Source organism: Maritimimonas sp. 2210JD6-3 (assembly GCF_056591795.1).
Map to the genome: position 1 here is coordinate 57,672 of NZ_JBWQOJ010000003.1, position 57,671 is coordinate 115,342.

Annotated in this window: 49 protein-coding genes, 1 tRNA gene and 2 pseudogenes (1 of these 52 only partly in view); 24 read left to right on the forward strand and 28 right to left on the reverse strand. The window is 32.8% G+C overall.

From position 1 onward, the window contains the following. Positions 1-21: 21 nt before the first annotated feature. Positions 22-1,089, reverse strand: a complete 1,068-nt coding sequence (locus AC1EUY_RS02640; protein WP_480193945.1) for a branched-chain amino acid aminotransferase — start codon at positions 1,087-1,089, stop codon at positions 22-24. A gap of 197 nt (positions 1,090-1,286) precedes the next feature. Here AC1EUY_RS02640 and AC1EUY_RS02645 point away from each other — a divergent pair, with 197 nt between their 5' ends. The 9 genes from AC1EUY_RS02645 (at position 1,287) to AC1EUY_RS02685 (ending at position 7,991) form a co-directional block, all read left to right on the forward strand. Continuing rightward, positions 1,287-1,775: a DUF4920 domain-containing protein gene (locus tag AC1EUY_RS02645; protein ID WP_480193946.1), complete on the forward strand. Its 489-nt coding sequence runs from the start codon at positions 1,287-1,289 to the stop codon at positions 1,773-1,775. Positions 1,776-1,876: 101 nt separating this feature from the next. Then, positions 1,877-2,188: a hypothetical protein gene (locus AC1EUY_RS02650; protein ID WP_480193947.1), complete on the forward strand. Its 312-nt coding sequence runs from the start codon at positions 1,877-1,879 to the stop codon at positions 2,186-2,188. Further along, the gene (mnmC2, locus tag AC1EUY_RS02655; RefSeq protein ID WP_480193948.1) at positions 2,185-2,847 is read left to right on the forward strand and encodes a tRNA (5-methylaminomethyl-2-thiouridine)(34)-methyltransferase MnmC2; all 663 of its coding nucleotides are present in this window, start codon (positions 2,185-2,187) and stop codon (positions 2,845-2,847) included. Before AC1EUY_RS02650 ends, mnmC2 begins: the two co-directional genes overlap by 4 nt. A 69-nt stretch (positions 2,848-2,916) precedes the next feature. Further along, complete coding sequence (locus tag AC1EUY_RS02660; RefSeq protein ID WP_480193949.1) at positions 2,917-3,492, forward strand: RNA polymerase sigma factor; 576 nt, start codon at positions 2,917-2,919, stop codon at positions 3,490-3,492. Then, positions 3,492-3,983 carry a hypothetical protein gene (locus AC1EUY_RS02665; RefSeq protein ID WP_480193950.1) on the forward strand — a complete coding sequence of 164 codons (492 nt, stop codon included), beginning with the start codon at positions 3,492-3,494 and terminating at the stop codon, positions 3,981-3,983. Before AC1EUY_RS02660 ends, AC1EUY_RS02665 begins: the two co-directional genes overlap by 1 nt. Before the next feature lie 241 nt (positions 3,984-4,224). Beyond that, positions 4,225-5,823, forward strand: coding sequence for an OmpA family protein (locus AC1EUY_RS02670; RefSeq protein WP_480193951.1), 1,599 nt, complete (start codon positions 4,225-4,227; stop codon positions 5,821-5,823). 680 nt (positions 5,824-6,503) lie between these two features. Next, positions 6,504-6,731, forward strand: coding sequence for a type II toxin-antitoxin system Y4mF family antitoxin (locus AC1EUY_RS02675; RefSeq protein ID WP_480193952.1), 228 nt, complete (start codon positions 6,504-6,506; stop codon positions 6,729-6,731). Further along, entirely contained in the window at positions 6,728-7,063 is a 336-nt protein-coding gene (locus AC1EUY_RS02680) for a HipA N-terminal domain-containing protein (RefSeq protein ID WP_480193953.1), read from the forward strand. The genes AC1EUY_RS02675 and AC1EUY_RS02680 overlap by 4 nt, the downstream gene beginning before the upstream one ends. Further along, entirely contained in the window at positions 7,053-7,991 is a 939-nt protein-coding gene (locus AC1EUY_RS02685) for a HipA domain-containing protein (RefSeq protein ID WP_480193954.1), read from the forward strand. The genes AC1EUY_RS02680 and AC1EUY_RS02685 overlap by 11 nt, the downstream gene beginning before the upstream one ends. Before the next feature lie 27 nt (positions 7,992-8,018). On the opposite strand, the gene AC1EUY_RS02690 is transcribed toward AC1EUY_RS02685, so the two are convergent. From AC1EUY_RS02690 to AC1EUY_RS02700, 3 genes are read right to left on the reverse strand one after another with little or no spacing between them, the layout of a single operon-like run. Next, positions 8,019-8,378 (reverse strand): DUF6730 family protein, encoded by a 360-nt coding sequence (locus AC1EUY_RS02690; protein ID WP_480193955.1) that lies wholly within the window; start codon positions 8,376-8,378, stop codon positions 8,019-8,021. Between the two features lie 12 nt (positions 8,379-8,390). Continuing rightward, entirely contained in the window at positions 8,391-8,852 is a 462-nt protein-coding gene (locus AC1EUY_RS02695) for a hypothetical protein (protein WP_480193956.1), read from the reverse strand. Then, positions 8,830-9,255, reverse strand: coding sequence for a relaxase/mobilization nuclease domain-containing protein (locus AC1EUY_RS02700; RefSeq protein WP_480193957.1), 426 nt, complete (start codon positions 9,253-9,255; stop codon positions 8,830-8,832). The genes AC1EUY_RS02695 and AC1EUY_RS02700 overlap by 23 nt, the downstream gene beginning before the upstream one ends. 110 nt (positions 9,256-9,365) lie before the next feature. Here AC1EUY_RS02700 and AC1EUY_RS02705 point away from each other — a divergent pair, with 110 nt between their 5' ends. After that, the gene (locus AC1EUY_RS02705) at positions 9,366-10,094 is read left to right on the forward strand and encodes a hypothetical protein (protein ID WP_480193958.1); all 729 of its coding nucleotides are present in this window, start codon (positions 9,366-9,368) and stop codon (positions 10,092-10,094) included. A gap of 272 nt (positions 10,095-10,366) precedes the next feature. Here the strand turns inward: AC1EUY_RS02705 and AC1EUY_RS02710 are convergent. Further along, positions 10,367-10,440 (reverse strand) — tRNA-Asn (locus AC1EUY_RS02710). 176 nt (positions 10,441-10,616) lie between these two features. Between AC1EUY_RS02710 and AC1EUY_RS02715 the strand changes: the two genes are divergently transcribed. Then, entirely contained in the window at positions 10,617-13,340 is a 2,724-nt protein-coding gene (locus tag AC1EUY_RS02715; protein WP_480193959.1) for a 2-oxoglutarate dehydrogenase E1 component, read from the forward strand. A gap of 70 nt (positions 13,341-13,410) precedes the next feature. Continuing rightward, positions 13,411-14,625, forward strand: coding sequence for a 2-oxoglutarate dehydrogenase complex dihydrolipoyllysine-residue succinyltransferase (odhB, locus tag AC1EUY_RS02720; RefSeq protein WP_480193960.1), 1,215 nt, complete (start codon positions 13,411-13,413; stop codon positions 14,623-14,625). 82 nt (positions 14,626-14,707) lie between these two features. On the opposite strand, the gene AC1EUY_RS02725 is transcribed toward odhB, so the two are convergent. Beyond that, entirely contained in the window at positions 14,708-15,646 is a 939-nt protein-coding gene (locus AC1EUY_RS02725) for a pyridoxal-phosphate dependent enzyme (protein WP_480194058.1), read from the reverse strand. Then, on the reverse strand, positions 15,636-16,256 hold the full coding sequence (locus AC1EUY_RS02730; protein WP_480193961.1) for a DUF1684 domain-containing protein: 621 nt from the start codon (positions 16,254-16,256) through the stop codon (positions 15,636-15,638). Before AC1EUY_RS02730 ends, AC1EUY_RS02725 begins: the two co-directional genes overlap by 11 nt. Before the next feature lie 233 nt (positions 16,257-16,489). On the opposite strand from AC1EUY_RS02730, the gene AC1EUY_RS02735 reads away from it, so the two are divergent. Further along, the gene (locus tag AC1EUY_RS02735) at positions 16,490-17,728 is read left to right on the forward strand and encodes an MDR family MFS transporter (protein WP_480193962.1); all 1,239 of its coding nucleotides are present in this window, start codon (positions 16,490-16,492) and stop codon (positions 17,726-17,728) included. Between the two features lie 40 nt (positions 17,729-17,768). On the opposite strand, the gene AC1EUY_RS02740 is transcribed toward AC1EUY_RS02735, so the two are convergent. Together AC1EUY_RS02740 and AC1EUY_RS02745 are read right to left on the reverse strand one after the other, a co-directional pair. Beyond that, positions 17,769-19,706, reverse strand: a complete 1,938-nt coding sequence (locus AC1EUY_RS02740; RefSeq protein ID WP_480193963.1) for a CocE/NonD family hydrolase — start codon at positions 19,704-19,706, stop codon at positions 17,769-17,771. Between the two features lie 59 nt (positions 19,707-19,765). Further along, a complete protein-coding gene (locus tag AC1EUY_RS02745; RefSeq protein WP_480193964.1) occupies positions 19,766-20,206 on the reverse strand; it encodes an Lrp/AsnC family transcriptional regulator in 441 nt (146 codons plus the stop codon). A 121-nt stretch (positions 20,207-20,327) separates the two neighbouring features. Here AC1EUY_RS02745 and AC1EUY_RS02750 point away from each other — a divergent pair, with 121 nt between their 5' ends. Then, the gene (locus AC1EUY_RS02750) at positions 20,328-20,714 is read left to right on the forward strand and encodes a hypothetical protein (protein WP_480193965.1); all 387 of its coding nucleotides are present in this window, start codon (positions 20,328-20,330) and stop codon (positions 20,712-20,714) included. 11 nt (positions 20,715-20,725) lie between these two features. On the opposite strand, the gene AC1EUY_RS02755 is transcribed toward AC1EUY_RS02750, so the two are convergent. The 6 genes from AC1EUY_RS02755 to trkA all read right to left on the reverse strand — a co-directional run bounded on the left by AC1EUY_RS02755 (position 20,726) and on the right by trkA (position 29,662). Beyond that, positions 20,726-22,057 (reverse strand): amidohydrolase family protein, encoded by a 1,332-nt coding sequence (locus tag AC1EUY_RS02755; protein ID WP_480193966.1) that lies wholly within the window; start codon positions 22,055-22,057, stop codon positions 20,726-20,728. A gap of 59 nt (positions 22,058-22,116) precedes the next feature. After that, the gene (locus AC1EUY_RS02760; RefSeq protein ID WP_480193967.1) at positions 22,117-25,536 is read right to left on the reverse strand and encodes a methylmalonyl-CoA mutase family protein; all 3,420 of its coding nucleotides are present in this window, start codon (positions 25,534-25,536) and stop codon (positions 22,117-22,119) included. 51 nt (positions 25,537-25,587) lie between these two features. Next, positions 25,588-25,914 (reverse strand): hypothetical protein, encoded by a 327-nt coding sequence (locus AC1EUY_RS02765; RefSeq protein WP_480193968.1) that lies wholly within the window; start codon positions 25,912-25,914, stop codon positions 25,588-25,590. A 101-nt stretch (positions 25,915-26,015) separates the two neighbouring features. Then, a complete protein-coding gene (locus tag AC1EUY_RS02770; RefSeq protein WP_480193969.1) occupies positions 26,016-26,795 on the reverse strand; it encodes an ABC transporter substrate-binding protein in 780 nt (259 codons plus the stop codon). Next, positions 26,795-28,309, reverse strand: a complete 1,515-nt coding sequence (locus AC1EUY_RS02775) for a TrkH family potassium uptake protein (protein WP_480193970.1) — start codon at positions 28,307-28,309, stop codon at positions 26,795-26,797. Before AC1EUY_RS02775 ends, AC1EUY_RS02770 begins: the two co-directional genes overlap by 1 nt. 3 nt (positions 28,310-28,312) lie before the next feature. Continuing rightward, positions 28,313-29,662: a Trk system potassium transporter TrkA gene (gene trkA / locus AC1EUY_RS02780; RefSeq protein ID WP_480193971.1), complete on the reverse strand. Its 1,350-nt coding sequence runs from the start codon at positions 29,660-29,662 to the stop codon at positions 28,313-28,315. 82 nt (positions 29,663-29,744) lie between these two features. Here trkA and radC point away from each other — a divergent pair, with 82 nt between their 5' ends. Genes radC through AC1EUY_RS02795 form a run of 3 tightly spaced genes read left to right on the forward strand, consistent with a single transcriptional unit; the run spans position 29,745 to position 32,659 of the window. After that, complete coding sequence (gene radC, locus AC1EUY_RS02785; protein ID WP_480193972.1) at positions 29,745-30,443, forward strand: RadC family protein; 699 nt, start codon at positions 29,745-29,747, stop codon at positions 30,441-30,443. Then, entirely contained in the window at positions 30,443-31,747 is a 1,305-nt protein-coding gene (locus AC1EUY_RS02790) for a polysaccharide deacetylase family protein (RefSeq protein WP_480193973.1), read from the forward strand. The genes radC and AC1EUY_RS02790 overlap by 1 nt, the downstream gene beginning before the upstream one ends. Positions 31,748-31,753: 6 nt before the next feature. Then, positions 31,754-32,659: a hypothetical protein gene (locus tag AC1EUY_RS02795; RefSeq protein ID WP_480193974.1), complete on the forward strand. Its 906-nt coding sequence runs from the start codon at positions 31,754-31,756 to the stop codon at positions 32,657-32,659. Here the strand turns inward: AC1EUY_RS02795 and AC1EUY_RS02800 are convergent. Together AC1EUY_RS02800 and AC1EUY_RS02805 are read right to left on the reverse strand one after the other, a co-directional pair. Next, complete coding sequence (locus AC1EUY_RS02800; RefSeq protein WP_480193975.1) at positions 32,627-33,904, reverse strand: oligosaccharide flippase family protein; 1,278 nt, start codon at positions 33,902-33,904, stop codon at positions 32,627-32,629. The genes AC1EUY_RS02795 and AC1EUY_RS02800 overlap by 33 nt on opposite strands. Further along, positions 33,901-35,031, reverse strand: a complete 1,131-nt coding sequence (locus AC1EUY_RS02805) for a glycosyltransferase family 4 protein (RefSeq protein ID WP_480193976.1) — start codon at positions 35,029-35,031, stop codon at positions 33,901-33,903. The genes AC1EUY_RS02800 and AC1EUY_RS02805 overlap by 4 nt, the downstream gene beginning before the upstream one ends. Positions 35,032-35,095: 64 nt before the next feature. On the opposite strand from AC1EUY_RS02805, the gene AC1EUY_RS02810 reads away from it, so the two are divergent. Together AC1EUY_RS02810 and AC1EUY_RS02815 are read left to right on the forward strand one after the other, a co-directional pair. After that, a complete protein-coding gene (locus AC1EUY_RS02810; protein WP_480193977.1) occupies positions 35,096-35,779 on the forward strand; it encodes a YjjG family noncanonical pyrimidine nucleotidase in 684 nt (227 codons plus the stop codon). Positions 35,780-35,803: 24 nt separating this feature from the next. Then, positions 35,804-36,640 (forward strand): hypothetical protein, encoded by an 837-nt coding sequence (locus AC1EUY_RS02815; RefSeq protein ID WP_480193978.1) that lies wholly within the window; start codon positions 35,804-35,806, stop codon positions 36,638-36,640. Here the strand turns inward: AC1EUY_RS02815 and AC1EUY_RS02820 are convergent. After that, positions 36,637-37,911 (reverse strand): replication-associated recombination protein A, encoded by a 1,275-nt coding sequence (locus AC1EUY_RS02820; RefSeq protein WP_480193979.1) that lies wholly within the window; start codon positions 37,909-37,911, stop codon positions 36,637-36,639. The genes AC1EUY_RS02815 and AC1EUY_RS02820 overlap by 4 nt on opposite strands. A gap of 12 nt (positions 37,912-37,923) precedes the next feature. Between AC1EUY_RS02820 and AC1EUY_RS02825 the strand changes: the two genes are divergently transcribed. Then, positions 37,924-38,655 carry a rhomboid family intramembrane serine protease gene (locus tag AC1EUY_RS02825; RefSeq protein WP_480193980.1) on the forward strand — a complete coding sequence of 244 codons (732 nt, stop codon included), beginning with the start codon at positions 37,924-37,926 and terminating at the stop codon, positions 38,653-38,655. Between the two features lies 1 nt (position 38,656). On the opposite strand, the gene rlmB is transcribed toward AC1EUY_RS02825, so the two are convergent. The 4 genes from rlmB to AC1EUY_RS02845 form a co-directional block, all read right to left on the reverse strand. Continuing rightward, positions 38,657-39,391, reverse strand: coding sequence for a 23S rRNA (guanosine(2251)-2'-O)-methyltransferase RlmB (gene rlmB, locus AC1EUY_RS02830; protein WP_480193981.1), 735 nt, complete (start codon positions 39,389-39,391; stop codon positions 38,657-38,659). An 85-nt stretch (positions 39,392-39,476) separates the two neighbouring features. After that, entirely contained in the window at positions 39,477-40,841 is a 1,365-nt protein-coding gene (locus AC1EUY_RS02835) for a RagB/SusD family nutrient uptake outer membrane protein (protein WP_480193982.1), read from the reverse strand. Positions 40,842-40,852: 11 nt separating this feature from the next. Beyond that, entirely contained in the window at positions 40,853-43,897 is a 3,045-nt protein-coding gene (locus AC1EUY_RS02840; protein WP_480193983.1) for a SusC/RagA family TonB-linked outer membrane protein, read from the reverse strand. Positions 43,898-44,130: 233 nt separating this feature from the next. Further along, positions 44,131-44,874: a hypothetical protein gene (locus AC1EUY_RS02845; RefSeq protein ID WP_480193984.1), complete on the reverse strand. Its 744-nt coding sequence runs from the start codon at positions 44,872-44,874 to the stop codon at positions 44,131-44,133. Between the two features lie 125 nt (positions 44,875-44,999). On the opposite strand from AC1EUY_RS02845, the pseudogene AC1EUY_RS02850 reads away from it, so the two are divergent. Further along, positions 45,000-45,911 (forward strand): annotated as a pseudogene (locus AC1EUY_RS02850) (IS982 family transposase). Between the two features lie 36 nt (positions 45,912-45,947). Here the strand turns inward: AC1EUY_RS02850 and AC1EUY_RS02855 are convergent. The 6 genes and pseudogenes from AC1EUY_RS02855 to AC1EUY_RS02880 all read right to left on the reverse strand — a co-directional run bounded on the left by AC1EUY_RS02855 (position 45,948) and on the right by AC1EUY_RS02880 (position 56,104). Beyond that, positions 45,948-46,768: pseudogene (locus tag AC1EUY_RS02855) on the reverse strand (IS982 family transposase). Between the two features lie 187 nt (positions 46,769-46,955). After that, positions 46,956-48,491 carry an IS1182 family transposase gene (locus AC1EUY_RS02860; RefSeq protein ID WP_480193985.1) on the reverse strand — a complete coding sequence of 512 codons (1,536 nt, stop codon included), beginning with the start codon at positions 48,489-48,491 and terminating at the stop codon, positions 46,956-46,958. Positions 48,492-48,577: 86 nt separating this feature from the next. Continuing rightward, on the reverse strand, positions 48,578-49,462 hold the full coding sequence (locus AC1EUY_RS02865) for a hypothetical protein (RefSeq protein ID WP_480193986.1): 885 nt from the start codon (positions 49,460-49,462) through the stop codon (positions 48,578-48,580). Positions 49,463-49,473: 11 nt separating this feature from the next. Further along, positions 49,474-51,144 carry a SusD/RagB family nutrient-binding outer membrane lipoprotein gene (locus AC1EUY_RS02870; RefSeq protein WP_480193987.1) on the reverse strand — a complete coding sequence of 557 codons (1,671 nt, stop codon included), beginning with the start codon at positions 51,142-51,144 and terminating at the stop codon, positions 49,474-49,476. Positions 51,145-51,154: 10 nt separating this feature from the next. After that, positions 51,155-54,394: a SusC/RagA family TonB-linked outer membrane protein gene (locus tag AC1EUY_RS02875; RefSeq protein WP_480193988.1), complete on the reverse strand. Its 3,240-nt coding sequence runs from the start codon at positions 54,392-54,394 to the stop codon at positions 51,155-51,157. A gap of 129 nt (positions 54,395-54,523) precedes the next feature. Then, on the reverse strand, positions 54,524-56,104 hold the full coding sequence (locus tag AC1EUY_RS02880) for a BamA/TamA family outer membrane protein (RefSeq protein WP_480193989.1): 1,581 nt from the start codon (positions 56,102-56,104) through the stop codon (positions 54,524-54,526). Between the two features lie 277 nt (positions 56,105-56,381). On the opposite strand from AC1EUY_RS02880, the gene rpsL reads away from it, so the two are divergent. The 3 genes in view from rpsL to fusA are tightly spaced (at most 24 nt apart) and all read left to right on the forward strand, a layout consistent with a single transcriptional unit that may run on beyond the window. After that, on the forward strand, positions 56,382-56,756 hold the full coding sequence (rpsL, locus tag AC1EUY_RS02885) for a 30S ribosomal protein S12 (RefSeq protein WP_480193990.1): 375 nt from the start codon (positions 56,382-56,384) through the stop codon (positions 56,754-56,756). 24 nt (positions 56,757-56,780) lie between these two features. Next, a complete protein-coding gene (rpsG, locus tag AC1EUY_RS02890; RefSeq protein ID WP_480193991.1) occupies positions 56,781-57,257 on the forward strand; it encodes a 30S ribosomal protein S7 in 477 nt (158 codons plus the stop codon). An 8-nt stretch (positions 57,258-57,265) separates the two neighbouring features. Then, positions 57,266-57,671, forward strand: partial view of an elongation factor G gene (fusA, locus tag AC1EUY_RS02895; protein ID WP_480193992.1) — the 5' portion only. 1,712 nt of this gene lie beyond the right edge of the window; 406 of the gene's 2,118 nt are visible here — the first part of the coding sequence; the start codon lies at positions 57,266-57,268; the stop codon falls past the right edge of the window.

Genomic DNA, 57,671 nt, shown 5'->3' on the forward strand with positions numbered 1-57,671 from the left:
TTTATAATGTATTGATTTTATTTATATTTTATACCTCCATCCATAAGGATCTTCAGAGATATTATATTGAATATTCATTAATTTTTCTTTGAATTTCAATGCAAAAGAATCTTCAGGTATTGGTAATTCAAAAACATCATTATCATGTTCAAAAGCTTCAATTTGAGTTACTACTGCTGCAGTACCCGCGCCAAACATCTCTTTTAAACTTCCTGCTTTAGCTGCATCTTTTATTTCTTTAACAGATACGCGTCGTACGTCAACATGTAAACCTTCATCTTTTGCTAATTGTATAATACTTTTTCTCGTCACACCATCTAAAATTCTATCATTAGTTGGGGCGGTAAGTAGCGTGTCACCTACTCTAAAAAAGATATTCATGGTACCAGCTTCTTCTAAGTATTCATGTGTATTGGCATCTGTCCAGACTACTTGCTGATATCCTTTTTCTATAGCAAGCGAAGTAGGATAGAATTGAGCCGCATAATTACCAGCTGCTTTTGCAAAACCAACACCACCATCCGCAGCACGACTATATTCTTGTGCAAAAAGCACGCGAACTGGTGTTGTATAGTATGCTTGAGCTGGCGAGCATATAATCATAAATTTATATTCCTCTGAACGAGAAGCTGCCACAGCAGGTTCTGAAGCAATGACAAACGGGCGAATGTAAAGTGAGTTTCCAGCTCCTTTTTTTACCCATTCTTTGTCTAGCCTTAATAAATTTAGTAAACCTTCAAAGAAATACTCTTTCGGAAATTCTGGGATTGCTAATCGCTTCGAGGATTTATTTATCCTATTAAAATTCTCTTCTGGTCTAAACAGCCATACGTCATCATTTTCATCTTTGTAGGCTTTCATTCCTTCAAATACAGCTTGACCATAATGAAAAACTCTGGCAGACGGTTCTATGCTTAAAGGACCATATGGCATAATTTGTGGCTTTTGCCATTGACCATTTTTATAATCACATACAAACATATGATCGGTAAAAATTCTACCAAATTGTAACTTACTAAAATCTACTTCAGTGATTTTAGAACTACTAACCTTAGTGATATCAATAATTGTTGAAGTTTGTATATTCATGAATTATGTGGATTTTTTGACGGTGCAAAAGTACAAAATTTTATGGCTATTATATAGATAAAAGTATTTTGCTTATTAATTAAAAGGTTTTTGCAATAATATAGCTCAAACGATTTCGAAATAAAAGCTATACGTAAAAAATGTTAAAAAAATGAAGGTCTAAGTTTATTCATTATTTTTGCCTAAAATATTTTAAAATGAAAAAAGTTGTATTTATAGTATCTATAGCGATATGTTTTATGGCCTGCACTAATAAAGCGCAGAAGAAAGAGAATGAAGCTATAAGATATGCTTCTTATGGTGATAAAATATCTATAGAGAAAGCACTTTCTAAGAAACAAATGCAAGAGAAATTTAAAACTCTTAAAGATGGAGATACCATTGCGGTAAAGTTTGCTTCTACAGTCAATGAGGTTTGTAAAAAGAAAGGATGTTGGATGAAATTAGACCTACAAGATGATAAAGAGTCTATGGTTCGGTTTAAAGACTATAGTTTTTTTGTGCCTTTAGATGCTGACAATAAAGAAGTTATTGTTGCAGGAAAAGCCTATGTGACTACAGAATCTGTCGATCAATTAAAGCATTATGCTAAAGATGAAGGAAAAAGCGAAGAAGAGATTGCCGCTATTACTGCCCCCAAAGTTACCTACGCTTTTGAAGCTAATGGTGTTTTAATACAAGAATGATACGATTCGTTGTTTGTATAGTTGTTTTTTTATTAGTGTTTATTTCTTGTACTGATCAAAAAGAATAGAAAAAAGCGCCATTATTATATGAACCATCAGAAATGGCCTTGCTGATGCGCCAGATGTATGAGTATAATAAAGTAATAAGACAACAAATTATTAAACAAGACACTATCGCAAAATTTCCTGATGATTTTTTAACTATGCATACGGCGACACTTACAGATGCAACTGAACGTGATTCGGTTTTCGAACTATTATCTAAAAAATATTTGGCACTACAAAAATCAATTTACACTGCTAAAGATTCTGTAAAAACGCGATTTAACAGAACTATCGTTTCTTGTGTTGAATGCCACCAGACACGATGTGATGGTCCCATTCCTAAAATAAAACGTCTGTTAATAGAATGAAACGTGAAATTATCACTACTTCAGACGGTTCTACTACTATTTTTTTACCAGAATGGAATGAACATTACCATTCTAAACATGGTGCGATTCAAGAAGCATATCACGTTTTTATAAAAAATGGCTTTGATGTGTTTTCTAATTTTGATAAGTTATCAATTCTAGAAATAGGTTTTGGTACAGGGCTAAATACATTTATTACTTTTTTAGAAGCGCAAAAGAGAGCTGTAAAAATAAATTATGTTGGCGTAGAGGCATATCCTGTAAATGAAAAAGAACTTGGTAAGCTGAATTATGTTAAAGAACTAAATGCGTCAAATTTTTCCAATATTTTTACGAAAATACATGCACTTCCGTGGAATAAATCACAGGTGCTTACAGATGCATTTACGATTGAGAAACGGAAGCAGTTTTTTAAAAATATAGAAGACATAAATAGATATGATTTATTATATTTTGATGCATTTGGCGCTAGGGTTCAACCTGAATTATGGACAGAGTCTATTTTTCAAAAAATGTTTAATGCATTGAAAAATAATGGAATTTTAGTTACCTATTCGGCAAAAGGAAGTGTACGGCGAGCCATGCAGGCAGTAGGCTTTGAAATAGAGCGATTACCAGGTCCGCCAGGTAAACGTGAAATGCTTCGAGGAAGAAAATAAAATCTGTAAGCAATTAAATTATTTCCATTTTTTGTAACCAAATTTAAAGTGGTGATGTCTTATTAAGAAATGGAACCATCCAAAGATCAATTTTATATCGATAAAGTATTGCAAGGCGACGTGCAATCATTTAGCTATCTAGTGAACAATTACAAAGATATGGCGTATACTTTGGCACTTAAAATAGTACGAAATACAGAAGATGCAGAAGAAGTTGCTCAAGATAGTTTTATAAAAGCATTTCAACAGCTGGGTACTTTTCAAGGGAAATCAAAATTTTCTACGTGGTTATACACTATAATATACAGAACAGCCATTTCAAAAACCAGGAAAAAGCATGTAGCAGTGGCTGCAATTGACGATTATGTAATGAATAATTTTACCGCTGATGAAACACACTCTCAAATAGAGAAATTAAAATATGATGAACAACAAGATTATATTAAATTAGCAATCAGTAAATTATCGGAGTTAGATGCGCTATTGATCACGTTGTTTTATATGAATGAAAATTCTCTTGATGAAATAAAACAAATAACAGGGTATTCAAAAGCGAATGTTAAAGTACGATTATTCAGAGCTAGAAAGAAATTATATAAGGAATTAGAAATATTGTTAAAAGGAGAACTTAGAACAATTTTATAATGGATAAGCATAGTAAAAAACATATAGAACAAATTATAAAAGAAGCTTCCTTAGAAAAAGCACCTAAAGATTTTACCCAAAGAATAATGCAAGATGTAACGATTCTTTCTAATGATATTGAATTAAAAGATGCTAAGTTAAGTAACCTTTTAAAAGAGCATTTAATAGAATCTCCTTCATTATCTTTTACTCAAAAGACTACAGAAGCTATTGAGACTTCACATGAATTTTCTTACGAACCTATAATTAGCAAGCGAACTTGGTATTTGATTACAAGTGCTATAGTAGGAGTGTTAATTTATTTCTTTATAAAGAATAAAACTTCGAATGACGTTTCTATATTTTCAAAAATTACAGCATATACAGATCAATTTAATTTTAGCAATTTTTCATATAATGTCAATATTTCTTCTGTATTCGTGTTTAGTTTAGTGGCTTTAAGCTCGTTATTGTTATTAGATTATTTCATTAAGCAAAGAAGTTATTTATAAATACTTCCTTAAAAACGAAGAATTCTAAACCATTAATAATTTGCATAAATTCTAGTGATGCTATTTTAAAAATAGCAACATAAAAACTAAAAAGACATTACAATATCCATTTGTAGTATTCTGCATCTCTTTTTTAGATATCTAATTATGCCTGATTTAAATAATAGTCTTAAATTTGACTTTCGTAGAATTCGTAATGTAGAGACGTTATAATTCCGATAAGAAAAAGAATATTACTATCATGAAAAAAGTATTAACATTAATTTTAGCTGTTAGTGCGCTAATATTAGGGGCACAAACAACACCAGGGAAGCATGCAATAAAAATCACAGAGGTAAACACCAAACAGGCGGATTTTGGTGTGAACTTTATGGGGAAAAATAAAGTAATTTTTGCAGCGCCAAATGAAAAAGTGACTATTGTAAGGAGAGTTTGGAGAGAGAACGGCCAACCTTATTTAGATTTATACGTGGGTGATATCGATAGTACAGGTGGTATTATAAATAAAAGAAAGTTAAAAGGAGAAGTAAACAGAAAACTTCATGAAGCGTCAGTTGCTTTCACTAAAGATCAAAAAACCATTTACTTTAGCGGAAATAACTACAACGAGAAAGACAAATCTATTCGTGGTAAAGATGGGTATGATAATATACAATTATACAAGGCTTCTGTAGGTGAAGAAGGTGAATGGACCAATATAGAAAAATTACCTTTTAATAGTGATGATTACAATACGGGTTTACCATCTCTAAGTAATGATGGGAAGAAATTATATTTCGTTTCAGATCGTGAAGGAGGTCTTGGTAAAACAGATATTTATGTAGTTGATATTTTAGCGAATGGAGAATATAGTGAGCCAAAAAACTTAGGTCCAAGAATTAATACAGAAGAGCGCGAGATGTTTCCTTTTATAGCAGAAGATAATATTCTATATTTTTCTTCGAACGGACATCCAGGTTACGGAAATTTAGATGTGTTTGCTAGTAAAATTTTTGATAATACAGTGTCTCAAGCGCTCAATTTAGAACAGCCCATTAATAGCCCAAAAGATGATTTTGCGTACATAATTGATGATAAAAAGCAAAAAGGCTTTTTTTCTTCTAACAGAGACAATGGAAAAGGAGATGATGATATTTATTCTTTTTTAGAAGATGAGGTAGTATTTATTGAGTGTTTGCAAGAAGTAAAAGGAGTGGTGAGAGATGAAAACACAAAAGAAATTATTCCGGGAGCATTAGTTCAAATATTAGATAAAAATGGAAAACAGCTTCAAATTACTGCTGCACATGAGGATGATGCATCTTTTAGTTTTAAGATTCCTTGTGCAGCAACATATAGCTTAGTGGGTACAAATGATGGATATCTAAAAGAAATAAGAGAGATAAAAACAGTAAACGATTTAGAACAACCTGCGATAGAAGAAAATCTAGATATGACACCTGATTTTATTATGGTTGGTGATGAGTTATTGGTAAATATTAATGTGATTTATTTTGATTTAGATAAATATAACATTAGACCAGATGCTGCTGCTGAATTAGACAAGGTGGTTGAGGTAATGACCAAATATCCTGAACTAGATATTTTTGCAACTTCGCATACAGATGAAAGAGGAACTGAAGCTTATAATATGATCTTATCTAAAAAAAGAGCAAAATCTACAGTAGATTATATTATTTCAAAAGGAATAGATGCTGAAAGAATTAAAAGTGAAGGAAAAGGGGAAAGCGAACCCGCTGTTGATTGTACAACTAAAAAATGTACAGAAGAAGAGCATCAGTTAAATAGACGTACTAACTTTAAGGTATTAGAACAGATTAAAGTGAGAAGAGATAATTGATAATACTATTAGAGTTTTATTAAAATAAAAAAGCCATACAGTTAGTTTGTTATGGCTTTTCTTTTGCTTTTCCCCTCTTGGGTTCCTCTCGACTTCGCTCGAGATAAAATTCTCACTACAAAAGGTGACTAATCAAAAATAAAAATACCAACCTAATGGCTGGTATTTCATTTTAATGATCTCTCTTGGGCTTCCTTCGACTTCGCTCAGGATAAACTTCTCGCCTCAAAAGGGTTAAAATAAAAATACCAACCTAATGGCTGGTATTTCATTTTAATGATCTCTCTTGGGCTCAAACCAAAAGTCATTTGATTTCATTTATTTGATTATCAGATGTTTAACAATTTTCATTTTTCTTTAACTGTCATTTATTTTACCTTTATAGCACCATTTGTTGTACCTATGTTGTACCCAAATTAAGGACAAAATGACCTCCATAAAAGCAGTCTTAAGAAACAAAATTAGACAATCCAAAAACATATCTTAAAAGTTTTAGTAACCCTGTTTTAGATGAAGCAACAGAGGTCATATTGAGTTAAAAATCAAGAAACCTTATGTAAACCATATTCATTGTATGTTAATTATATGTAAAAGAGTATAATTTTGATTCAAATTGTATAATTATATTTAATTACATATAATTTATATATATTTACCTCGTTTATATTTAAAAACATATAATGAAAGAATTGGCAAGTTTTGTTAAAGAACGAAGGAAATCAGTAAATCTTACACAAAAGGAGTTTGCTGAACGTGCTGGTGTGGCATTAACAGTAATAAGAAAAATAGAGCAGGGCAAGACCAATCTAAATATGGAAAAGGTAAATCTTGTGTTACAAATGTTTGGTCATGAATTGGCAGCAGTTAATAGCAGAGAACTGGAAAAAATAGACAATCAAGAGTTATGAGAAGGGCTAACATATTTTATAAAGATGTTTTAGCTGGTATCTTAACAGAAACGGATGAAGGTGAATACATATTTCAGTATGCGGATGATTACGTGACAGATTACCCAGAACAACTCATTACGTTTAGCATGCCCGTTGCAAAAAATCCGTATATAAATAACCGTCTTTTTCCTTTTTTCGAAGGACTAATTCCAGAAGGATGGTTATTAAATATAGCTTCAAAGAATTGGAAAACTAATACTAATGACAGAATGGGTTTACTAATGGCTTGTTGTCAAAATTGTATAGGAGCAGTAAGTGTTATACCAATAGAAGAAACAGATGAAAAATAAGTGTTTATATTGCTATGAGGCATTAAAAGGAGAAACTGATTTTCATGAGAAATGTTGCCTAGCTTTTTTTGGTCAAAAAGAAGCTCCTGTACTACCATACTCTTTTGATCAAATGTCAGAATTAGCTAAGAGTGTAGTTGAAAGGAGTATTACGGTTCCAGGCGTTCAACCTAAATTATCTATGTCGTTAATAAATGAAGCTAACGAACTTGCTCATGGTAGATTGACCATCGTAGGAGCTTTAGGTGGTAATTATATTTTTAAGCCACCATCTAATGATTTTCCAGAAATGCCCGCTAATGAACATCTTACAATGCGCATAGCAGAATCTTTTGGAATACAGGTAGTGCCATCCTCTTTAATTCGTTTACAATCAGGAGAATTATCTTATATCACTAGGCGAATCGATAGAGAACCAGAAGGAGAAAAAAAACATATGTTAGATATGTTTCAAATTACCGAAGCTTTTGATAAATACAAAAGTTCTTCTGAAAAGATAGGTAAAGCACTTGGGAACTATTCTAGTAATACTTTACTAGATAAATTATTCTTTTTTGAGTTAACTTTATTTAGTTTTCTTATGGGTAATAACGACATGCATTTAAAGAATTTTTCTATGATAGAAACAGACAATGGATGGTCGTTGGCACCTGCTTACGATTTATTAAACGCAACGATTGTAAATCTGGATGATAAAGAAGAAATGGCTTTGACTTTAAATGGTAGAAAAAACAAATTAGAAAAGATTGATTTTGAAATGTTGGCAGATAATTTGGGTCTTACACAAAAGCAAACAAAAGGTGTGTTTCAAAGGTTTTATAAGCTAAAATCAAAAGCAATCAAGTGGATTGATAAATCTTTCTTATCAGATAAGATGAAAGCTCTTTACAAAGAAAAAGTGGAAGAAAGATATCATAGGATTTTTTAAAACGATGTGGTGATTTTCTTATAAATGTTATTTTTTAGTAATAACCTTCTCAGTTTTTATAGTGTTTTTGTGTTGAACATGATAAGCATAAACCAATGACGCCATTGAAATAAGAATTGCAAGGATAAAAGTAATAATTGCCCATTTAGGATATACCCCTGCTTTTTCAAATAATAATTCAAATCTGTTATATTGCCTTTCTTGCAGTTCACTTTGTTTTTTTAATTGGCCATTATATGCTTCTAAAAGTGGCTTGATTTCCGAAAGGTCAATGGCTACTTTTACATCTTTAATTTGATCATTAATAGTCTCCAACCTGTTTACATCACCTCGGAATTCTTCTAGCTCAGAAGTTAATAGTTCCATGTACTCTTTAATTCTAGTCATACTTTTAAATTTTTAAATTCCTATTCCGGCATCTATAGAATGTTTCACAACTCGCTTTGCGATTTTCTTTACAATACTTAAAGCTAATCTTGGAGCTAAAGGAATAGCTTTATCTAACACTTTTACTGGAGCTATGTTTTTTATGATTTTATTTGACCGACCATAAAGTCGTTGTCCGATGTTGCAACCAGTCATACTACGATGTACTTCGCTCCCTTTCAAATTATAATCATTGAATTCAAATCGAAATCCTTGAATGTTCCCTGCTTTATTGATACTTGGTAGCACCTTGACACCATTGGTATGCATGGCTTTGATGTAATCATCAAAATTCTTAGGAGTAAATTGTTTTAGGGTCAACTCATGCCTCCGCTTGATTTCCTGTCGAACCTCTTTCAATAAAAATTCTTTTTCAAACTGAACCTGTTTTACGGTAGTCAGTTGCATCTGTTCAGCCACTTTTTTCAGCTGCATACTGACTTCGTTTTCCGATGAAGCTATCATTGTAAGCTACCCCTCGAAAATCAATACGATTTACATATAAATGAATATGAGCATGCTCTTTATTTCTATGAATAAATGCAATAGCTTGTCTTTGTTCCAATTTCATTTCTTTCATAAATCGTTTACAGATCATTTCAAGATCCTTTTGTTGTAGCCGTTGCCCATCTTCTATGGTTGGGCTTATCACAAAGGACAGTGTATTCTTTTGGCAATAGTAGTTTTGGTCCTGGACCATTTTAAACTCTTGAGTTATCTCATTAGGATTGTCACCAATCAGTTCTTGCTTAAAGACAACTTCTGCTCCTTTTTCCTGATTCCATCCATAAGCTAAAGAAGCTTGTGTATGGGCAATAGCTTTTCCTTTTCCTATCATGGCGATAACTTTTGTAAATGTGCTTTTATCTCATCGGCTAATCGATATATTTCTTCGGTAAGTTTAATTTAATAAAGGATAATCATTAGAATCTTTTAAAACAATTTACTATGAAAAAGATTTTTCTAATTGTCTTTGCTACGTTTTATTTTGGTGCGAATGCCCAAGAAATAGAGTTGATGGGTTTGCGTCTATATCGAGGAGTCGAATCAAGTACTAAACTACAAAGAATGGAAATAAGTTTGCTCCTTAAAGATAGTATGCAATTGGTATCATTATCTCCTAAAAGTAAAATAGAAATGCTAGAAGACAATAAGGGTAAAAACCTAAGAATACCTGCTTATAAAGACGAAATAATCAATTTTCAACAATCACAGTTAGTTGACGAAGGACTTGGTATTCTTATTGAGTCAGTATCCATCCCTAGTAGAAAGGCCAAAAGCATTCAACTAAAGGGACGACTTGTCTATAATGTTATCGAAAATGCAAAAGAGCAATCGTTGATCCTTAAAGACGTTGATTTTAATAAGTGGAATAATATTTTAATTGAAGAAGAATCGATTAAACTACGCAAAGGGCGCTATAATGATAACAAGAAGGGTAGTATGCTCTCTTTTAGGTTTCTAAATAATAATGCGACCTATGTTATAAAGGATATAAAAGTGATAGATAATGCAACTGTGTTAGACAAGGTTCTCGAGTTTAAGCGCTTTACCGATGATGTTTCGTTGGCTATTTCTGAAGCATTAACTGATCGGAAATATGACCTTAAGATTAAATACAATAGGGTAAAGACAAAATCAATACCCCTTAGTAAGAAATTTTGCCTAGGTCTTTAAACTAAATAAGAAGTAAGTAATTAGAGGGAGTAGGATAGAAATCAATTTTTAAACATCTGAATATCAATATCTTGAAATCATAGTTCTGATCCCTCTTAATCATAAACAATTTAATTACTAAAAGAATTATCCTGATTACCTGTTTTTTATTACTCCTCAATGTCAAAGCACAAAATTTCAATTACCTAGGAATTAAGAGGTCAAAAAATAAAATGTTGTACCCAAGGCATAAAAAAAGACTTCACATTTCTGTAAAGTCTTCATTTTCAGAGCTCCCCCTCTTGGGCTCGAACCAAGGACCCTCTGATTAACAGTCAGATGCTCTAACCAACTGAGCTAAGGAGGAATTTCTACAAAACTCATTTTCGTTTTGCGTGTGCAAATATAATTGTTTTTCTAATTTCAACAAGAAGAAAAAAACTTTTTTTCAAAAATATTTTAGTCTAAAACCCACACAAATATTAATGCAAATAATTGTACTTTTGTCAAATTATTTAATAAGAAATCAAGTAAAAAGAGAAAATGGATAGATTTTCATTTTTAAATGCCGCCCATACAGGATTTATTGAAGATTTGTATGATAAGTATCTTGTAAATCCTGATTCGGTAGAGCCAAGCTGGAGAAGTTTCTTTCAAGGGTATGATTTAGCGAATGAAAATTATTCATTACATGAAGCAGCAGCAGTTGAAGTACCAGCACACGTTCATAAAGAATTCAAGGTTGCAGACCTAATAAATGGATATAGAACGCGTGGACATTTGTTTACGAAAACCAATCCAGTACGCGAACGCAGAAAGTACGAACCCACGTTGGCAATTGAGAATTTCGGATTATCTAAAGAGGATTTAACGAGTGTATTTGATGCTGGCGATATTTTGGGGTTAGGAAGTCAGCCATTAATCGAAATAATTAGGCATTTAGAGGCTATTTATTGTGATTCTATTGGGGTTGAATACATGTATATAAGAGAGCCAGATGAAATAAAATGGTGGCAAGATAAGCTCAATCAAAACGATAATCACCCGAATTTCGACCAAGACAAGAAAAAATATATACTTTCAAAGTTAAACCACGCTGTTACTTTTGAACAGTTTCTCCAAACCAAATATGTTGGTCAAAAGCGCTTCTCTTTAGAAGGAGGTGAAGCCTTGATTCCTGCAATAAGCAATATGTTGTATAAAGCAACAAATGAATTTGGGTTAAAAGAATGTGTTTTAGGGATGGCTCACAGAGGTCGATTAAGTACATTAATTAACGTATTTAGAAAACCACCTCGAGATCTTTTTAGTGAGTTCGAAGGGAAAGATTTTGAAGATGACAGTATCGATGGTGATGTAAAATATCATTTAGGATTAACCATAGATAAAACATATTTGAATGGAAAGCAAATAAAAATGAATTTGTGTCCTAATCCTTCACATTTAGAAACAGTTGATGCTATAGTTGAGGGTATAACACGCGCTAAAATAGATAACGACTACGACGGAGATTCTTCTAAAATATTACCCATATTAGTTCATGGTGATGCAGCCATTGCCGGACAGGGAATCGTGTATGAGGTAATTCAAATGGCCAATCTAAATGGTTATAAAACAGGTGGTACCGTGCACATTGTAGTGAATAATCAAATAGGATTTACCACAAATTATTTAGACGCCAGATCTAGTACCTATTGCACCGATGTTGCTAAAGTAACGCTATCGCCTGTATTGCATGTGAATGCAGACGATGCAGAAGCTGTTGTTCATGCAACCGAAATGGCTTTAGAATTTAGAACTCGTTTTAAACGTGATGTTTTTATAGATTTATTGGGATATCGTAAGTATGGTCATAATGAAGGGGATGAACCTCGTTTTACGCAGCCCAAGTTGTATAAGGCAATTGCAAAGCATAAGAATCCGAAAGATATTTATGCGCAACAGTTGATTAATGAATCGGTCATAGACCAAAACTATGTAAAACAAATTACAGAAGAGTTTAAAGAGACACTAGAGTCTGAGTTTCAAGAATCAAAAAAGCAAACCTCTTCTAAAGTAAACGAGTTTATGCCAGAAAGATGGCATGGATTTACAAGAAAGGATGTTGAGCACATGCTCGATACTGTAAATACTGAATATCCAGAAAAAAAACTTAAAGAAATCGCTAATATAGTTTCTACCGTTCCTGAAGGAGTAAAATTTTTACGAAAAGCAGAACGTATTTTACAGGGTAGGGCTAAAATGGTTTTTGAAGAGAATGCCTTAGATTGGGGAACCGCAGAGACCTTGGCTTATGGAACTTTGTTAGAAGAAGGGTTCGATATTCGTATCTCTGGAGAAGATGTAGAAAGAGGTACTTTTTCACATAGACATGCGATTTTGCGTGATGAAATTTCAGAAGAGCGTATTAACCTGTTAAATACCAATAAAAATAATAAAGGTGAGATGACCATTTATAATTCTCACTTGTCAGAATATGGTGTATTAGGTTTTGATTATGGATACGCCATGGCAAACCCGAATACATTAACTATTTGGGAAGCTCAGTTTGGTGATTTTGCAAATGGCGCACAAATTATATTCGATCAATATATAAGTTCCGCAGAGGATAAATGGAAACTACAAAATGGATTAGTAGTGTTACTACCGCATGGTTATGAGGGGCAAGGCCCCGAGCATTCATCAGCAAGAATAGAACGTTTTTTACAATCTTGTGGCAATGATAACATGACAGTGGCAAATTGTTCTACTCCCGCAAATATGTATCATATTTTGCGTCGACAGATGAAACGTGACTTTAGAAAGCCATTAATTGTGTTTACACCTAAAAGTTTATTACGTCATCCAAAGGCGGTAAGTAGTGTTGAAGACTTAGCGAATGGTACTTTTCAGGAAGTAATTGATGATACTATTGATAAAAAGAAAGTAAAGAAATTAGTATTTTGTATGGGTAAATTCTATTATGATTTGTTAGCAGAGCGTGAAAAATTAAATAGACATGACATTGCTTTAGTTAGAATAGAACAGCTATTCCCATTACATACAGAAAATATTAAATCGGTAATAGATTCGTATCCGAATGTAGAACGGTATGTTTGGGCGCAAGAAGAGCCTAAAAATATGGGCGCTTGGGGCTATATGTTAGAACGCTTTGAAGCTGTAAGGTTAGAATGTGCATCTAGAGGCTATCATTCAGCTCCAGCTGCAGGTTCTAGTACCCGTTTTAAGGTAAGACATCAAAAAGTTCTAGATAAAGTATTTGATTAAGAATAAAAATAATAACCAAATGTCATTCTGAACTTGTTTCAGAACGTTATAAGAAATAACATAATTTAAGATGGTTTTAGAAATGAAAGTCCCTTCACCAGGGGAATCAATCACCGAAGTAGAAATAGCAACATGGTTAGTTGAAGATGGTGATTATGTAGAAAAAGATCAGACTATTGCAGAAGTAGATTCAGATAAAGCAACGTTAGAACTGCCTGCTGAAGAAAGTGGTATTATTACGCTTAAAGCGGAAGAGGGCGATGCCGTTGCTGTGGGTGCTGTGGTATGTCATATCGATACCAGTGCTGCAAAACCTGAAGGAGCTACAACTTCAAAACAAGAAGAAAAAAAGGAAGAAGCTCCTAAAAAAGAAGCACCTAAGCCAGTTGAAACTAAAACTACCTATGCAAGTGGTTCTACGAGCCCCGCAGCTAAAAAAATATTAGATGAAAAAGGCATTTCAGCAAATGAAATAAAAGGAACAGGTAGAGATGGTAGAATAACAAAAGAAGATGCTGTAAAAGCTACACCAAGTATGGGAACACCTTCTACAGGTGGTTCGCGTGGTAGTGAACGCAAAAAATTATCGATGTTACGCAGAAAGGTGGCAGAGCGTTTAGTGTCTGTAAAGAACGAAACAGCGATGTTAACTACTTTTAATGAGGTTAATATGCAACCAATCTTTGATCTTCGAACTAAATATAAAGAGGATTTTAAAGCGAAGCATGGTGTAAGTTTAGGCTTTATGAGTTTCTTTACGAAAGCAGTTGTAAGGGCATTACAATTATATCCTGATGTGAATTCTATGATCGATGGGGATTATAAAGTATCGTATGATTTTCAAGATATTTCGATTGCGGTTTCAGGACCTAAGGGCTTGATGGTACCTGTAATTCGTAATGCAGAAAATTTAACTTTTAGAGGTGTAGAATCTGAGGTAAAACGATTAGCGATAAGAGCACGTGATGGTGAAATTACAATCGATGAAATGACAGGTGGTACTTTTACCATTACCAATGGTGGGGTATTTGGTTCTATGCTATCTACACCCATTATAAATCCTCCGCAAAGTGCTATCTTAGGAATGCATAATATTGTAGAACGCCCAGTTGCTGAAAATGGTCAGGTTGTGATTAGACCTGTAATGTTTGTAGCGTTATCATATGATCATAGAATTATTGATGGTAGAGAATCTGTTGGTTTCTTAGTAGCTGTAAAAGAGGCACTAGAAAACCCAGCTGAGTTGTTGATGGATAATAATCCAGATAAAGCGTTAGAGATGTAATTTTTATTTTAATTAACCTGCTCTTTCAGGAGCATTCAGAAACTTTATAATATCTAAAAACCCATGGTGAAAACTATGGGTTTTATTTTATAAAAGGTAAATTTTTCAAATCGACATTACCACCCGTTAATATCAATCCTATCTTTTTGTTTTTAAATTGAGTTTTATTTTTTAATACAGCTGCCAAAGTTGTAGCGCATGAAGGTTCCACGATTATCTTCATTCGTTCCCAAATCAATTTCATGGCTTCAATTATTTCTTCTTCGGTTACCCGAATAATTTCAGGCACATAATTTTGAATAATACTAAAGGTGATATCACCTAAATTGGTTTTAAGCCCGTCGGCAATGGTATTGGTAGTACTATTGGTTTCTATTTTTCTAGACTGTAAGGAGCGATATGCATCATCTACCTCATAAGGCTCAGTACCTATTACCTTACAGTTTTTATGAAATGATAAGGTGCTTAAAACGGTACCAGAGATGAGCCCACCACCACCTACAGGTGCTATTATATTATCTAGATCAGGACAATCTTCGATTAACTCTTTTGCAGCAGAAGCATTTCCCAAAATCACATTAAAATCATTAAATGGATGGATGAAGGTAGCGCCTGTTTCGTTTTGAATTTTTTGAGCAGTTACTTGTCGCGAAATTACGTTGGGTTCACATTCAGTGATTATACCTCCATAGCCTTTTACGGCATCTTTTTTTACCTGCGGGGCATCACTGGGCATAACAATATGTGCTTTAATACCCAAGTTTTTAGCAGCTAAAGCTAATGCCTGCGCAAAATTACCCGAAGAATGTGTTACAACACCTTTTAGCTTTTGCTCTTGAGATAATTGCATGATTGCATTAGTCGCACCGCGCATTTTAAATGCACCCATTTTTTGAAAATTTTCGCATTTAAAATAAAGATCAGCCCCAGCTAAAATATTCAATTGATGAGAAGTTAGTACCGGAGTATGATGTATATAAGGCGCTATGCGCTCTGCGGCAGTTAAGATGTCATTTTTTATGTTCACTTGTTTCGTAATTTTTGATACCAGCTTTTATCGCGATAGGTAGTCTATTTTCTTTGGGTGGGATAGGGCAAGAATATTTTGAATTATATACACAATACGGATTGTAAGATTTGTTAAAGTCAATCACAATTTTTCCATTAGAAGGATAGTCTGGTTCGATATATCTTCCTCCTCCATAACTTTCATTGTTTGAAGTCTCATCTGTAAATGGTAAAAAGAGTTGGTCATAAAAATCTGGTGAATTTTTATCCTTGCATTGATAAATATGAAGTTGTACTTCTTTTCCATTAAGGGTAAAGGTTGCAGTACCAAAAGTAGAATATATAGGTTTTCTTTCGGTAGTAGTAGGCATTTCAAATAAGTGTGGTGCCTCATCTTTCTTAAAGTCGGCCAGAACTCTATACGTTGTATCTATAGGGAAAAAACGAAGCTTTCGAAATTTTTTAAAATCTTCTTCATTAAAAGGTGTTGTTGCCTTATCAGCAAAATTTTTATTCATGTTGTATCGATAGTCTTCCACGGAAGTGATATAAGTATCTTCGGTATTTTTTTGTGCACAAGAAGTAATGCTTAAGACCAATAAAAAAAACATAATATATTTCATGTCTTAAAAATAGTAATTAATGCGTAATGGTATTTAATTTTATTTTGTAGCTTTGATTCATAAATTTAAAAAATATGTATTGTTTCACAAATTGTATTGTCAAAACCCAAAAGTCTTTAAAGACCAAAGGTCGGTGCGTGAATTTGTTGTAGCAATGAAAGAATAAATAGTATCAATACAAATTTAACCCGGCTCATAGCTGGGTTTTTTAGTTTTATATAAAACCAAACACTATGATTTTAGTTAATTATGTTAACTCAAAAATTATAAAACCTTATGTAGAAACCTTTAAAGGCCTGTCAAAAGAGATATGGTGGTTATCATTAATTACACTTATTAATAGAGCAGGTACTATGGTAATTCCGTTTATTTCTATATACCTAAATGAAGGATTAGGTTTTTCAATGCCTCAGGTAGGGTGGATCATGTCAGCTTTCGGTTTGGGTTCAGTAGTAGGATCTTGGTTAGGAGGTAAACTTACTGACAGAATAGGTTACTATAAAGTAATGACATTTAGTTTATTTGCAACTGGGTTGGCCTTTGTAGCATTACAATATATGACTACGTTTTATTCATTTAGTTTAGGAATTTTTGTCGTGATGCTCATAGCTGATATGTTTAGACCTGCCATGTTTGTGGCTATGGATGCGTATAGCAAACCCGAGAATAAAACGCGTTCGGTTACCTTGATACGCTTAGCAATTAATTTGGGATTTTCAGCTGGACCTGCTGTTGGAGGATTAATTATTGCAAGTATTGGGTATTATGGATTGTTTTGGATAGATGGTATCACTTGCATACTTGCTGCTTTTTTATTGTTGAATGTTTTACATCCTAAAAAAACTAAAGAATTAGATAAAAAAGTAAAAGTTGAGAATCCATTACCTGCTTATAAAGATGGCTCTTTTGTAATTTTCCTTTTAGCGATGCTACTGTTCGGATTTATATTCTTACAATATTTTTCTACCATGCCATTATATTATAGAGCACAATCATTAACCGAATTTGAAATAGGGTTATTACTGGGTATGAATGGTTTTCTAATTTTTCTTTTAGAAATGCCATTGATTAAAAAGCTGGTAGATGATTCGCAAAATAAAGTGCAACTTATGTTTTGGGGTGCTATATTGGTTGGATTAAGTTTTTTAGTTCTCAATTTTACTGGATGGGTAGGGATTTTAATTATAGGAATGTTACTAATGACTATCGGAGAAATGATCTTATTTCCGTTTTCTAATTCATTTACCATAGATAGGTCAAAAGCAGGATTGCAAGGTGATTTTATGGCATTTTATACAGTTTCATTTTCATTAGCACACGTATTTGGGCATAATACTGGTATGCAATTGGTAGAACATGTTGGTTTTCAAAGTACATGGTATATTATGACTGGTTTAGGAATACTGTGTGTTTTTTTATTGTGGATTCTAAAAAAGCGTACTCAAAAAGAATATACAAGAATAAAAGCCTAACACTATGCTAGGCTTTTATTTTAATTATTGTTTTTTGAACTTATTCGAGTATTGAAAATTCAATATTTGATGAGGTAAACACGGTATGTGTTTGATTTTTAAAATCATCTTCTTTAGCTTTAAAAATATTATCTACATACGTCTGCGGATTTAAGTCAATTAAAGGGAACCATGTGCTTTGTACTTGCACTTGTAGTTTATGGCCCTTTTTAATCGTATGAAAGACATCTTGTAATTTAATAGTTACATTGGTAGCTTTGTTTGGAATGAACGGTTCTGGTTTTGAAAAGCTATTTCTAAATTTACCACGCATTACTTCACTGCGAACCATTAAATGATAATTACTCATTTTAACATGTGATTGCATATCTTCATTGTTTTCTTCTGCATTTGGCGGATGCACATCAATCACTTTTACAATCCAATCTGCATCTGTACCCGTAGTAGCAACCTTTAAATTTGCTAAAATATCACCCGCTAATGTTAAATCTTCTTCTAAAACATCAGTTTCAAAAACTAAGACATCGGGTCGTCTTGCAGCAAAACGTTGATCATCAGTCATATATTTTCGAGGTGTAAATACTGTTTTAATATCTTCTGAATAAGGAACAGGATGTTTTAAGTCACTCACAAACTTTATAGACTCATTACCTTCTTGTTTGGTTGTTAATTTCTGACTTTCTGAAAGGAAAAACGTTTCTTTACTTACATGTGCAGGAGGCCAACTTTTATATGTTTTCCATTCTTTTTTACCTGAATCATATACATAAGCTTCAGGCAAACCTGTGTTTTTATCACCAGTACCTTTTAAGAAATGATTAAAGAATTTTGTTTCAATATTTTTTTGAAAAAATTCTGATATAGAATCACCAAAGTAATAATTTCCCACAATGTTTTTTCCTCGAGATCGTGCCCAGGCACCATGATCCCAAGGGCCAAAAACTAAGGTGTTATAATTTTCTGGATTGTATTTTTCAATGGTTTTATAGGTCTCTAAAGGGCCATATAAATCTTCTGCATCGAACCAGCCACCAACTACCATAGTGGCTACAGTAGGTTTGATATTCTTTAGGTGCTGAATAATTCCTTTGCTTTGCCAAACACTATCATAATTAGGATGTTCAACAAACTCTTTCCAAAAGAAGTCATCAATTTGATCTTTGCCCTTTAAGGTTGGGTTGTCTAAAGGTTTATATTGAAAATACTTATTCAAATTACGCAAGGGGCCAGCATCTAAAAAGAATTGATATTGATCTTGAGTACCCAACTCGGGAAGTTTGTACCAAGCCGAATCTATAGGCTTATCTTTTGGTGTTCCGAATAACGGAATGGCTCTGAAATAACTCAACAAAAAAGCACCATTATGGTGAAAATCATCAAAATAAAAATCACCAATACATGCTTGTGGTGATGCTGCTTTTAGTGCAGGATGGGCATCTAAGGTAGAATAGGTGGTATAAAATCCTGGATACGAAATACCCCAAGTACCTACATTACCATTAGTATTGTCTATATTTTTCACCAACCAATCAATGGTGTCATAGGTATCTGAAGCTTCATCAATATCGGTATCAGATTTTTTATTTGAATTATAAGCACGCATATTATCATAGGTACCCTCGCTCATCCAACGCCCTCTTACATCTTGATAAACAATTATATTGCCTTCTTTCATTAAATATTCGTTTGGGCCAATTCTATTACGAAATTGACCTTCACCATACGGTTGGCAGCTATAGGGTGTGCGTTGCAATAAAATAGGGTAGGTCTTACTCTTATCTTTTGGTGAATAAATAGTTGTATGTAATTTTACGCCATCTCGCATGGTGATGTTTACTTCCTTCTTATCATAATGATCTTGAACATAAGTATCTGGTACTGCTTCAGTAGCTTCTTGATCTTTAATTTTTGCAGGATTAGTTTTTGTACAACTTATTGCTAAAAAGAGCAATAATGAGAATTTTAGGAAAGTTTTCATATTCGATTTTAATAAAGTGAACTAAAAGTACAAAAACTAACTAAATAAGCTTGTTAAAATTATACAGGTTTGATTTCTTTTTGATGAATTACTTGAGAAAGTACAATTTGAGTTTTTGTTTCACCATAGGTAATGAGTTCGTCGATTAAAGATTCAAGGTGTTGCTGATCTTTTAAGATCACTTCCATGACAATGTTTTCATTTCCTGTTACACGATAACAATTAATTACTTCATCATACGATTTTACTTTTTTTAAAAAAGGTTTTAATTTACCCATAAAGGCTTTCAGTGTAATAATAGCCTTAAGCTGATAACCTAATTCTTTTGGAGAAATAAAAGTTTTGTAAGCTTCTATGACACCAATATCTTCTAATTTTTTAATGCGTTCAGATACTGCAGGAGAACTAATGCCTACTTTTTTGGCTATAGCAGTATTAGATTGCTTAGCATCTAGTTGTAATAGTTTTAAAATGGCTTTATTTATAGAATCTAAATACATTAAAATAAAAACTTAATAATACCTTAAAATATAAGGTAAATATAGTTTTTTTATTTAAATTTTAAATTTTAATCTATGTATTAGTGTGTAATTTTGAGTTCCTAATTATTCAGAATAACAAATGACATCTCAGTTTTTAGACATACAGTTATATAGAAAAGCATTAGAAATAAGAATGCTTTCTACTAGTATAAGTCATTATTTACAAGATGATTTATGTAAATTAAATGAGGACGGTTCTGAAGATGAAAATATTTATTTTTCTGGTGATATAATACAACAATCAAGTGCTTTAGCTCCAGAAATTTTGAATGCTGAAAAAAATAGAAATGATACTGATAGAAAGTACTATCATATCAATTCACTATCGCAACTCACTAAACATTTATATAGAAATAGTAAGCGATTAGAGCGTTCTAATAGTAGCAGTAGAGATTACTTAAAAATACTACAAAGAGAATTGAAAGTTTTTAATTCCCTACAACGTAAGTGGATGCTAACTCTTTAGTATTATTTCTGCTATTTGTAACGCTTGCCGTGCTTGATAACAATATCAACATTTTGCAGTAAGGCTATATGCCTTAAAACATCACCCTTTACTGCGATGATATCTGCATCTTTTCCCTCAGAAATTGTACCTACTTTACCTTCTACACCCATCCATTTTGCAGGCCAATAGGTAGCTGCACGAATTGCGTACATTGGGTCTATGCCAAATTCGTTTACCCAAACATCTAATTCATTCCATGTAGATTGACTGTGAAATTTCATAGGGATACCACTATCGGTACCAATCATTAAAACAACTCCTGCTTCCATTAATTGTTTGATTTTTTTTTCTAAAGTTGGTTTCCTAACAGGAGTTAGCTGAAAATAAGGTAAACGATCTTTATGCTTAAAGCTATTTTTAATATCGGTAACAATTGTATCATTTAAACCTCTATGCCAAGAAGTATTATCTAAATGTTCGCCATTATCACGAACATATTCATAATTATATAAACCCTCTACAGTTGGGCACCAAAATAAAGGACCTAAATTCATTTGTGCCGTACGTTCTTTAATTGCATCCATAACATCTTCAGGATATTGAGGTGCTGATGACAATCCAGTATGCTCAAAACAATCTACACCCGCCTTTAATCCCATTCTAATTTCTTGTGGGCGATGACCATGAGCGACAACTTTTAGTTTGTGCTTATGCGCTTCATCAACAAGTGCTTGCAGTTCTTGACTACTTAATTGATCTTGATCAACTAATTTGATACAATCTACTCCAGCATCAGCTAGCTTTTTAACCTTTTTTTTAGCATCATCAACTCCATTAATTCCCCAACGAAATGCTTCGGTACCAGGATAGGGTTTTTTCTGTAAAAAAGGTCCTGAAACATATAAAGTTGCACCTGGTATTTCACCATTATTAATTCTATCTCTTACTGAAAGACTTTCTTTTAGAGGTCCACCCAGATCTCTAGCACTGGTAATACCCGCCATTAACAACTGTTCTGCAGAAGAAGGCATAATAGTATTTTCTAATAAAGGAGGATAAGTTTTATCCCAATAAGTATAATCAGCATGACCATTAATCATAGTATGCACATGCATATCCCATAAACCAGGAAGTACTGTCATACCTTCTGTAGAAATTATTTCGGCATGATTCGGTATTTGCAATGTTTCAACAGTTCCAACTGATTTAATTTTCTTGCCCTCAATAATAATGACACTATTTTTAATCGGCGTAGATCCATAACCATCAACTAAAGTACCTCCAACAAGTACTTTTAATTGTTGTTGAGCTACAGCAGATAGAAATAAAAATAAGGATAGGGATAATAGTAAAATTCTCATAATTATAAAGATGGTTTAGTAAATACTAAAATACAACATAATTATGAGAACATATTGATTTACATATTTCTACGATACTGACCACCAACTTCAAATAATGCTGTAGTGATTTGACCTAAGGAGCAGTATTTAGTGGCTTCCATGAGCTGTTCAAAAATATTGTTATTAGTGATGGCTGCTTGCTGAATGGAGGCAAGTTGCTCTTTTACCTTAGCTGAATTTCGATTGTGAAGATTTTCTAAAGTGTTGATTTGAAACTGTTTTTCCTCTTCAGTTGCTCGAATTACTTCCTTTGGTTGAATGGTGGGAGAACCTTTAGAACTTAAAAAAGTATTTACCCCTATTATTGGAAACTCACCATTATGCTTTAATGTCTCATAATACAAGCTCTCTTCCTGTATTTTTGAGCGTTGGTACATGGTTTCCATGGCACCTAAAACACCACCGCGCTCTGTAATGCGATCAAACTCTAGTAAAACTGCCTCTTCAACTAAATCTGTTAATTCTTCTATAATAAATGCCCCTTGAATTGGATTTTCATTTTTTGCCAATCCTAATTCTTTATTAATAATCAATTGAATAGCCATTGCTCTGCGTACAGACTCTTCTGTTGGGGTGGTAATAGCCTCATCATAAGCATTTGTATGCAGTGAGTTACAATTATCATAAATAGCATATAAAGCCTGCAATGTTGTACGAATATCATTAAAGTCAATTTCTTGTGCATGTAATGAACGTCCTGATGTTTGAATATGGTATTTCAACATCTGAGCCCTTGCATTTGCTCCATATTTAAGTTTTAAAGCCTTTGACCAAATTCTACGAGCAACACGACCAATAACTGCATATTCAGGATCAATACCATTTGAGAAGAAAAAAGATAAATTTGGGCCGAATTTGTTGATGTCCATTCCTCGTGAGAGGTAATATTCCACGTAAGTGAAACCATTCGCTAAGGTGAATGCTAATTGAGAAATAGGGTTGGCACCAGCTTCGGCAATATGATATCCTGAAATAGAAACTGAATAAAAATTACGAACCTGATTTTCTATAAAATATTCTTGCACATCACCCATGAGGCGTAATGCAAATTCAGTAGAGAAAATACAGGTGTTTTGCGCTTGATCTTCCTTTAAGATATCAGCTTGTACCGTTCCACGAACTTGAGCGATGGTTTTCGCTTTTATGTCATTATAAGTGTCTTTAGGTAAAACCTGATCTCCGGTAACACCTAAAAGAAGTAATCCTAAGCCATCATTACCTTCTGGGATTTCTCCGTTATATGAAGGGCGCTTTTTTCCTTTATAAATCGTATCAATTTTTGCTTCTACCTCTTTTTCAAGATTATTCTCTTTTATATAAATTTCACATTGTTGATCGATTGCTGCGTTCATAAAGAAACCAAGTAGCATAGGCGCGGGTCCGTTTATCGTCATACTTACAGAGGTCATAGCATCGGCTAAATTAAAACCTGAATATAATTTCTTAGCGTCATCTAAACAACAGATTGAAACTCCAGCATTACCAATTTTTCCATAAATATCAGGCCTGTGATCAGGATCATTCCCGTAAAGCGTTACTGAATCAAAAGCTGTTGACAGGCGTTTTGCTGGCAATCCGAGACTTACATAATGAAAACGTCGATTGGTGCGTTCTGGTCCGCCTTCACCAGCAAACATACGTGTTGGATCTTCACCAGTTCGTTTGAAAGGATATAATCCAGAAGTATAAGGGAATTCCCCAGGCACATTCTCTTGTAAAGACCATCGTAAAATATCACCCCAAGCCTGATACTTAGGTAATGTAACTTTTGGAATTTGTGTATGAGATAATGATTCTGTATGGGTTTTTATCTTAATTTCTTTGTCACGAACCTTGAATGAATAAATAGGTTCTTTATAGCGGTTTACTTTTTCTTGCCAATTGGTTATTATTTCCCAATTGTAAGGATCAAGATCCATTTTTACACGATCAAATTCTTTTAAAAGAAGTGATAGTAATTGGGTATTTTCTTTAGAAGATGATAAGTTATCATCATTGATTCCTGATTTTATTAATGCTGGTTGAGAATTAGTAACTGATTCAATAGTTTTAAAGATTCCATATAATTTTTGAGCAACTTCAACTTGGTCATTAGCTTTTTTATCGTAAGCTCTATTGTTCTCTGAGATTTCTGATAGGTAGCGAGTACGAGCAGGAGGAATTACAAAAATTTTCTCACTCATTTCTTTTGAGAGTTGAAAACTAGACTTTAAATCTGCTTCAGTTTTCTCAACAATAGTATCCATGATTGCTTTATACAAGGTGTTCATGCCAGGATCATTGAACTGCGAAGCAATAGTTCCGAAAACTGGCATCTCATCTTGCGGTGTATCCCAAAGGTTGTGATTACGCATATACTGCTTTTTCACATCGCGTAAGGCATCTTTTGCTCCACGTTTATCGAACTTGTTAATGGCTACCAAATCTGCAAAATCGAGCATATCAATTTTTTCTAATTGAGTGGCCGCTCCAAATTCAGGTGTCATTACATATAAGGATACATCACTATGTTCTAAAATTTCTGTATCAGATTGTCCGATACCCGAAGTTTCTAAAATAATTAGATCGTACTCAGCAGCTTTTAGTACTTCTACTGCCTCATTCACATATTTTGATAAGGCTAAATTAGATTGGCGTGTTGCCAAACTGCGCATATAGACCCTAGGTGAATTAATAGCATTCATACGAATACGGTCACCTAATAAAGCTCCACCAGTCTTTCGTTTCGATGGATCTACAGAAATAATTCCGATTGTTTTATTCGGAAAATCAATTAAAAAGCGACGCACTAATTCATCAACTAAAGATGATTTACCAGCACCACCGGTTCCTGTAATACCTAAAACAGGTGTTTTAGATGTTTTATTCTTCTTATGGATTAATTCTAAAGAATCTTTGGCTATCTCTGGAAAATTTTCAGCAGATGAGATCACTCTAGCAATAGCTTTTGGATTCTTTTTTTTAAGAACTTCAGCTTCCCCGTTAAGGGTATCACCAATAGCAAAATCAGACTGCTCAACAAGGTCATTAATCATTCCTTGAAGTCCCATCTCACGACCATCATCGGGTGAATAAATACGCGTAATACCATATTTCATTAACTCTTTAATCTCTTCGGGAAGAATTACACCACCACCACCACCAAAAACTTTAATATGTTCGGCGCCTTTTTCTTTTAAAAGGTCATACATATATTTAAAATATTCGTTATGACCACCTTGGTATGAAGTCATAGCAATCGCATTGGCATCTTCTTGAATAGCAGTATTTACAACTTCTTCTACACTACGATCATGACCTAAATGAATTACCTCTACGCCTGTAGCTTGTATAATGCGGCGCATGATATTGATTGCAGCATCGTGCCCGTCGAATAAGGATGCAGCGGTTACAATTCGTACTTTATGTTTGGGTTTATAAGGTGTAGTTTGTTTCATTAAAGAATATAAATATAAGGGTTCAAAGTTACAGAATATTACGAACAATTGTTAGTTGAAATAGGTAAGAAAAGCCCAAAATTTACGATCTAATAAATAGTTGGGGTTGGCTTCATTTGCATATGCCTCTTTTTCGAAAGAAATACTGTGATAGGCTTTGTTCCAGTTTTGAAATCGAATTAAATGAAATAAAAACTCGAGAATATACCAAACAAAAAAGAAAATTAAAAGTAACTCAACTTGCTGTTTTAAATGAATTTTTTCATGATTAATGAGTATATCATTTTCTTTTAAAGATTTATTCTTTAAAAAAATAAATGGATAGATAGCTAAACCGCTATAGTTTTTTGGGATTAAAAACTTGGAAAATAGAATCATAGTAATGACAAGGGTAGTTGCTAAAGTACAAAGAATAAGTAAAAAAGACTTTCTCGTTGTTTTCAAGTTATCTTAATTAACATTTTGAAATGAAATTATAATTAATATAAACTTTTAAAATAATCAAACGCCTTAATTATTCGAGAACCATACCAGCTAAAGTATTCACCATCTACAAGTAAAATTTTTGCAGAAGTATATTGTGCAAGTTCTTGGATATGTTTTTCTTTAAAAGGATAAGGTTCTGAAGAAAGTAGTATTAAATCTAAATCAAGCTTCTCTAAACTTGCTATAGCTATTTCAGGATACCTGTTAGAATGTTCAAAAACATTCTTAAAGCGATTTAATTTTAATAATTCATTAATAAATGTAGTATCACCAGCTACCATCCAAGGTTGTCGCCAAATAAAATAAGCTACTTTCTGTTGAGGCTTATTAACTATATAAGATTTAAAATCATTTAATTTAACATGCAGCTCATTTATTATTTTTTTTGCTTTGGTCTCAATAGAAAAAATTGTTCCAATATCTCGAATGAATTCAAGATTATCTTCAATAGAATAAATATCTGATACATATATCGTAGCAATTTTTTCATATCTTTCAACAATTTCCTTGGTGTTTTCTTCTTTATTACAGATTATTATATCTGGCTGTAAATCGACAATCTTATTATAATTAACATTCTTTGTACCACCCACTATTGTCTTTTCTTTTTTTAGATACTTTGGATGTACGCAGAATTTCGTAATTCCTACAATAAACTTTTCTAAACCTAAATCAACAAGTAGTTCTGTTTGACTTGGTACTAAAGAAACAATTCTTATAGGAATTTGCTGAAAAGTGAGTGTTCTACCGAGTTGATCTTTTAAAGTAAACATTAGTTATTTTTCCAGAAATAAGGAGTAAATAAAATAAGTACTGTAAATAATTCTAATCTACCTAATAGCATAAGAAAGGCAGACCACCATTTCCCTAAGTTAGGTAGGTTACTAAAGTTATTAACTGGACTCAATTGCCCAAAAGCAGGACCGACGTTCCCTAAAGAAGAAGCTGATCCACCTAGTGCCGTTTCATAATCAAGTCCTAAAAGTCCGAAGCCCATAGCGCCTATTAAAAATACGATGAGATATAAAATAAAAAAAGCTATGATGCGGAATACAATATTCTGAGAAAGTGATTTTTTGTTATACCGAACAGGTATAATGGCATTTGGGTGTAAGCTTCTTTTAAATTCTAAATATCCGTTTTTGATCATAACAATATGTCGAACAATTTTTACACCACCAGCTGTTGAACCAGCTGAAGCTCCAAAAAACATTAAAAAGAAGAATAGTACTTTTAGAAAGGGAGTCCAAATTGTAAAATCAGCTGTTACGAATCCTGTTGTAGTAATAATTGCTATTACTTGAAAGAAACCATGTCTAATGGCACTTTCGAATTCACCAAATATCATTGGGTGCGGTATTAATTGCGTATCTGTTGCTAGGTTAGAAATATCAGCTCTAAAATAAATAACCACGGCTACGATAATAGCAATACCTAGAATATTAAAAAAGTAGGTTAAAAATTCCTCATCATGAATTACTTTTTTAATCTTTCCTTTAAAAGCAAAATAACTTAATACAAAGTTTACACCAGCTATAAACATAAAAATCATGATGATGTATTGCACTAAAGGTGTATCATTCCAGTAGGCAACACTTGCATTTTTAGTAGAAAAACCGCCAGTTGAAAGTGTACTCATTGCATGATTTATAGCATCGAAAACACTCATACCAGCAAGTTTTAAGAATATAGCTTCAGTAACAGTTAAGCCTAAATAGATATACCATAAACGTTTCGCGGTATCTGTAATTCTTGGATGTAACTTATCTGCTGATGGCCCTGGAGCTTCAGCTGCAAACATATCCATACCACCAATACCTAACAGTGGTAAAATAGCTATTGTGAGTACAATAATACCCATACCACCAATCCAATGTGTGGTACTTCGCCAAAAAAGAATACCCTTTGGCATACTTTCTATATCATTTACTATAGAGGCTCCGGTAGTTGTGTAACCAGAGATGGTTTCAAAAAAAGCATTTGTAAATACAGGGATAGATTCAGAAAAAAGGTACGGTAATGTTCCAGATAAAGACATTAAAACCCATCCTAAGGTTACAATAATGTAACCTTCACGTTTTTTTACCTGTTTATCAAAGCCCTTTGAAGCAAATCGTAGTAATAATCCAGTAATGGTAGTTACAAAACCAGCAAAAAAAATTTCTTTTGTTACACCGTCTTTGTAAATAAAACTAACAATACTAGATAAGAACATAAATAATCCATTAAAAATGAGCAAGAAACCCATCATCTGGAATATTATTTTTCTATTAAGTTTTTGAATCATATACTAGTCAAAAAACTTTTCTACTTTTCCTACATTCTCAGTAAAGCAACATACTACTACTTTATCATTGGCACGAATTTGGAAGTCACCAAGAGCAATAATACCTTCTCTATCTCTAATAACACCACCAATGGTGATACCTTTAGGTAAGTTTAGTTCTTTGATTACTTTCGAAGTAATTAAAGAATCTTCTCGTACATTAAACTCTAAAATTTCAACATTTAAATTACTTAATGTCATAATATCTCTTACATCGCCTTTTCTAATGTACTTGAATATATTATCTGCTGCAAGTAGCTTTTTATTAATAATTGTATCGATACCTATTGATTGAGAAACATTTGTATAATCAACATTATCTGCTAATGCAATGGTTTTTTTTACACCTTTAGATTTTGCAATAAGGCATGACATAATATTGGTATCAGCGCTACCAGTTGCACCTATAAAAACATCCATAGAACTAATATTCTCTTCTTCTAATAATTCGACATCTCTACCATCTCCTAATACTACTAAAGCATTTGGTATGTTATCTGCTAGTTCTAAAGCACGCTCTTTATTTTTTTCTATTAATTTTATGTTTAATTTATTAGCACAAAGTGTTTTAGCAGATTTTTCTCCAATTTTACTACCACCTAATATCATGATATCTTTAATAACTTCTTTTTGCCTACCAGTAAGCTTGTACAATTCTTCAACACCTTTTTTTGAAGTGACAAAATAAGCAAGATCATTGGCTTTAAAAACGGTATCCCCTCTAGGGATAATTGTTTCTTCTCTATGCATATTTCTTGTTGCAATAGGCATAAAGTTTATATTAGAAAAGGTAGCTGCTGCTGCTTTTACAGACATGCCTACAAAAGGTGCAGTTTCAGTCAATAAGATACCAATCATAGCCAATTCACCATTTTCAAATTCATGCATATCGTTAAACGCAGCTTCACTTAGTAAAGATTTAATTTCACTAGTAGCTAAAACTTCTGTTGAAATCAATTCATCAATACCTAATTCTTCAAAATCAATTTCATCTTTAAAATAAATAAACTCAGAATTATTAATTCTGGCAATGGTCTTTCGCGCGCCTAAACGTTTAGAAAGTACAGACACTGTGATGTTTATAGTTTCATTTGAGGATACCGATATTACTAAATCGGCATCATTTACATAAGCTTCTTTTAGAGTGGATATTGAAGTAGCATCACCTGTTATAGTTCGAATGTCTAATTTACTTTCAATGTAACTTAGTCTATCTTTTTTAAGATCTATAAGCGTGATATCATGATATTCATACGAAAGTAATTTTGCTAAATGAAAACCAACTTCACCGGCACCCGCAATAACTATTTTCATAAATATTTCTTAGTTAACGACATAAGGCAAGGCAAAAGTATTACTTTTTTCTTTTATATCTTTAAAGACAAATCCTTAATTAATGGATGTTACAAAAAATACTCTTTCTATTAAATCGTGGAGTGAAGATGATCGACCTCGTGAAAAGCTACTTTCAAAAGGAAAAGAAGCATTATCGAATGCTGAATTAATTGCTATTTTGATTGGTTCAGGTACTAGAGAAGAAACTGCTGTAGCATTAGCAAAACGAATACTAGGTTTTGCTGAAAACAATTTAAATACATTCAGCAAATTATCAATACATGACTTAATGCAGTTCAAAGGAATTGGTGAAGCTAAAGCTATTACAATAATTACAGCATTAGAGTTGGCAAGAAGGTGTAGGTTAGAAGAAGCATTACGTGAAGATAAAATTACATCTAGTAAAAGTGTCTTTAACATTATGCAACCTATACTTGGTGAACTTCGGCATGAGGAGTTTTGGGTACTTTATTTAAATAATGCTAATAAGATTTTACATAAAGATCAAATTAGTAAAGGCGGATTAACAGCAACTCTAGTTGATGTTAGAGTACTATTTAAAAAAGCAGTTGAACTTATGGCTATAGGAATTATTTTGTGTCATAATCATCCTTCAGGAAAGTTATCACCAAGTGCTTCAGATAAAAACTTAACAGAAAAAATTAAACAAGCAGGAGCAGCTTTAGATATAAAAGTGTTTGATCATTTAATAATTACCGAAAAAGACTATTTTAGCTTTGCAGACAGTAATTTAATGTAATGCTTCTTGTTTATACACAAAAAATAACACCTAGATTAAACTATACTTTTAAACAATTCTTTACGAGAATTTTAAATATTCCTGTTGATTTTACGACTAAAGTTGAAAATTTTATATCCCATAAAGGTGCTAAATTAACTTATGCTAAGCAGCCTCTGAGCAATGAAATTTTTGTTCGTAGCTCAAATCTTTTATTTGAGCAAGGTATCAATGATTTAGAAATTACTATGGGAGTATGGGATGATATTCCTTCATTTTTTAACTATCGTCAAGAAGCAAGTGTGCCATTTGATATTTTTGCAGCTTCATTTTATTTGTTAAGTCGTTATGAAGAATATTTACCTCATGTAAAAGATCAGTATGATCGTTTCGATGCTGAAGAAAGTCTTGCTTATAAACATGGTTTTTTAGAGATTCCTTTAATAGATATTTGGGCATATAAGTTCAGAGAACTATTAGTTAATAGGTCTCCTGATTTTCAGTTTAAGGAACGAAAATTTGAATTTATTTCTACCATCGACATAGATATTGCTTACAAATACAAACGAAAGGGAATTGCGCGAGGTATCGGTGGATACCTAAGAGATATATCAAAACTTAATATTAGAACATTATGGTCTAGAATTATGGTGAATTTAGGAGTTAGAAAAGATCCTTTTGATACTTATGAACTGTTAATTGATTTACAAAGTGAATATAGTATTAAAACAATCTTCTTCTTTCTAGTAGGTGATTATTCTACATTCGATAAAAATACTTCCTTTAGAAATGGTAAATATCAATCGTTAATAAAGTCTGTAGCAGATTATTGTAAAGTTGGTTTACACCCATCGTACTATACTATGAATAACGAGCTTTTATTAAAGAAAGAGAAAATAAGGCTTGAAAATATTACCAATTCGCCTGTAAAAAGATCACGTCAACATTATTTACGTTTTACAATGCCAGAGACCTATCAGAGTTTGGTGAATTTAGAAGTTGACGAAGATTATACCATGGGATATGCTAAACACTACGGATTTAGAGCAAGCACATGTACACCTTTTTATTTTTACGATTTAGATTACGAAGTACAAACTCCGCTTAAGCTTTTTCCTTTTGCTGTCATGGATGTTACACTTAGAGACTATCAAGACTTATCTAATAAAAAAGCGTATCAAGCAATTATACGATTGGCCAACGAAGTGAAAAAAGTAAATGGAACTTTTATAACGCTGTTCCATAACGAGACCTTAAGTAATAGAGGTAAATGGAGAAGATGGAGAAAACTCTACATAGATATGTTTAAAATACTATCAAAATAAGCTCTAATGATTTCATACTTTGCCAGAGATCAAGTAGATACTATTAAATATAATGCATGTATTGAAAAGGCTATAAATTCAAGAGTATATGCTTTTAGCTGGTACTTAGACTGTGTGGCAGATAATTGGGGAGTTTTAGTGCTGAATGACTACGAAGCTGTAATGCCATTACCTTGGCGAAAAAAACATACTATTAAATATATTTACACACCTTTTTGGCTTCTTGAATTAGGTGTTTTTTTTATAAACAAAAATTATAATTATAACGATTTTTTAAAGGAAGCATTCGACAAATTTAATTTTATTGAATTAAGGATGAACGCTCATAATTCAATAAATGATATTGAGGATAATGTAATCGAGAAAGAATTTCAATATATAGTGTTAAATGATGATTTCGAAGTCATGAGGTCAAAATTTAGAAAGGATAGATTAAAAGATATCAAAAGAGCCAACCAGTTTAATTTGAAAACTATTTGGGGTGATACTCCAGAAAAATTGATAACACTTTTTAAAGAAAATGTAGGTAAAAGAACGCCAAATATTAAGAACAAAGATTATAAAGTCTTGTTAGAGCTAATAAATATTTGCTTGAGGAAAAATGTAGGCGATATATTATCTATTTATGAAGACAATATATTAGTTGCTTCTGGTTTTTTTATAAAATATCATGAGAAAGTTACTATTCTAATCTCCTCTACTGATTTTGATAATAGAAAGAATGGTGCTAATACATTTTTAATAGATAGTGCTATTTCAAAATATTATAAAGAATATAAAGAATTTAATTTTGGAGGGTCGTCTATTGAATCAATAGCTGAGTACTTTAAAAGTTTTGGTGCTCTAAGTCAAAAATACCATCTCTTAAAATACAATAACTTACCTAGGGTTTTCAGACTTTTTAAGAAGTAGTTTTTTATAAAGAAATAAAAACCATACATACGATGTAATTCCGGTAAACCACATTAAAACTGCTGAGGTTATTGCAGCACCTTTAATACCGTACTTGGGTATGAGATATAAGTTTGAGGCTATATTTAGAAGTAGGGCAATACTGGCGATATAATAATTAATATGTGCTTTACCCAGAGAAGATAATAAATTACCAAATAACCCCCTAAATACTAAAATACCACATATACCCACTGTCAATATAAGAAAAGTGTCGGTATATTGAATAAATTCGGTTCCGAATAGCGATAGTATATACTCAGAAAAAAGGAATGAAATTAGGAGTATAGATAGACTAATAAAAAAGAAAAACTGCATATATCCTTTCTTGTAATTTGCGATATAATTTTTATCGTAAATATTTTCTGTAAATGAAACAAAATCAGTTGTAATAAATACTCTGGGTAAAAACAACAAACTAAAGGGAATCAAGGATACATATTTATAGATGGTAACCATTGCTGTATCCTTTATTAGATAACCTATTAAAAAAATATCGATAATAAATAATAATTGAGTTACTACATTAGAGAGGCTGGCAAAAAAACCATATTTGTAAAATTTAAAATCTGTTATAGTTAATTTTTGATAGCTTTTAAAATCAATACCTACTTTTCTAAAAAAAATAAGAACCGTGAAAACTGGAGCAATTATTAAAGCGATAGCATATCCTTTTTCTTTAAAGAGATAACTTAATAAAAACACCGCTATAACTAATAAAGTGTTATAAATCAGTTCTGTGTAAGCATACTTCTTATTATCTAGCTGTAACCTGAACCATATTTTTATGAGTTCTAAAACATAGAGAGGTAAAATTAATAGCGATAGTAGTATTATATAATATTTAGTTTCTCGAAACGAAAAATTTATCAAAAAACTAATGATAACTATTATCAAAATTAGTAACAAAGAAGCTAGTAAACCTTTTTTAAATGTATAAATAAATAGGTTTTTCTTTTCTAATTCAGACTTAGTTAGTGCGCCATATCTTATCAAACTTTGATGAAGACCTAACCCGCTAAGAGGTACAAAAAAAGAAATGATATTAAAAGCAAAAATAACAACTCCTAAAGGTTTGTTATCGATCAATTGTAAAGCAATCCACGAGGCTAAGAATGACAAAGTACGAGCAACCATTGTTGCTAAGAACACATAATTTCCTGCTCTAGAGATAAAGTTTAGTATGAAAGTTCTTATAGATTTCAATTATTCTTTAAAGCTTTTAGATATAATTTTGAAAATTGGTTTGCTATTTTTTCTTTGCTAAAATTGTTGGTCGCGTACTGATGCATTGTTTCTTTTGAAGCAAAAGAAATATTCTTATTATAAATTTTCAGTAATGCTTCTTTGAGCTGTTGTTCGTTTCCTTTGTCTATTAAGAGGCCAAAATTTTGTGGGAAAAATTCTGAAATACCACCAACATTGGTCGAAATTACTGGAGTTCCTGTAGCAAATGATTCTAATATGACACAAGGTAGATTTTCATAATTACTAAATAACACAAAAACATCAGCCTCAGCGAAATATGTATTAAGTTCTTGCTGAGGTATTTGGTTTACAAATTGTATAGTAGTTAATCCTCGTTCTTTTGCTGATTGTTTATAGCTACTTGATTTTTCACCAACCAGTGTAATTTTTAAATCTTTGATGTGAGTTTCTAAATCTTTAAGCGCATTTAAAAAACCTGAAACATTTTTATGCGTGTTGTTCATATTAGAAATGTGTAGGATGCTAAAGCTTTTTTCTTTTTTGTCATTAGGAAAAAATAAAGTGTTGTCAACAACATTAGGCACTATTTGATAGTTACCCGATAGACCCATTTGTTTCATATTCTCAGCTAAATTATAACTTACAGGAGCAATAAAAGTTGCGTTTTTAGTGATTGCTTTTGAAAGTATTTTTTGAAAAAAGCCTAATTTTTTAGATTGAGGATGTAAATAGCCAGTCCAATGCTCAGAGATAATGTAGTTTCTTTTTTTGAACCACTTTTGATGTAAGGCAAAAATACCAAAAGGATATAAGGTATTTACATGTATAAGATCAATAGTCTCTATTTTGTTCAATAATGTAGTATATGCCTTGCGAAACAATCTTATTTTTACAATAGGATTTTTTGTTGCCTTGACGTAAGCAATATGTGTTTTCACACCTTTTTCTTTATGCACAGTATATTCAATTCCATTAACGTTATCATCAGAAATTATGTGTAAAACTGTTACAGTATGTTTTAGCGCAACAGCTTCAGCATGACGCTGAATAAAATCACCATTGGTAGGTGAAACTCTCGAAGGATACCATCCGCAAAGAAAAAGAATATGTAATTGTTGATTCAAAAAAGCAGCAAGTATTTAAAACAAATATAACGACTAAAAGGTTATTTATTTCTACTTTTAGAAAATGAAGATAAAGCATGTTTTTTTTGACCTAGATCACACACTTTGGGACTTCGAAACTAATTCTGCTAATGCATTTGCAGCAATGTTTAAAAAGCATGCTATTAATGTAGATTTAAAAAAGTTTTTAGAAGTGTATAAACCAATTAATAGGCATTTTTGGAAACTGTATCGTGAGGAAAAAATAAGTAAATCTGATTTAAGATATAGAAGATTTAAAGAAGCATTTGATGAGGTAAAATATGCTATTGATGATACTTTAATTCATAAGTTATCTATAGACTATATCGATCTGTTACCGAATTATAATTATTTGTTAGCCGGTTGTATAGAAGTGTTAGATTATTTAAAGTCTAATTATACTATACATATCATTACTAATGGATTTAATGAAGTGCAATATAAAAAACTAAATAGTGCTAACATTCTCAACTATTTTAAACAAATTATTACCTCAGAGAGTGTAAACGTAAAAAAACCAAATCCTTTAATTTTTAAGCATGCGTTAGAATTGTGTAACGCTCATGCTTCAGAAAGTATCATGATTGGTGATAGTTTTGAAGCAGATATACAAGGCGCTTTAAATGTAGGTATGAAAGCAATTTATTGCGATTTTGATAACAATCCTATAAACAGAAATGACTTTATAAGCATAAAACAGTTGTCTGAATTAAAACAGATTTTGTAATTTTAATCAAATAATAAAACAACCATGCGTAAATACTACACTTTTATATTTTTATTAGGTTTTATATTTAATATTTCAGCACAAAAATTAGATAGTTACAAATATGTAATTGTCCCGAAACAATTTAGTTTTCAAAAAGCTGTCGATAAATATCAACTAAATTCTCTGACTAAGTTCTTATTTGAAAAAGAAGGGTTTAAAACTATTTTTGATGATGAGAAGCATCCCGAAGAGCTATATCAAAATCCTTGCCTAGGCGTAAAGGCCAATATTGCAGAAAATTCGAATATGTTTACTACCAAGTTGATTATTGAGTTAATTGATTGCCGAAATACGATTGTATTTACCTCCTTGGAAGGAAGTAGTAAAATAAAGGATCTTAAAAGAGGGCATCATGAGGCACTTAGAAAAGCCTTTGAATCTGTAAAAGGTGAAGATTATTCATTTGATCCTAATATTGTAAAAACAAATGCTAAGACTAAGAAAGAAGAAATTATTGAGGTTGTTGAAGAAGATACTACCACTAATGAAGATTTGGAGTATGATGATATTGAAGTAACAGAAATTAGTGAAAAAGGAGAGATGTCTAAGGTAAAGGATGTTGTTGCTGAAAATATGCCCTTAACTACATCAAAAGATAATCCTGATAATGTTTTATATGCTCAAACAACAACCAACGGATTTCAACTAGTTGATAGTACACCTAAGATTGTATTCAAGGCACTTAAATCACAAAAAAATGAAAATGTTTTTTATTTAGAAAACAAAGCTGGGATTCTATATAAAAAAGAGGGTGAATGGTTTGCAGAATATTATAAAGGGGCTTCATTAGTAGTAGAAAAATTGACTATTAAATTTTAATAGTCATACTTATGTTTCCAATGTTTTTTTAGAAATGCTCTAAAATTATTTTCTCTACTATTATTGCCCGGCTCATATAATTTCGTACTTGAAATCTCGTCTGGTAAAAATTCTTGTTCTATAAAATTATCATTATAATTATGAGCATATTGATAATTTTTACCGTAATCTAAATCCTTCATTAATTTAGTAGGTGCATTCCTTAAATGTAAAGGCACAGAGAGATCGCCTGTTTGTCTAACTAACTGTTGTGCCTCTTTAATGGCCATATACGAGGCGTTGCTTTTAGGAGAATTTGCTAAATATACTGCGCACTGACTTAAAATAATTCTAGCTTCAGGATATCCAATCACAGAAACTGCTTGAAATGTATTGGTAGCCAATATCAGTGCTGTAGGATTTGCATTTCCAATGTCTTCAGAAGCTAAGATAACCATTCTACGAGCAATAAACTTTACATCTTCACCACCTTCAACCATTCGTGCCAACCAATATACAGCTGCATTTGGGTCACTTCCACGTATAGATTTTATAAAAGCTGAAATAATATCATAATGTTGCTCACCAGTTTTATCATAACGAACAACGTTTTTTTGAACCTTCGCTAAAACCAAATCATTTGTAATTGTAATAGGTTCTTCCTCAGAATTTACCAGTAATTCAAAAACATTTAACAGCTTACGAGCATCTCCACTCGATAGTTGCAGTAGCGCATCAATCTCTTTGAGTTTTATTTTCTTTTTTGAAATTATTTCATCTTCTTTCATAGCTCGCTTTAAAAGCGCCATTAAATCTTCTTTATCAAAAGAATTTAAAATATAAACCTGACAACGAGAGAGCAGGGCAGGTATCACTTCAAAACTTGGATTCTCTGTAGTTGCACCGATCAGCGTTACCCATCCTTTTTCTACGGCTCCAAGTAATGAATCTTGCTGAGATTTACTAAACCTATGTATTTCATCGATGAATAAAATAGGATTTTTAGCTGTAAATAGACCTCCACTTTGTTTCGCTTTATCAATTACATCACGAACATCTTTAACGCCAGAATTAATTGCACTCAGCGTATAAAATGGCCGTTGAGATTCTTTAGCAATGATATTAGCTAATGTAGTTTTACCAATACCAGGGGGCCCCCATAATATCAATGAAGGAATAACTCCTTTTTTAATATGATTGGTTAATGCACCATTCTTCCCTACAAGATGTTGCTGACTAATATAATCATCTAAAGTTTGAGGTCGAATACGTTCGGCTAATGGAGTGGTCATAGAACAAAAGTAATGACAATTTGTCTAAATGAAGGCAATGGATTCAATTTTGCTATCTTTAAATTAATGCAAGCTTTAGAAGAACAGAAGCAGTTTAAATTTACACCTTTTATATTAGCTTTTTCGCTGTATAGTGTACTATTTTTATGGATAGTTTATTGGTTTGAAGTAAAATTTGGATATAATTTTACAAAATATGGAGTATATCCTAGAACTTTAAAGGGACTTAGAGGCATAGTATTTTCTCCATTCATTCATAGTGGTGTTAAGCATCTTTTTAATAATTCCGTACCGCTATTTGTGCTGCTATTATCGCTGTGCTATTTTTATAGAAAGATTGCACTCAAAGTACTTATTTATGGAAGCTTATTATCTGGATTACTAACATGGTTAATCGCGCGTGATGCATATCATATCGGGGCGAGCGGTATTATTTATTTACTATTTAGTTTTATCCTTTTTAGTGGTATTATTCGTAAATATCATCGACTTATAGCTGTTTCGTTAATTGTTATTTTTTTATACGGAAGTATGATCTGGTATATTTTACCTATAGAAGAAGGAATTTCTTGGGAAGGGCATTTGTCAGGTTTTATCGTTGGAATACTATTTGCTTTTTTATACAGAAATTATGGACCTACAAAGAAGCAATACATCTGGCAAGGAGAATCTTATGAAGAACCTAATTTTTATCTAGATAAAGAAGGAAACTTTATTATTGATAAACCTCAAGAAGAGGAATAGTTTACAGTCGTTGTCTTACAACCTCATATAATGTAGCGCCACAAGCAACAGAAACATTTAGAGATTCTATATCGCCCAGCAAGGGTAGTTTACCTTTTGTATCAGAAATTTTAAGAATGGAGGGCGAGATACCTTTGTGTTCAGAACCCATAACAACGGCTGTAGGTTTTGTAAGATCAACATCATATATTAGTTTATCTGTCTTCTCAGTAATAGCAACCACTTGAATTTCTTCAGATTGTAGTAAATAAATAGCATCTAATAGATGATTAACTTTACAAATAGGTAGTTTAAAAGCAGCACCAGCAGAAGTTTTAATAGCATCAGCATTTAAAGGAGCACTTCCACTAGTTGGTATAACTACAGCATCAACACCAGAGCATTCCGCTGAACGGAGAATAGCGCCAAAATTACGTACGTCAGTAATTTGGTCTAGTAAAAGATATAGAGGTTTCTCTGAACGATTATTTGCTATTACAGCTTCTAAATCATGAAACGCTATAGATGAAGTTTTCGCAACAGCGCCTTGATGGTTATGATGTTTAGAAAGTGTATTTAGTTTTTCTATGGGTACGTAACTCGAAGAAATGTTATGTTTTTTGATAAGTGCATTAAGCTCTGAAAATAGATTTCCTTTAAGCCCTTTTTGTAAATAAACTTTTTCAATGGTTTTTCCAGCAGATATGGCTTCTACAATCGCCCTTAAACCAAAAATTGTAGTGCTTGTTGTTTGCATATTGCAAATGTAGAGAATTATAAGCATAAAAAAACCACCTCAAACGAGGTGGTTTTATGTAATAATGAATAAATACTAAAATTTATTAGTAACCAGGATTTTGATCACTTATTGAAATTGCAGCATTTCTTTCAATTTCTTGTTGTGGTATTGGCCACAAATTATCTCTAGCATCTATAAAAACACTACCAGGCTTGGCTGAGATTATAGCATCAGCTAATCCGAGTCTTGTAATTGTAAATAATCTATCTGAAGACTCAGCAAAGAGTTCTGTAAATCTTTCTTTAGCAATAACATTGATGAAGTTTGATGCGTCTAGAGTGACGTTACCTAAACCTGCTCGATTTCTTACTTGATTTACAAAAGCTGATGCGTCTGTATAATTTCCCTCTCTTGCTAATAATTCAGCTTGCATTAATAAAACATCTGCGTATCTATATACATAAGCATCATCTGCACCATTACCAGCATCAGCATACTTTGCAACTTCACCATTAGCAGTGATTAAGTTAATTCTAGTATCACCTGCTTCAAATGAGTTCACTAATTGAGGACTTACACCAACTTCACCACGACCTGCAATTAAGAAGAAGAAACCCTGGTTATTTCCATCAGTTTCATTAAAATCTATTGAAAAGATACCTTCCGTAGTATTTGCTGATAAAGGTTCATTGTCTGCTATGCTACCAAATAAATCACTATAGTTAGTAGCTAGAGAGTATCCAGCACTCAAAACAGGCTCTAGGGTTGTTTTTGCAGAAGCATAATCACCCAATTCCATTTCAATTTTTGCTTTTAAAACTGTAGCAGCATCTTTATTGAAAAAGAAAATTCCTAAACCAGCTGGAAGTTCACTTGCAGCCTGTGTAATATCATCTAAGATAAAATTATACACTTCTGATACAGAAGATCTTGGCACAGGATTTGCATCAATATCAGTTGCAGCAGTAAAAGCATCAGGAATTATAGGTACTCCACCATATATTTTAACTAATTTATAATATAATAATGCACGGGCTGCTCTAGCTTGACCACCAATTCTTGCCTGATTATCAGCTGATAAGCCTATTGCTGGATTATCAATATTATTTAAAATTAAATTTGCTCTGTAGATAGCAGAATAATGATCAGTCCAATAGTTTGTTACCTCAAAATTATTTAAAGCAGGATCATTACTTCCAACTTCCGCAAAACTAGGGAATGACCCCGTATGCACTAATTCATCGGCATATAAACCAGGACCAAACAAATCATAACCACCAAAAATACGGTTAAATTGTAAGGCACTATACATACCTGTCAATGCACTCTCAGCAGACGCAACATCGGTTATTACAGACTCACCAGGAACATTTGCTGTAGGTGTTGTCTCGACAAAGTCTTCGGCACAACTAGACAAAAGTAAAGCAGCTATACCTAAACATGCTATTTTATTGATTAATAATTTCATTTTTTTAAAATTTAAAATTTAACATTTACACCAAATTTGTACACTTTATTCAATCCTTGAGTAAAGAAATCGGTACCTCTAGAAGCATTTGTATTTCCAAAAGTATTTACTTCAGGATCTAATCCAGAGTAGTCAGTCCAAGTAGCTAAATTATCTCCTCCAACAAACACTCTAATAGATAAATCTTGATTTATAACTTTAGGAGTAAATGTGTATCCTAGAACAACCTCTTTTAATCTAACGTAAGAAGCATCTTCAATAAATCTAGATTGATCTTGGTTATTATAAGATTGTACACCACCTCTGTTGGGTCTAGGTAAGTCTGTGTCAGTATTTTCTGGAGTCCAATAATCTAATTGATCTCTGAACTTGTTGAAAATAAATGAACCAGAAGAACCTCCAAATGCAAGTGAGTTGTTAAATATATCTTTATCTTCTTCAAATTGGAAATTCGCTGATAAATCAAATCCTTTCCATCTAAAGTTATTTCTAAAGTTACCAGTCCATTTTGGAAGTGGATTACCTACGAACACTCTATCATTTGCCGTAATATTACCATCTCCATCATGATCGATATATCTTTGATCACCAGGACTTACTCCTCTTGCAACAAGAGCGGCAGGAATATTGTCACCTTGCTGCCATAACCCGTCAGATTCTAAACCGAAGAACGCACCTAATGGTTGACCAACAGCTAATCTGGTAGCAAATCCTGCGTCAATTGGAATAAAATTACCCGCAGCATCTCTTTGTAAAGATGTAATTTCATTATCTAGATATGCTGCTTGAAACTGAGCTGTCCATTGAAAATCTCCTTCAAAAATTCTTGCACTAATAGCAAATTCATGTCCTTTGTTTGTGATACTACCAACATTCGCTGCAACAGTACCAAAACCAGAAGAAGTTCTCAAAGGTCTATTTAATAAGACATCTTCAGTATCCTTGTTATAATAATCGTAGGTTATATCTATTTTCTTAAATAAAGTTAGATCTACCCCTAAATCGATTTGTGTAGTTGTCTCCCAAGTTAAATCTGGAGCACCAAGTTGTGTTATTGCCGTACCTGGGCGAGTTGTATAATTTGTTACACCTCCTAAGAATCTTGAACCAAAATTACCAATACCCGACTGGTTACCTGTTTGTCCCCAAGAAGCTCTTAGTTTTAATGAACTTACTACACCATTTTTGAACCAATTTTCTTCAGATAATAAGTAACCTATAGAAGCCGCAGGGAAGTAACCAATTGCATTGTCAGCTCCAAAAACAGAAGAAGCATCTGCTCTCATTGTACCTTCAATAAATAATTTATCTAGATATGAAATACCAACTCTACTAAAATAAGAGAAAATCTTATTTTCATTTATTACATTGTTTGTAGTAATCGGTGTCGCTCCCGCACCAGGCAATTCAAAACCTGATGGCAAACTGTTTGCCTGAACGTCAGTTAAATCTGTATTTGTTCCCTCAAATGAAAAACCTAATAATGCATTTAAATCCCAATTATCACCAAATGCAGTATTGTAGTTCAACGTATTGGTTACATTCCAACGATTTATTAATCGTATGTTTTTAGTTGATTGTCCGCCCGAGGCTGCTCCTCTCCTTGTTGTAGCCGGAGAAAATACCAATTGCTTAAAATCTAAACGCTCTAAAGAGGCCTTAGAATTTAAAGTTAAATTATCTAAAATTTTATATCCTAAACCAATGTTAGAAATGATTCTTAATGTTCTTGAATCAGATTTATCAACCACTGCATTTTGTAAAGGGTTTGAGAAAATGAAAGGCGCCGTATTAAATGTGCCGTCGTCATTAAACAAGTCATTACCTGGTAATTCTAGGACTGAAGTGGTCAAGGCTCCAAAAATATTATTATCACCATTGATACGAGCATTATTGGATTGAGTAATAGAAGTTGAGGCTTCAATATTCAATTTTTCAGAGGCCGTAAAGTTTGCATTAAACGTTAAAGATCTTCTGTCGAAATTCTGACCTTTAATTACGCCAGGTTGATTAAAATTAGAAAAATTCGCATAAAATCTAGCACTTTCTGAACCACCAGATATAGTAACATCTGTTTGCATTATTGCTGGTTGACTCTCTTCGTAGATAGCATCAACATAATTATCACCAAAATCTGAATTGTAAAATTCTTCACTAGCTGTAAAGCCATTAGCACCCGACCAGATTCCTGCACCACTCAAACCAAATTGATTATCAAAAGCGGTATCGGCAAATCTGTAATATTCTCCAGCAGTCATAACTTCATATCGCTTAATTTCTTCTTGAAAACCAACATATGAATTAATTTCTACGCCTACCTTACCAGATTTACCTCTTTTGGTCGTAATTAAAACTACACCATTAGCACCTCTTGCTCCATATATTGCAGCTGACGAAGCATCCTTTAAAACTTGAATAGATTCAATATCATTAAAGTTTAAGTTTGCAAGAACGTCGTTGTCTTGTCCACCGAAAGCATTAGGACCAATACTACCTGATAAAATTGGCACACCATCAACAACATACAAGGGTTCATTAGAACCGTTTATAGAACTTGCTCCACGAATTCTAACCGAAAATGCAGCTCCTGGCACACCAGAATTTTGATTCACTTGAAGACCATTAGCAGCTCCTTGTAGAGCACCAGAAATTGTAGGTGTAGCTATTGATCTAATATCTTCAGCTTCTACTTTAGCTACCGATGTTGTAAGAGATTTCTTAGTTTGTTGTCCAAAACCTACTATGACAACCTCATCCAATACATTATCTGCTGATAAAGTAACATTTATTACATTTGAAGCACCAACTGTTTTTTCCTGTGCTGTCATTCCTACAAAACTAAATACAAGCACATCACCTTCTTTAGCTTTGATAGTATAATTACCATCAAAATCTGTTTGAGTACCAGTAGCAGTACCTTTAATTAATATACTAACACCCGGTAAAGGACCTGATTCGTCAGAAACGGTACCAGTGATAGTTTTTTCTTGTGCAAAAGTAAATTGCACAATAAACGCCAGTAATAGCGTTAAAATTCCACTAAACTTTGTTTTCATTATATAATTATTTGAATTAATTGCGACCAAAAGTCTTAATAATTAGTTAAAAAACCAACTTTTTAACATAAAAAAGTAAAAAATAGTTAAATAAAAAGTTGAAGACACTCATCGCTAAACCATAGATGAAATTTTTTTAAAAGGTTGCTTTTAAAAAAAGCTATTTTTCTTTTTGTATAATAGAATTGCAATAAAGGACTTAGTACTACTGTCAGAAAGTGATGATTTTAGTATTAAAAAGAAATGAATTTAAAAAGCTTTATAATATCGTCTTCATCTTTAAGATCAATTTTATTCTTTTTAATAAATGTTTTTATTATTTCTTTCTTCTCTGGGAATAATTTTAAAACCTCATTCTTCTTCATTTCAAATTTTTTTGGTGTAATCTGGTCGTTTGAAAGAATATAATAATCATTATAAATATTGAATTTTGCCGCTCTATCAGCTTCGTTAAAAGTAGCAGCTTTACGAGGAGGTGTTAACACACAACGTTTTTTAACTAAAAGTGATTGGGTGTCATTTTTATGAAGTACAATAAAGTAACCTTTACTATCAATTTCTTTATTATTCTTATAATTATAAAACTCAATTGTTTTGTCTTCAATAATGGCTTTAGAATTATCTAATCTTAAAAAGGCTTCAAGTTTTAAATTGTCATTATTTATATTCTTTAATTGATGATCATCTAAAACTTCTATTTCATCAGAATATACATTATATCTTAAATTAAATGTCCCTAATAACTTATTATTTACAAAAAAATCACCTTTTTTAAAGGTATCATAAAGGTAAGGACTCCCTTTTATATCTTTAAAATTAATAGGTTTTGAGTTATCTTGGTTATTAAGCATATTTCTAACTACCTGTAAATTTCGCCATGTTGTTTCATATTGATTTGGCTCATCTACAACAGCTTGAGAAAAAACATTAATATTTAAGAAAATTAATATGGTGAGTATAATTCTATAAGTTTTCATGATCTTTTTTTATACAATAAATATAATGTTTTTTTAATTAACGTGAATAATGGATAAGAAAAAAGTGTTTTTATTTTAGTTTATTTTTCTGATTTTCAGTAAATTAAACAGTAAAAACACTTTTAATGCTTAGAGATAAGGTTACGGAATTCTTTGTAGAAGTGGACGATTTTTACATAGAATTTGCTTCACAATTAGAAAATCGTCCACTATTAGAGGATTCATTGGTAAATAGACGCAACCGAAAAGGGAAATTGTCTGATTCAGAAATGATGAGCATCTATCTGCTGTTTCATTTTGGACAGTTTACCAATTTTAAACATTTTTATAATCAATATGTCTGCAAGCACCTTATTGATTTGTTTCCTGGCCTGATAAGCCATGAGCGGTTTAACGCAAGGTAGGAACGTATCCTGTTGCCCTTGATGTTGTATTTAAAATATCGTGGTTTGGGCAAGTCCAGAGGTATAAACTATATTGACTCTACCTTGTTGCGTGTATGTCATGTCAAGCGTGAGAAACAACACCGTGTCTTTAAGGGCATTGCTACAAAGGGAAAGTCCACTATGGGCTGGTTCTTTGGCTTTAAGCTGCACCTGATCATCAATGACAAAGGCGAGCTGTTGTCTTTCTATCTCACCAAGGGAAATGTAGATGACAGAAACATTGAGCTAATGACCGCTATGACCAAAGAGGTCTTTGGAAAACTCTTTGGAGACAAAGGCTATATATCCAAGGCATTGGCCGAACTGCTCTTCCAAGATGGCATCCAACTCATCACTAAAGTGAGAAAGAACATGAAGAAACAGAACCTATCTGATGTGGATGCAATACTGCTGCGAAAAAGAGCCTTGGTAGAATCCGTTAACGACGAACTCAAGAACATCTGTAAGGTAGAGCACACTAGACATCGGTCCGTAAAGGGCTTCTTGGTCAACCTGATCGCCGGATTGACAGCTTACTGCTTCTTCCCTAAGAAACCATCATTGAATATTACTCCCATTGAAACTAACCAACTATGTTTATGGGCTGCTTAAGCATTATTCACGTTAATTAACTCGAGTTTCCAATTATTAGATTATCTGTTTGATTTGAAAAGCCATCACAAACAGTATTAGTTTTATAATAAATCCATTAGTAGTTACAGCATTAATGTGTCTAGGCATTAAGCTGCAAATTTGACTAATGGAAGTTTCAATAATTTTCCTCATGGCTTCTTTATGTAAGCAAGATAAGGCTTATCCTTTCTTTTAGAATTGGTTTTTCTTGCTATTTGTAAACGAACCTGCTCTGTTTCTTTAAAGAGATCTTCTAGTTCATAATCTGTATAGCCATTATCCCCATATAACGCACTTTCTGCTGGTAAATCATGGTACATACGTTGTAGAATCTGTGAGTCGTGTTCCTTACCTTCTACCAAGTACATCTCCACAGGTATACCTGCTTTGGGGGTTATTAACTGGACTTTAAAACCATAAAAATATTCTCTCTTAGAGGCATTATATCCTCGATATGATTCTCCTTTTAATAGCTTGGATCGACTTATGCGTATGTTATGACAAACTCTAACAGGAAAGGAATCTATAATATATTCCATTTCACAATGAATATATTTAAAAACTCTACCAATACTAAAAAAGATAGTCAATAATAATTCTTTAAGTCTGTGCAATCGCTTTGTGAAACCACTTTTGTTAATCATAGTTTTAAACATATGGCTCTTGATGTATGACAGTGCTTTGGTTTGATTACCATTAAAGAGCAATGCTGAGACTATTGCTGTTGATAACACTTGGCTGTCACTGAATTTTCTATTGCTATGTTCTTTATGGTTCATTTCTTTTAAAATATCATCTACTACACAATAGATTCCTATAACTTTGTCTTGGAGCATTTTGAGTTGGTGTTTTTTTTTTGTAACTCTAAAATACTAAAACTTATTATGCTCCTATTTTTAGGAAACTCGGGTTAATTAGTTAATCGATGTCTATGAATTTGGTTTTTTATTAGTTCTATTCGATTTTTTAATGATGTTCATTTTATTGATTAAAAAGAGTAAAGTAAAAAGTAGTTAAGTTGGCTTATATGGTTAAATTAAACTTTTTAAGGTTATGTGCCATTGCAATAAGCCCTATTTCTACATTTACTTTATCGATTCCCTTAAGCATAAAGTGTTTAAAGTTCATATTTTGTTTGATGTTTCCAAGAACAGCTTCTACATCCCAGCAGCGTTGTTTGCGTTTTTCAATGCCTTGTTGGCTTGTCAGTAAAGTTTTGGCTTGTGCTTTTAGTCGTATTAGATTATAGTTGCGTTCTATAATACGATTACCTTTGGCTTTGTGGCACAGGCTTCTAACTGGGCAGCCATTGCAGTTTTGTGCCCTGTAGCGTGTGATGGTCTGCTCAAAGCCTGTTTTTGTTTTCTTGTTGTAACTACCAATATTGCCCATGGCTTGTCCCATTGGACAGTAATAGGTGTCTGTGTCTTTATTGTAGTATAGCTGGTCTGGATGGAAAGGATTGGGCTCTTTTTTGCTTTGTCTTTGTTCTTTATGAAAGTAGTTGTACTTTACAAAGGCATCTATATTTTTGGCTTCTAAATCAGTATAGTTCTCTTCACTGCCATAGCCTGCATCAGCGGTTATACTTTCGGGTGTTTCATTATAAGATTCTATGTGATCTTCTATATGGTCTTTTAACAATGTGGTATCTGCTGTGGTCTGCCCAAGGGTGTAACCCGTAATGTATTGGTTATTGGTAGAGGCCTGTAGGTTGTAGCCCGGTTTGAGTTGTCCGTTTTGCATATGGTCATCCTTCATGCGCATAAAGGTAGCATCTGTATCGGTCTTGCTATAACTGTTCCTGTCTTTTAAGATAGCTTCTTGTTTGTCGTATTTTTTAAGATTAGAAGGCCAGTTCTTCTTGGCATAGTTCAATTTTTGTTTTACTTTTTTATCTATGGCTTTTCCTTTTAAAGCATCATTGATCTTATGTATTGTTGCTTCCACCTGTTGTGCATCAATGGCTTCAAAGTCTGGTGTATTGGGGATATGTTGTTCTTCTTTATAAACCATCTCTACATAAGTCCAGAGTTCTTTGAGCTGCTTTTGTATACGGGATCTGTTTTTGGCAATAGACTTGCCCCAAACAAACGTGTAGCGATTGGCATTGGCCTCTATCTTGGTGCCATCTACATAAAGATCTTTTAAATTTACAACGCCTTGCTCTACCAGTAGCAAGACCACTTGATTAAAGATTTTCTTTAAATGTACTTTTAAGCGTTTGCCCCTAAAATCATTGATCGTATTGTGGTCGGGCTTGTTCTGGCCGCTAAGCCACATAAAATGAATATTTTCACTCAAAGCCTGTTCTATCTTTCGCGAAGAATATAAATTGCGCAAGTAGGCATAAATAATAACCTTTAAGAGCATACGGGGATGGTAACTCGAAGTGCCACCGCCCTTGTAACTTTGCTCTAATGCTGTAATGTCTAAATTATCTACTATCGTGTTTACAACACGAACGGGATGATTCACAGGAACTAAATCATCATAACTTGGAGGTAATAAACTTAACTGATCTTGATGGTAAGTTTTGAAAACTACTTTTTTGCGCATCCTTAAAGTTAAAAAATAACTCTAAAAATTGCAAAAAAAAGACTGCCTTTTCAGACAGCCTCTTAAAAAAACTAATAGAAATTATTTTATTCGTTACATAAATTTAGTGCTATTGGACCAGCTGGACCTCCAGTCAAATATGATGCTACTAAATTTCCACTTGGAGCATATATCTGGAAAGTTATCTCTCCATAAAAATCACCAGGGAAATTCCATTCAGCACTTGTTATTCCATCTGGAATTGTAACAGTTGCTGAACCAGCACTACTCTCATCAACGCAAGCATAATCATTTGCTTCATAAGGAGTACAAAGCCCTACTTGAATTACTTCACCATTACTTAACGTAACCGTAATACCTGGACCACCATTTCCAGTTGAAGTTTGCCATCCATCGCCAAATGAATCTTGCATATCAACCACCCAGTTACCTGCAGGAACTATTTCTAGTTCACAAACAACTGAAGCTGAAAAATTATGATCGGCAGATTGATTGTCAAAGTTAGCACTCACGTCAGTAAAAGTACCTTCTGGTGTTGTAAGAGCCAATCTAAAGTTAAAATTATCTCCACCTTCTAGTTGATCAGGATCTAATCCAAGAGCACTTAATATTGAACCTCCATTTACAGCCACAGTAGCTTCAGGATAATCTGCACCTTGTGAAAAATTATCTGAATTTACAGTAGTCAATAATACTTCAGCAGCCTGAGTATTAATTCCATTGAAACTAACATATACATCAACCTTTGATATATCGCTACCTCCATTTGGAGTAACTAATTGATACGTCTTAGAAAATTCAGAAGCACTTGGATTTAATTTATTGATGTTTGTTGAACCATCTGTAGAAAGTTCAGTAGCAAAAGCGCCTCCACTCACTATTAAATCATCAAAATCTACAGGAAGTGTATCATCATCTTTACATGCTGTTATCAGCAGTGCAATCATTAATATTTTATATATATTTCTCATAATTTATTATATTATTGAATGAAACCAGCTGGATTGTTATCCCAGAATACTTGTTCTGTAAGTCCAGACTTTTGGTTTATGTTTGGATTTCTATCTACACTTACGTTAGGATATAAGAATGATCTAGGGAAACTACCCGTACCTAAATATGTTGGCTGTAAGTTAATAGGTGTTCCAGTTCTTCTATAAAGGTTATAACCTTCTACACCATTACCATACATTGCTAACCAATATTCTTTACCTACAACAGCCATTCTTTCATCGTTAGTTGTAGCGGTATCATATAATTCTAAAACTTTGGTAACATATGCATCTACATCATCTGAATCTGGTACATTAGAAAAAGAATCAGGGTTCTGAAGTGAAGCTTGAACAGTAGTAATAGATTCTCTAACACCAGTTTCTAACATTGCTCTAGCATCTTCACCAGTACCTAAATATAGTGCAGCTTCTGCACGCATAAAGTAAACAAAAGAATCCATCATGATAGGCCATATTCCAGCTCCTTGTTGTCCTTGACCTGATCTAATACGTACAGCGTCATTGTCGTCGAATCGACCACCTACAGGATATACACCAAATGTCATTCTTTTAGTATTATCCGGTGGAATACCATCATTTTCTGAATGATCTCTACCCCAATAACCATCGCCTCTATCAAATAGTGCACAGAAAGGTAATGGTGCCGCAGAAATAGCGTCTACAGCTGCATACGTATCTGGTCTAGGGTCATTCCAACAATCGATTTCATTGTTTAAAGTAGCTGGATCAGTTGGAAAAGCATCTGTCTGTCTGTAGATATAGTATCTTAATCTAGGATCATCCATGTCTTTTTCTTCAGTCATTGCCCATGCTAAGTAATTAGGAATATATTCACCAGTGTTGGCCGCTTCATATTCTTCAACATAATATTGGTGCTTACTTTGTGGGTTGTTTGACGTACCTGCATTCCATTTAAAATCATCTGCACTTGTAGTTATTAAATCATCAGCAGTTAATAAATCAGCAATTGCAGTAGCTGAAGCAGCCTCATTAACTAATCGAGTATTCAGATAATATCTTAGTTTCAAAGTATTAGCAAGCTTAGTCCATTTATCAGTATCTCCACCATAAAATAACTCTGAACTTGGTAATGCAACTCCACCTGCTTGAAAATCTTCAATTGCACCATTCAAATCAGCTAATGCAGCTTCATAAATACTTTCAGCGGAATCAACTCCAGGGAAGTTGGCACTACCTTGAAGTGCTTCTGTAAATGGTACATCACCAAAATAATCTACCATGGTCATCATCGTGTAAGCTCTAATGATTTTTAAAACGCCAATTTGGTTGGTTCTATTCTGTTCAACCAGTATGGATTGAATTGATTCAATTTCATTTAGAATATCAGCATAAGCTGTAGTCCACATACCCGATAATTCAGTATTGGTGTTTATATAATTAACAGCATATGTATCGAACATATATTCTAATCTCACAGCCTCAGCTCCGGCCTCAGTAGCATCTTCAAAGAACTCTGCAAAGCTATACAGTACGAAATTAAGATTAGTATCAGGATCTAGGCTTTCAGGTGTCGGAACGTTTGGATCTTGCAAAAGATCAAGTTCAGTCGTTTCACATGATACTGCAACTATCAATATAGTCACAATCCATAAAATTTTATTTTTAATAATTTTTCTCATTTTTCTACTTTTAGAAAGTTAGTTTTACACTCATTCCGTATCTTCTAGAATTCCAAGATGTTAAATAATCAAAACCTTGCGAATTACCTACACCTAAACTATTCAATTCAGGATCATAGTTTACACTTTCAGGTGTGTTAAATGCTTTTACAAATAAATTCTGACCTGTAACTGTAAAAGAAACGGTACCAAATGGAGTTTTATCTAAAAACTTCTCAGGCAAATTATAACTTAAAGACGCTTCTCTTAATCTTACATGGGTAGCATCAAATATCAAAACCTCATCAATACCAAAACCAATATTGTTAAAATAAGCCTCCGTCGCTGTTAACTGGATATCATTAGGTTGCCCAGTAGCTTGTCTTATACCTGGTAAAATAATACTTTGAGTTCTATCAAAATCTGTATCTTCAACAAGACCACGACCCACAAGTGCTCCTACAGTGGTTGCATAAATATCACCACCTTTTTGGTATTCCCATTGCATATTAAAAGTCAAGTTTTTCCACCTAACACTATTATTTATAGTAGAAAACCAATCAGGATTGGGGTCACCTATAATACCGTTACTTGGATCTTGTATCCAATAACCATTTTCGTCAACTAAGCGATTACCATTTTCGTCTCTTAAAATTTGTCCACCAACAATTACACCTAATTGTTCACCATTTATTGCGGCATTAGCAGGTGTTGAAAAAACTCCTCCATATAGAATTTGCTCTCCTTCACTTAAACCTTTTACTTCACTTTCATTCTTAGTAAAACTACCAGATATTTTCCAATTAAAATTATCAGTTCTTACTGGGGTCACATCAGCAACAATCTCAACACCTTTATTAATTACATTACCAATATTAATGAATTGACTAGTGTAGCCTGTTTCAGGAGCTAAAGGTCTAGCGATAATTAGGTTTTCTGTATCTCTATTATAATATGTAAAGTCTAAACCTACTCTATTTTTAAATAATCGAGTTTCTAAACCTAATTCATATTCTTTAGAGAGTTCAGGCTGAAGATCTGGATTTGGTAAAAATCTTGGGATACTTGTTGTAGTTGTAACATTGCCATCAACACTTTCAAAAATATTCGGTACTAAATCTACAAATGCTCTAGTATTATAAGGTCCAGGGAAACCTGGAGATGTACCATAACCTGCTCTTAATTTAAGATAGTTTAAAACTTCAGATTCTTGTAATGATTCGATTGCAGAAGTTGGAACAAAAGAAACACTAACTCCTGGTGAGAATTGAGATCTATTAGCTTGCTCTAAAGTAGATGACCATTCGTTTCTTAAAGATGCGTTCAAATATAAATAGTTTTTATATCCCAAAGTAGCAGAAGTATATAGAGCTAATAAATTCTCTTCACTTGTTCTTTGGTAAGTTCCGTTATTACTTGCAAACAATGTTCCCTCTATAATGGTACTTGAATTCACAAAATTCACATGATTTAATAATCCATAGATAATTTGCTCTCTACTTTCAGAACCATCTCTATCAAACTCTCTTCTTTGTGAAGTAGCTCCAACAGTGGCTTGTAAACTAAAATCTTCTGATAGTTGTTTATCTACACTTGCTAATAAAGAATGATCCCAAATAGTGAATCTAGAAGATGTAGTTTGAAGATATCCATTAGGATGAATACCATCATTTGCGCCTTTATTTATGGCACGCATGGTTCTATCATTAGTATTGTCAATACCCAATCTATATGATAGTTTTAACCAATCATTAAAATCATATGAAGCTATAAAATTACCAAATAATCTATTCGTTTTATTGGTGTCTTTGGTATTATCAACAACCCAACGAGGATTCATACGATCATTACCACCTCTATACCATAAACTTTCACCAGTAATTGGATGTTGATAAGGTAAATTAATATCAACACTACGTGGTAAATATAAAATATTCCAAATAGAAGCGATACCACCCGTACCCGCGGTAGAAATAGATACATCACTACCAGTTGAAGCATCTGTAAAAGGAGAGGTAATATTTGTATTAGCAAAACTTAATTTACCACTAACAGTAAATTTGTTATCAAGTTTATACATACCAGCCAATGAGAAATTATTTCTAGTCAAGGAATTACCTGGAATAAAAGATTCATCATCCGTGTGACCATATGATACATTAAAATTACCTTTTTCACCAAAACTACCAGAAGCCGATACTGAAGTGTTACTCAATATGCCAGTTCTAAAGAAGTCTGCTTGTGAATCATAAGGGCGATACTCAACATTTGGTGTGTCAAGGTCTGTCCTTCCAGGAAATAACTCTGAAGGTTCATTTACATTAAAATTGTTACGAAGCATAGTTCTGAAGGCATTATCAATAGTGGCTTGACTATCAAATCTTGCTCCCCAGTTACTAAAGAAAGCTCCATAAACATTTTGGAAACCATTACCCCATGTGTCTTGATAATCAGGAAGAATTATTTCATTTGCGAACACAGATTGTCCAACAGTAACTTCTAACTTCTTAGAAGTTTGTGTGCCAGTTTTAGTTGTAATTAATATTACACCGTTTCTACCTTGACCACCATATAGTGCAGTTGCACTCAATCCTTTCAATATACTTACACTTGCAATGTTATTTGGATCAATATCTGCAAACCCACTTCGAACGTTACCAGATTGAAAATTAGAAGAACTAGCAGATTGATTAGCACCACCAGTTGCTCCGTCAAAAGGAACGCCGTCAATTACAAATAAAGGTTGGTTACTACCTGTAATCGAAGAAAAGCCACGAATAATGATGTTCGAACCACTACCAGAAACACCACCTGTTCCTGTAATTCTAACACCAGCAGCTTTACCTCTTAGTATTTTACCGATATCTGAATCTGGTTTTTTTTCTAAATCTTCACTCGATACTGTTGCTACTGAATACCCAAGAGCTTTCTTTTCTCTTTTAATTCCTTGAGCTGTAACTACTACCTCTTCTAATAAGTTATCAGCAGTTAAGACAACATTAATAACATTAGAGGCGCCAATTGTAACTTCTTTCGTACTCATTCCAACAAAGCTAAAGCGCAATATATCACCCTCTTTAGCATTAATGGAATATTTACCATCAAAATCAGTTTCAGTACCAGTGGTAGTTCCTTTAATAACAATACTAACCCCAGGTAGAGGTCCTGACTCGTCAGAAACCGTACCGGTTATAGTTTTTTCTTGTGCAAAAGTAAATTGCACAACAAACGCCAGTAATAGCGTTAAAATTCCACTAAACTTTGTTTTCATTATATAATTATTTGAATTAATGTTCCCAAAAGTCTTAATAAATTGTTAAAGCTCCAAACTTTTTTTTTAAAAAACATGTTATAGATGTAAGTATTAACTTTAATTGCGACTTAATCATATACATTTTTATTAAAATAAATTGGCGATTTTAAAATGAAATCTCGAATTGTCTAAAGAGAAAGAAGAGTTTTGTGATTTTCCAATCGCATAACTAAGATTGATTATTCCTAAAACGGTTTTAAAAGAATATCCAACACCCAAACTAAAAATTTGCTCAGAATAGTCATTTAATTGATTCCTGACGAAAGCACCATCAGAAATAGTATATATGTAAGATGTGTTATTCGAATTATAGCGATATTCTAAATTGAAAACATAAAAGCTGGATGCTAGGATGCTTTCTTCGTTAAACCCTCTAATACTATTTATACCTCCTATTCTAAAAAGTTCATTTGTAAAATAGTTGTCTGAGAATAATATGGAACTTGAATTTTTTATAAAAATATGATTTCTAAGGTTTAAACTCCAGAGATACTTAGTGACCAAGTTTATTTTTGTTTGGGTACTATTTTGATTCTCGTTTTTTCTTTTTCCAGTAGAAGCGGAAAATGAACTAGTAAACTTTTCTGGAAATAAATCATTTTCGTTTAACTTCAAAAAGTCATAACCTATCCCTATAAAATTAGATTTGTAATCAAGTATTTCTTCAGAGGGTATTTCTAAAAGATTGTTAGAATTTTCTGAATTATAGATTAGACGTATCTTATTTTGATAATTGATATTATAACCAATCTCAAAATTTGTGTTGGTGTTAATAAAAGTTGAGTCTTGTTTATATATGTTTAATTTCAAGGATGGTGTTATAGGTAGATTAAAGAGATAAGGTAAGTTGATGTTAAAATCAAAGAATTGACGATCGTTTCCGTTATTTTTCCATTGTAAGGAAATGTTTTCGCCTGTATTCAAAATATTATTTAACTCGAGATCAAGATAACCATTAAAGACAAGTTTATTAGAATTTTCTTGTGAGCTAAACCCAATCAATCCATCAAATTTACTGGCTCTTTCTTTTTTTAAATATAAATAAAGGTAGGTAGAGTCTTTGGTAAACAACACTTCTGAAGGTTTCAATTCAGAAGCAAAAGGTAATGATTTGATTAATCGAGATAATTGTTCTATTTTATTGGTGTTATACAAAACAGAATTGTTGAGATTTAAATAATGTTTAAAAAATGTTTTAGGAAATTCTTTATATCCATTAATTATAATCTTATCTACTTTTCTTTGGTTAGAAATTTCTATAATTAATTTTGAAGTTAAATGATTCTCTTTAACTGTAATCTCAGACAACCTTACTTTGGTAAAAGGCTTACCTCTATTCACTAAATAAGTTGTTAGGTTGTTTAAAGTGGTAGAAACATTTTCTATATCGATTTCAAAATAGTGATTATTGATTTTTTTTGTGAAAGCGAATAACTCTTTTTTTGATAAGATGTCATTGTTATAAAAAACTTTGATGGTCTTAAAATGATTTCCTATAAATAAATGCGCAGTGTAGATGGAATCAATATTAGAAACTGAATCTAAGTTATTGTTGAGATAGCCCATTTTTTCTAACCTTAGCTGTAGCGAATCTATTTCAGAAAAAAGATTTTTAACACTCTTGTGATTTTTTTTAAATGTTAGCTGATCTCTAAGGGGGTTTTTCAAACTATCAACTACCGTTATTTTTAATGAAAAATTTTGAGAATTTACCTTTTGAAAAAAGCAAAAGAAAATAACTATATATATATATGATGTAAATAAGTAGTTCAAAACGCGGTAAAAATAGCGTAAAAACACATTTATTTTAGCTTTTTAAAATTAGAATATTAAATGTAGATAAATTTTAATTAGCAGGTATTTGATTAACAAGAAATAATTACTACATTTGCAGCCTCTTAAAAGAGAGATTTTTAAAATTATCTAAAAACAATTATTAATTAGTATGCCAACTATATCACAGTTAGTACGTAAGGGAAGAGCCCAAATAACTAAGAAGAGTAAATCGGCTGCTTTAAAATCATGTCCTCAAAGAAGAGGGGTATGTACACGTGTTTACACGACTACACCTAAGAAACCAAACTCAGCTATGCGTAAAGTGGCAAGGGTTAGGTTAACGAATGGTAACGAAGTGAATGCGTATATCCCTGGTGAAGGTCATAATTTACAAGAGCACTCGATAGTATTAGTTAGAGGCGGAAGAGTAAAAGATTTGCCTGGTGTTAAGTATCACGTTGTTCGTGGTGCTTTAGATACAGCAGGTGTTGAGGGTAGAACTCAGCGCCGTTCAAAATATGGTGCAAAACGCCCAAAGAAATAATTAATCACTTAAATGTAAAGAGAAATGAGAAAAAGAAGCGCCAAAAAAAGGATTCTTTTACCAGATCCAAAGTTTAATGATCAATTAGTTACGCGTTTTGTAAATAATTTGATGTTAGATGGTAAAAAATCTGTAGCGTTTAAAGTATTTTACGATGCCTTAGCAATCGTAGAGGAGAGAAATCAAGATGAAGAAAAGTCTTCATTAGAAATTTGGAAAGATGCTTTGTCTAATGTAATGCCACATGTAGAGGTGCGTAGTAGAAGAGTAGGTGGTGCTACATTCCAAATTCCAATGCAAATCAGGCCAGATAGAAAAGTTTCAATGGCAATCAAATGGTTGATTAGTTATGCACGTAAGCGTAATGAAAAATCAATGGCTCAGAAATTAGCTGCTGAAATTTTAGCTGCTGCTAAAGAAGAAGGTGCTGCAGTGAAGAAAAGAACTGATGTTCATAAAATGGCTGAAGCGAATAAGGCATTCTCACACTTTAGATTTTAATTAAGAAAATGGCAAGAGATTTAAAATATACTAGAAATATAGGTATTGCTGCTCATATTGATGCAGGTAAAACTACAACTACTGAGCGTATACTTTATTATACAGGCGTTTCGCACAAGATTGGTGAGGTGCATGATGGTGCTGCTACGATGGACTGGATGGAACAAGAGCAAGAAAGAGGTATTACAATTACTTCTGCGGCTACTACATGTACATGGCAGTTTCCTACGGAACAAGGTAAACCTACTTCAGATGCTAAGGATTACCACTTTAATATTATAGATACTCCAGGTCACGTTGATTTTACTGTTGAGGTAAATCGTTCGTTACGTGTTCTTGATGGATTAGTTTTCTTGTTTAGTGCTGTTGATGGTGTAGAGCCTCAATCAGAAACGAACTGGAGATTAGCTGATA

Coding starts and splice junctions, on each gene's coding strand:
- AC1EUY_RS02675 (WP_480193952.1), top strand. CDS start 6,504: ATGAAAGAATTGGCAAGTTTTGTTAAAGAACGAAGGAAATCAGTAAAT.
- AC1EUY_RS02810 (WP_480193977.1), top strand. CDS start 35,096: ATGAAGATAAAGCATGTTTTTTTTGACCTAGATCACACACTTTGGGAC.
- AC1EUY_RS02685 (WP_480193954.1), top strand. CDS start 7,053: ATGAAAAATAAGTGTTTATATTGCTATGAGGCATTAAAAGGAGAAACT.
- AC1EUY_RS02775 (WP_480193970.1), bottom strand. CDS start 28,309: ATGATTCAAAAACTTAATAGAAAAATAATATTCCAGATGATGGGTTTC.
- AC1EUY_RS02840 (WP_480193983.1), bottom strand. CDS start 43,897: ATGAAAACAAAGTTTAGTGGAATTTTAACGCTATTACTGGCGTTTATT.
- rpsG (WP_480193991.1), top strand. CDS start 56,781: ATGAGAAAAAGAAGCGCCAAAAAAAGGATTCTTTTACCAGATCCAAAG.
- AC1EUY_RS02680 (WP_480193953.1), top strand. CDS start 6,728: ATGAGAAGGGCTAACATATTTTATAAAGATGTTTTAGCTGGTATCTTA.
- AC1EUY_RS02820 (WP_480193979.1), bottom strand. CDS start 37,911: ATGACCACTCCATTAGCCGAACGTATTCGACCTCAAACTTTAGATGAT.
- radC (WP_480193972.1), top strand. CDS start 29,745: ATGGATGTTACAAAAAATACTCTTTCTATTAAATCGTGGAGTGAAGAT.
- rlmB (WP_480193981.1), bottom strand. CDS start 39,391: ATGCAAACAACAAGCACTACAATTTTTGGTTTAAGGGCGATTGTAGAA.
- AC1EUY_RS02865 (WP_480193986.1), bottom strand. CDS start 49,462: ATGAGAAATATATATAAAATATTAATGATTGCACTGCTGATAACAGCA.
- AC1EUY_RS02835 (WP_480193982.1), bottom strand. CDS start 40,841: ATGAAATTATTAATCAATAAAATAGCATGTTTAGGTATAGCTGCTTTA.
- AC1EUY_RS02640 (WP_480193945.1), bottom strand. CDS start 1,089: ATGAATATACAAACTTCAACAATTATTGATATCACTAAGGTTAGTAGT.
- AC1EUY_RS02700 (WP_480193957.1), bottom strand. CDS start 9,255: ATGATAGGAAAAGGAAAAGCTATTGCCCATACACAAGCTTCTTTAGCT.
- AC1EUY_RS02650 (WP_480193947.1), top strand. CDS start 1,877: ATGGCCTTGCTGATGCGCCAGATGTATGAGTATAATAAAGTAATAAGA.
- AC1EUY_RS02815 (WP_480193978.1), top strand. CDS start 35,804: ATGCGTAAATACTACACTTTTATATTTTTATTAGGTTTTATATTTAAT.
- AC1EUY_RS02870 (WP_480193987.1), bottom strand. CDS start 51,144: ATGAGAAAAATTATTAAAAATAAAATTTTATGGATTGTGACTATATTG.
- AC1EUY_RS02735 (WP_480193962.1), top strand. CDS start 16,490: ATGATTTTAGTTAATTATGTTAACTCAAAAATTATAAAACCTTATGTA.
- AC1EUY_RS02690 (WP_480193955.1), bottom strand. CDS start 8,378: ATGACTAGAATTAAAGAGTACATGGAACTATTAACTTCTGAGCTAGAA.
- AC1EUY_RS02705 (WP_480193958.1), top strand. CDS start 9,366: ATGAAAAAGATTTTTCTAATTGTCTTTGCTACGTTTTATTTTGGTGCG.
- rpsL (WP_480193990.1), top strand. CDS start 56,382: ATGCCAACTATATCACAGTTAGTACGTAAGGGAAGAGCCCAAATAACT.
- trkA (WP_480193971.1), bottom strand. CDS start 29,662: ATGAAAATAGTTATTGCGGGTGCCGGTGAAGTTGGTTTTCATTTAGCA.
- AC1EUY_RS02760 (WP_480193967.1), bottom strand. CDS start 25,536: ATGAAACAAACTACACCTTATAAACCCAAACATAAAGTACGAATTGTA.
- AC1EUY_RS02665 (WP_480193950.1), top strand. CDS start 3,492: ATGGATAAGCATAGTAAAAAACATATAGAACAAATTATAAAAGAAGCT.
- AC1EUY_RS02645 (WP_480193946.1), top strand. CDS start 1,287: ATGAAAAAAGTTGTATTTATAGTATCTATAGCGATATGTTTTATGGCC.
- AC1EUY_RS02845 (WP_480193984.1), bottom strand. CDS start 44,874: ATGAAAACTTATAGAATTATACTCACCATATTAATTTTCTTAAATATT.
- AC1EUY_RS02875 (WP_480193988.1), bottom strand. CDS start 54,394: ATGAAAACAAAGTTTAGTGGAATTTTAACGCTATTACTGGCGTTTGTT.
- AC1EUY_RS02745 (WP_480193964.1), bottom strand. CDS start 20,206: ATGTATTTAGATTCTATAAATAAAGCCATTTTAAAACTATTACAACTA.
- AC1EUY_RS02730 (WP_480193961.1), bottom strand. CDS start 16,256: ATGAAATATATTATGTTTTTTTTATTGGTCTTAAGCATTACTTCTTGT.
- AC1EUY_RS02755 (WP_480193966.1), bottom strand. CDS start 22,057: ATGAGAATTTTACTATTATCCCTATCCTTATTTTTATTTCTATCTGCT.
- AC1EUY_RS02750 (WP_480193965.1), top strand. CDS start 20,328: ATGACATCTCAGTTTTTAGACATACAGTTATATAGAAAAGCATTAGAA.
- AC1EUY_RS02825 (WP_480193980.1), top strand. CDS start 37,924: ATGACAATTTGTCTAAATGAAGGCAATGGATTCAATTTTGCTATCTTT.
- AC1EUY_RS02660 (WP_480193949.1), top strand. CDS start 2,917: ATGGAACCATCCAAAGATCAATTTTATATCGATAAAGTATTGCAAGGC.
- AC1EUY_RS02740 (WP_480193963.1), bottom strand. CDS start 19,706: ATGAAAACTTTCCTAAAATTCTCATTATTGCTCTTTTTAGCAATAAGT.
- AC1EUY_RS02695 (WP_480193956.1), bottom strand. CDS start 8,852: ATGCAGCTGAAAAAAGTGGCTGAACAGATGCAACTGACTACCGTAAAA.
- AC1EUY_RS02795 (WP_480193974.1), top strand. CDS start 31,754: ATGATTTCATACTTTGCCAGAGATCAAGTAGATACTATTAAATATAAT.
- AC1EUY_RS02790 (WP_480193973.1), top strand. CDS start 30,443: ATGCTTCTTGTTTATACACAAAAAATAACACCTAGATTAAACTATACT.
- mnmC2 (WP_480193948.1), top strand. CDS start 2,185: ATGAAACGTGAAATTATCACTACTTCAGACGGTTCTACTACTATTTTT.
- AC1EUY_RS02715 (WP_480193959.1), top strand. CDS start 10,617: ATGGATAGATTTTCATTTTTAAATGCCGCCCATACAGGATTTATTGAA.
- odhB (WP_480193960.1), top strand. CDS start 13,411: ATGGTTTTAGAAATGAAAGTCCCTTCACCAGGGGAATCAATCACCGAA.
- AC1EUY_RS02670 (WP_480193951.1), top strand. CDS start 4,225: ATGAAAAAAGTATTAACATTAATTTTAGCTGTTAGTGCGCTAATATTA.
- AC1EUY_RS02770 (WP_480193969.1), bottom strand. CDS start 26,795: ATGTTTACTTTAAAAGATCAACTCGGTAGAACACTCACTTTTCAGCAA.
- AC1EUY_RS02765 (WP_480193968.1), bottom strand. CDS start 25,914: ATGATTCTATTTTCCAAGTTTTTAATCCCAAAAAACTATAGCGGTTTA.
- AC1EUY_RS02860 (WP_480193985.1), bottom strand. CDS start 48,491: ATGCGCAAAAAAGTAGTTTTCAAAACTTACCATCAAGATCAGTTAAGT.